The 54,028-nt window shown below is 64.0% G+C and carries 55 protein-coding genes (1 of these 55 running past the window's edge); 24 read left to right on the forward strand and 31 right to left on the reverse strand.

The annotated features are described in order from the left end of the window. From AC4FWB_RS05425 to AC4FWB_RS05445, 5 genes are all read left to right on the forward strand, one after another. Nucleotides 1-1,495: the 3' portion of an ABC transporter substrate-binding protein gene (locus AC4FWB_RS05425; RefSeq protein ID WP_491024778.1), read on the forward strand. Its footprint begins 584 nt before the window's first position; only the last 1,495 of its 2,079 coding nucleotides appear in the window; its start codon lies beyond the left edge, outside the window; it ends in the stop codon at nucleotides 1,493-1,495. A gap of 112 nt (nucleotides 1,496-1,607) precedes the next feature. Next, nucleotides 1,608-2,615: an ABC transporter permease gene (locus tag AC4FWB_RS05430; protein WP_127221424.1), complete on the forward strand. Its 1,008-nt coding sequence runs from the start codon at nucleotides 1,608-1,610 to the stop codon at nucleotides 2,613-2,615. Next, entirely contained in the window at nucleotides 2,616-3,755 is a 1,140-nt protein-coding gene (locus AC4FWB_RS05435) for an ABC transporter permease (RefSeq protein WP_491024779.1), read from the forward strand. 9 nt (nucleotides 3,756-3,764) lie between these two features. After that, complete coding sequence (locus tag AC4FWB_RS05440) at nucleotides 3,765-5,435, forward strand: ABC transporter ATP-binding protein (RefSeq protein WP_491024780.1); 1,671 nt, start codon at nucleotides 3,765-3,767, stop codon at nucleotides 5,433-5,435. Nucleotides 5,436-5,455: 20 nt separating this feature from the next. Then, complete coding sequence (locus tag AC4FWB_RS05445; protein ID WP_491024782.1) at nucleotides 5,456-6,826, forward strand: alpha-glucosidase/alpha-galactosidase; 1,371 nt, start codon at nucleotides 5,456-5,458, stop codon at nucleotides 6,824-6,826. Here AC4FWB_RS05445 and purD read toward each other — a convergent pair whose 3' ends face one another. Beyond that, nucleotides 6,827-8,107, reverse strand: a complete 1,281-nt coding sequence (gene purD / locus AC4FWB_RS05450) for a phosphoribosylamine--glycine ligase (RefSeq protein ID WP_491024783.1) — start codon at nucleotides 8,105-8,107, stop codon at nucleotides 6,827-6,829. 148 nt (nucleotides 8,108-8,255) lie between these two features. Then, on the reverse strand, nucleotides 8,256-9,050 hold the full coding sequence (locus tag AC4FWB_RS05455; protein WP_491024784.1) for a phytanoyl-CoA dioxygenase family protein: 795 nt from the start codon (nucleotides 9,048-9,050) through the stop codon (nucleotides 8,256-8,258). Nucleotides 9,051-9,139: 89 nt separating this feature from the next. Between AC4FWB_RS05455 and AC4FWB_RS05460 the strand changes: the two genes are divergently transcribed. Together AC4FWB_RS05460 and ubiA are read left to right on the forward strand one after the other, a co-directional pair. Further along, nucleotides 9,140-10,051 (forward strand): LysR family transcriptional regulator, encoded by a 912-nt coding sequence (locus AC4FWB_RS05460; RefSeq protein WP_491024785.1) that lies wholly within the window; start codon nucleotides 9,140-9,142, stop codon nucleotides 10,049-10,051. 51 nt (nucleotides 10,052-10,102) lie between these two features. Further along, on the forward strand, nucleotides 10,103-11,086 hold the full coding sequence (ubiA, locus tag AC4FWB_RS05465) for a 4-hydroxybenzoate octaprenyltransferase (protein ID WP_491024786.1): 984 nt from the start codon (nucleotides 10,103-10,105) through the stop codon (nucleotides 11,084-11,086). Between the two features lie 163 nt (nucleotides 11,087-11,249). Here ubiA and AC4FWB_RS05470 read toward each other — a convergent pair whose 3' ends face one another. The 3 genes from AC4FWB_RS05470 to AC4FWB_RS05480 all read right to left on the reverse strand — a co-directional run bounded on the left by AC4FWB_RS05470 (nucleotide 11,250) and on the right by AC4FWB_RS05480 (nucleotide 14,474). Next, nucleotides 11,250-11,816: a DUF6101 family protein gene (locus AC4FWB_RS05470; RefSeq protein ID WP_491024787.1), complete on the reverse strand. Its 567-nt coding sequence runs from the start codon at nucleotides 11,814-11,816 to the stop codon at nucleotides 11,250-11,252. Between the two features lie 185 nt (nucleotides 11,817-12,001). Beyond that, entirely contained in the window at nucleotides 12,002-13,432 is a 1,431-nt protein-coding gene (locus AC4FWB_RS05475) for an FAD-binding oxidoreductase (protein ID WP_491024788.1), read from the reverse strand. 79 nt (nucleotides 13,433-13,511) lie between these two features. After that, nucleotides 13,512-14,474, reverse strand: coding sequence for an L-threonylcarbamoyladenylate synthase (locus AC4FWB_RS05480; RefSeq protein WP_491024790.1), 963 nt, complete (start codon nucleotides 14,472-14,474; stop codon nucleotides 13,512-13,514). Nucleotides 14,475-14,777: 303 nt separating this feature from the next. On the opposite strand from AC4FWB_RS05480, the gene AC4FWB_RS05485 reads away from it, so the two are divergent. Further along, nucleotides 14,778-15,275, forward strand: coding sequence for a hypothetical protein (locus AC4FWB_RS05485; protein ID WP_491024791.1), 498 nt, complete (start codon nucleotides 14,778-14,780; stop codon nucleotides 15,273-15,275). 83 nt (nucleotides 15,276-15,358) lie between these two features. On the opposite strand, the gene AC4FWB_RS05490 is transcribed toward AC4FWB_RS05485, so the two are convergent. Together AC4FWB_RS05490 and glyS are read right to left on the reverse strand one after the other, a co-directional pair. Continuing rightward, nucleotides 15,359-15,676 (reverse strand): ATPase, encoded by a 318-nt coding sequence (locus tag AC4FWB_RS05490; protein WP_491024792.1) that lies wholly within the window; start codon nucleotides 15,674-15,676, stop codon nucleotides 15,359-15,361. A 221-nt stretch (nucleotides 15,677-15,897) separates the two neighbouring features. Beyond that, the gene (gene glyS, locus AC4FWB_RS05495; RefSeq protein WP_491024793.1) at nucleotides 15,898-18,366 is read right to left on the reverse strand and encodes a glycine--tRNA ligase subunit beta; all 2,469 of its coding nucleotides are present in this window, start codon (nucleotides 18,364-18,366) and stop codon (nucleotides 15,898-15,900) included. A gap of 374 nt (nucleotides 18,367-18,740) precedes the next feature. On the opposite strand from glyS, the gene AC4FWB_RS05500 reads away from it, so the two are divergent. Further along, a complete protein-coding gene (locus AC4FWB_RS05500) occupies nucleotides 18,741-18,923 on the forward strand; it encodes a hypothetical protein (protein WP_491024794.1) in 183 nt (60 codons plus the stop codon). Here the strand turns inward: AC4FWB_RS05500 and AC4FWB_RS05505 are convergent. Next, entirely contained in the window at nucleotides 18,920-20,008 is a 1,089-nt protein-coding gene (locus tag AC4FWB_RS05505) for a glycine--tRNA ligase subunit alpha (protein ID WP_491024795.1), read from the reverse strand. The genes AC4FWB_RS05500 and AC4FWB_RS05505 overlap by 4 nt on opposite strands. A 140-nt stretch (nucleotides 20,009-20,148) precedes the next feature. On the opposite strand from AC4FWB_RS05505, the gene AC4FWB_RS05510 reads away from it, so the two are divergent. Next, nucleotides 20,149-20,610 (forward strand): GNAT family N-acetyltransferase, encoded by a 462-nt coding sequence (locus AC4FWB_RS05510; RefSeq protein WP_491024796.1) that lies wholly within the window; start codon nucleotides 20,149-20,151, stop codon nucleotides 20,608-20,610. A gap of 57 nt (nucleotides 20,611-20,667) precedes the next feature. On the opposite strand, the gene AC4FWB_RS05515 is transcribed toward AC4FWB_RS05510, so the two are convergent. The 9 genes from AC4FWB_RS05515 to AC4FWB_RS05555 form a co-directional block, all read right to left on the reverse strand. Further along, nucleotides 20,668-22,446, reverse strand: coding sequence for a tetratricopeptide repeat protein (locus AC4FWB_RS05515; protein ID WP_491024797.1), 1,779 nt, complete (start codon nucleotides 22,444-22,446; stop codon nucleotides 20,668-20,670). Nucleotides 22,447-22,668: 222 nt separating this feature from the next. Then, nucleotides 22,669-23,085 carry a DUF1284 domain-containing protein gene (locus AC4FWB_RS05520; protein ID WP_491024798.1) on the reverse strand — a complete coding sequence of 139 codons (417 nt, stop codon included), beginning with the start codon at nucleotides 23,083-23,085 and terminating at the stop codon, nucleotides 22,669-22,671. 6 nt (nucleotides 23,086-23,091) lie between these two features. Further along, nucleotides 23,092-23,691 (reverse strand): biotin transporter BioY, encoded by a 600-nt coding sequence (locus tag AC4FWB_RS05525; RefSeq protein ID WP_491024799.1) that lies wholly within the window; start codon nucleotides 23,689-23,691, stop codon nucleotides 23,092-23,094. Between the two features lie 213 nt (nucleotides 23,692-23,904). Further along, the gene (locus AC4FWB_RS05530) at nucleotides 23,905-24,570 is read right to left on the reverse strand and encodes a GntR family transcriptional regulator (RefSeq protein ID WP_491024800.1); all 666 of its coding nucleotides are present in this window, start codon (nucleotides 24,568-24,570) and stop codon (nucleotides 23,905-23,907) included. Between the two features lie 212 nt (nucleotides 24,571-24,782). Beyond that, the gene (locus AC4FWB_RS05535; RefSeq protein ID WP_491024801.1) at nucleotides 24,783-25,115 is read right to left on the reverse strand and encodes a hypothetical protein; all 333 of its coding nucleotides are present in this window, start codon (nucleotides 25,113-25,115) and stop codon (nucleotides 24,783-24,785) included. Nucleotides 25,116-25,126: 11 nt separating this feature from the next. After that, nucleotides 25,127-25,684 (reverse strand): hypothetical protein, encoded by a 558-nt coding sequence (locus AC4FWB_RS05540; protein ID WP_491024802.1) that lies wholly within the window; start codon nucleotides 25,682-25,684, stop codon nucleotides 25,127-25,129. Between the two features lie 70 nt (nucleotides 25,685-25,754). Beyond that, the gene (locus AC4FWB_RS05545) at nucleotides 25,755-26,642 is read right to left on the reverse strand and encodes a peptidoglycan-binding domain-containing protein (RefSeq protein ID WP_491024804.1); all 888 of its coding nucleotides are present in this window, start codon (nucleotides 26,640-26,642) and stop codon (nucleotides 25,755-25,757) included. Nucleotides 26,643-26,678: 36 nt separating this feature from the next. Continuing rightward, nucleotides 26,679-27,335 (reverse strand): hypothetical protein, encoded by a 657-nt coding sequence (locus AC4FWB_RS05550; protein ID WP_491024805.1) that lies wholly within the window; start codon nucleotides 27,333-27,335, stop codon nucleotides 26,679-26,681. A gap of 550 nt (nucleotides 27,336-27,885) precedes the next feature. After that, the gene (locus tag AC4FWB_RS05555; protein ID WP_491024856.1) at nucleotides 27,886-28,899 is read right to left on the reverse strand and encodes a polyprenyl synthetase family protein; all 1,014 of its coding nucleotides are present in this window, start codon (nucleotides 28,897-28,899) and stop codon (nucleotides 27,886-27,888) included. Nucleotides 28,900-29,061: 162 nt separating this feature from the next. Between AC4FWB_RS05555 and AC4FWB_RS05560 the strand changes: the two genes are divergently transcribed. From AC4FWB_RS05560 to AC4FWB_RS05590, 7 genes are all read left to right on the forward strand, one after another. Continuing rightward, entirely contained in the window at nucleotides 29,062-29,286 is a 225-nt protein-coding gene (locus AC4FWB_RS05560) for a putative signal transducing protein (protein ID WP_059186744.1), read from the forward strand. Then, nucleotides 29,286-30,080: a tRNA1(Val) (adenine(37)-N6)-methyltransferase gene (locus tag AC4FWB_RS05565; protein ID WP_491024806.1), complete on the forward strand. Its 795-nt coding sequence runs from the start codon at nucleotides 29,286-29,288 to the stop codon at nucleotides 30,078-30,080. The genes AC4FWB_RS05560 and AC4FWB_RS05565 overlap by 1 nt, the downstream gene beginning before the upstream one ends. 108 nt (nucleotides 30,081-30,188) lie before the next feature. After that, complete coding sequence (locus AC4FWB_RS05570; protein ID WP_491024807.1) at nucleotides 30,189-31,046, forward strand: S49 family peptidase; 858 nt, start codon at nucleotides 30,189-30,191, stop codon at nucleotides 31,044-31,046. Between the two features lie 83 nt (nucleotides 31,047-31,129). Beyond that, nucleotides 31,130-31,315, forward strand: a complete 186-nt coding sequence (locus AC4FWB_RS05575; RefSeq protein WP_095805525.1) for a hypothetical protein — start codon at nucleotides 31,130-31,132, stop codon at nucleotides 31,313-31,315. A gap of 25 nt (nucleotides 31,316-31,340) precedes the next feature. Then, nucleotides 31,341-32,222, forward strand: a complete 882-nt coding sequence (locus AC4FWB_RS05580) for a 4-(cytidine 5'-diphospho)-2-C-methyl-D-erythritol kinase (RefSeq protein WP_491024857.1) — start codon at nucleotides 31,341-31,343, stop codon at nucleotides 32,220-32,222. After that, nucleotides 32,222-32,779 (forward strand): molybdenum cofactor biosynthesis protein B, encoded by a 558-nt coding sequence (gene moaB, locus AC4FWB_RS05585; protein ID WP_491024809.1) that lies wholly within the window; start codon nucleotides 32,222-32,224, stop codon nucleotides 32,777-32,779. The genes AC4FWB_RS05580 and moaB overlap by 1 nt, the downstream gene beginning before the upstream one ends. A gap of 123 nt (nucleotides 32,780-32,902) precedes the next feature. Continuing rightward, on the forward strand, nucleotides 32,903-33,328 hold the full coding sequence (locus AC4FWB_RS05590) for a GFA family protein (protein ID WP_491024810.1): 426 nt from the start codon (nucleotides 32,903-32,905) through the stop codon (nucleotides 33,326-33,328). 120 nt (nucleotides 33,329-33,448) lie between these two features. On the opposite strand, the gene AC4FWB_RS05595 is transcribed toward AC4FWB_RS05590, so the two are convergent. Both AC4FWB_RS05595 and AC4FWB_RS05600 read right to left on the reverse strand, forming a co-directional pair. Further along, on the reverse strand, nucleotides 33,449-34,423 hold the full coding sequence (locus AC4FWB_RS05595; RefSeq protein WP_491024811.1) for a hypothetical protein: 975 nt from the start codon (nucleotides 34,421-34,423) through the stop codon (nucleotides 33,449-33,451). Nucleotides 34,424-34,776: 353 nt separating this feature from the next. Next, nucleotides 34,777-35,280 carry a glycosyltransferase family 2 protein gene (locus AC4FWB_RS05600; protein ID WP_491024813.1) on the reverse strand — a complete coding sequence of 168 codons (504 nt, stop codon included), beginning with the start codon at nucleotides 35,278-35,280 and terminating at the stop codon, nucleotides 34,777-34,779. Nucleotides 35,281-35,429: 149 nt separating this feature from the next. Between AC4FWB_RS05600 and AC4FWB_RS05605 the strand changes: the two genes are divergently transcribed. Both AC4FWB_RS05605 and rnhB read left to right on the forward strand, forming a co-directional pair. After that, entirely contained in the window at nucleotides 35,430-36,584 is a 1,155-nt protein-coding gene (locus AC4FWB_RS05605; protein WP_491024814.1) for a PA0069 family radical SAM protein, read from the forward strand. Nucleotides 36,585-36,780: 196 nt separating this feature from the next. Further along, a complete protein-coding gene (rnhB, locus tag AC4FWB_RS05610; protein ID WP_491024815.1) occupies nucleotides 36,781-37,476 on the forward strand; it encodes a ribonuclease HII in 696 nt (231 codons plus the stop codon). Nucleotides 37,477-37,742: 266 nt separating this feature from the next. Here rnhB and AC4FWB_RS05615 read toward each other — a convergent pair whose 3' ends face one another. The 7 genes from AC4FWB_RS05615 to AC4FWB_RS05645 all read right to left on the reverse strand — a co-directional run bounded on the left by AC4FWB_RS05615 (nucleotide 37,743) and on the right by AC4FWB_RS05645 (nucleotide 43,301). Further along, nucleotides 37,743-38,234: a F0F1 ATP synthase subunit B gene (locus tag AC4FWB_RS05615; protein WP_491024816.1), complete on the reverse strand. Its 492-nt coding sequence runs from the start codon at nucleotides 38,232-38,234 to the stop codon at nucleotides 37,743-37,745. A 10-nt stretch (nucleotides 38,235-38,244) separates the two neighbouring features. Then, nucleotides 38,245-38,826, reverse strand: a complete 582-nt coding sequence (locus AC4FWB_RS05620; protein WP_126101527.1) for a F0F1 ATP synthase subunit B — start codon at nucleotides 38,824-38,826, stop codon at nucleotides 38,245-38,247. Nucleotides 38,827-38,888: 62 nt separating this feature from the next. Beyond that, entirely contained in the window at nucleotides 38,889-39,113 is a 225-nt protein-coding gene (locus AC4FWB_RS05625; RefSeq protein WP_010914827.1) for a F0F1 ATP synthase subunit C, read from the reverse strand. A gap of 76 nt (nucleotides 39,114-39,189) precedes the next feature. Continuing rightward, nucleotides 39,190-39,951 (reverse strand): F0F1 ATP synthase subunit A, encoded by a 762-nt coding sequence (locus tag AC4FWB_RS05630; protein ID WP_491024817.1) that lies wholly within the window; start codon nucleotides 39,949-39,951, stop codon nucleotides 39,190-39,192. Between the two features lie 66 nt (nucleotides 39,952-40,017). Then, a complete protein-coding gene (locus AC4FWB_RS05635) occupies nucleotides 40,018-40,410 on the reverse strand; it encodes an AtpZ/AtpI family protein (RefSeq protein ID WP_491024818.1) in 393 nt (130 codons plus the stop codon). Nucleotides 40,411-40,676: 266 nt separating this feature from the next. Beyond that, nucleotides 40,677-41,858, reverse strand: a complete 1,182-nt coding sequence (locus tag AC4FWB_RS05640) for a cell wall hydrolase (protein ID WP_491024819.1) — start codon at nucleotides 41,856-41,858, stop codon at nucleotides 40,677-40,679. Nucleotides 41,859-42,026: 168 nt separating this feature from the next. Further along, entirely contained in the window at nucleotides 42,027-43,301 is a 1,275-nt protein-coding gene (locus AC4FWB_RS05645; protein ID WP_491024820.1) for an MFS transporter, read from the reverse strand. A 116-nt stretch (nucleotides 43,302-43,417) separates the two neighbouring features. Between AC4FWB_RS05645 and AC4FWB_RS05650 the strand changes: the two genes are divergently transcribed. After that, the gene (locus AC4FWB_RS05650; RefSeq protein WP_491024822.1) at nucleotides 43,418-44,338 is read left to right on the forward strand and encodes a LysR substrate-binding domain-containing protein; all 921 of its coding nucleotides are present in this window, start codon (nucleotides 43,418-43,420) and stop codon (nucleotides 44,336-44,338) included. A gap of 380 nt (nucleotides 44,339-44,718) precedes the next feature. Here the strand turns inward: AC4FWB_RS05650 and der are convergent, their stop codons facing one another. Both der and AC4FWB_RS05660 read right to left on the reverse strand, forming a co-directional pair. Next, on the reverse strand, nucleotides 44,719-46,149 hold the full coding sequence (gene der / locus AC4FWB_RS05655) for a ribosome biogenesis GTPase Der (protein ID WP_491024823.1): 1,431 nt from the start codon (nucleotides 46,147-46,149) through the stop codon (nucleotides 44,719-44,721). A gap of 6 nt (nucleotides 46,150-46,155) precedes the next feature. Then, nucleotides 46,156-46,821, reverse strand: coding sequence for a tetratricopeptide repeat protein (locus AC4FWB_RS05660; RefSeq protein WP_491024824.1), 666 nt, complete (start codon nucleotides 46,819-46,821; stop codon nucleotides 46,156-46,158). 190 nt (nucleotides 46,822-47,011) lie between these two features. Here AC4FWB_RS05660 and AC4FWB_RS05665 point away from each other — a divergent pair, with 190 nt between their 5' ends. Continuing rightward, nucleotides 47,012-48,025, forward strand: coding sequence for a polysaccharide deacetylase family protein (locus AC4FWB_RS05665; RefSeq protein WP_491024825.1), 1,014 nt, complete (start codon nucleotides 47,012-47,014; stop codon nucleotides 48,023-48,025). Between the two features lie 24 nt (nucleotides 48,026-48,049). Here AC4FWB_RS05665 and sbmA read toward each other — a convergent pair whose 3' ends face one another. From sbmA to AC4FWB_RS05680, 3 genes are all read right to left on the reverse strand, one after another. Beyond that, on the reverse strand, nucleotides 48,050-49,312 hold the full coding sequence (sbmA, locus tag AC4FWB_RS05670) for a peptide antibiotic transporter SbmA (protein ID WP_491024826.1): 1,263 nt from the start codon (nucleotides 49,310-49,312) through the stop codon (nucleotides 48,050-48,052). 122 nt (nucleotides 49,313-49,434) lie between these two features. Beyond that, on the reverse strand, nucleotides 49,435-50,595 hold the full coding sequence (locus AC4FWB_RS05675; protein WP_491024828.1) for a YbfB/YjiJ family MFS transporter: 1,161 nt from the start codon (nucleotides 50,593-50,595) through the stop codon (nucleotides 49,435-49,437). Between the two features lie 208 nt (nucleotides 50,596-50,803). Beyond that, nucleotides 50,804-51,010 (reverse strand): hypothetical protein, encoded by a 207-nt coding sequence (locus AC4FWB_RS05680; protein WP_491024829.1) that lies wholly within the window; start codon nucleotides 51,008-51,010, stop codon nucleotides 50,804-50,806. A gap of 96 nt (nucleotides 51,011-51,106) precedes the next feature. Between AC4FWB_RS05680 and AC4FWB_RS05685 the strand changes: the two genes are divergently transcribed. From AC4FWB_RS05685 to AC4FWB_RS05695, 3 genes are all read left to right on the forward strand, one after another. After that, nucleotides 51,107-52,021, forward strand: a complete 915-nt coding sequence (locus tag AC4FWB_RS05685) for a LysR substrate-binding domain-containing protein (protein WP_491024830.1) — start codon at nucleotides 51,107-51,109, stop codon at nucleotides 52,019-52,021. Nucleotides 52,022-52,166: 145 nt separating this feature from the next. Next, nucleotides 52,167-53,423 (forward strand): aminopeptidase, encoded by a 1,257-nt coding sequence (locus AC4FWB_RS05690; protein ID WP_491024831.1) that lies wholly within the window; start codon nucleotides 52,167-52,169, stop codon nucleotides 53,421-53,423. A gap of 46 nt (nucleotides 53,424-53,469) precedes the next feature. Beyond that, nucleotides 53,470-53,826 carry a DUF488 domain-containing protein gene (locus AC4FWB_RS05695; protein ID WP_491024832.1) on the forward strand — a complete coding sequence of 119 codons (357 nt, stop codon included), beginning with the start codon at nucleotides 53,470-53,472 and terminating at the stop codon, nucleotides 53,824-53,826. Nucleotides 53,827-54,028: the final 202 nt, after the last annotated feature.

Consider the following 54,028-nt stretch of genomic DNA (forward strand, 5'->3'; position numbering starts at 1 on the left):
CTGGGACGATGAAGTCGTCGACCCCAACGTCTCGCCGCTGAACGGCGCGACGCCGGAAACCTTCGGCGTCGGCACGACGCTGAAGAAAATCGACGACTACACCGTCGAGTGGACGTTCAAGGAGGCCTTCCCGAGGCAATATCTCTATGCGATGGCCTATGGCACCTTCTGCCCCGGTCCGTCGCACATATTGAAGCCGCAGCATCCGAAATATTCGAAGAACACCTACGATCAGTTCAAGAATGCCTTCCCGCCCGAATACATGAACATGCCGGTGATGGGCGCCTGGGTGCCGGTCGAATACCGGCCGGACGACATCATCGTCATGCGCCGCAACCCCTATTATTGGAAGGTCGACGAGAAGGGCAACCAGCTGCCCTATCTCAACGAGCTGCAATACAAGCTCTCGACCTGGGCCGATCGAGACGTCCAGGCGGTGGCGGGCTCGGGCGATTTCTCCAATCTGGAGCAGCCGGAGAATTTCGTCGCTTCGCTGAAGCGCGCAGCGGACGCGAACGCGCCGGCAAGGCTCGCTTTTGGGCCGCGGCTGATCGGCTACAATCTGCGTATGAACTTTTCCGCCAATGGCTGGGGCAATCCCGACGAGCGCGGCCAGGCGCTCCGCGACCTGAACCGCAACGAGGATTTCCGCAAGGCCATCACCATGGCGCTCGACCGCAAGGCGCTGGGCGACTCGCTGGTCAAGGGTCCGTTCACCGCGATCTATCCCGGCGGCTTCTCGTCCGGCACCAGCTTCTATGACCGCAAGTCGACCGTCTACTATCCCTTCGATCTCGAAGGCGCCAAGGCCGAGCTCGCCAAGGCTGGTCTCAAGGACACGGACGGCGACGGTTTCGTGAACTTCCCGGCCGGCACCGCGGGCGGCAAGAATGTCGAGATCGTGATGCTGGTCAACAACGACTACACGACAGACAAGAGCCTTGCCGAAGGCGTGGTCGCGCAGATGGAGAAGCTGGGCTTGAGGGTCGTGCTCAACGGCCTCAACGGCACGCAGCGCGACGCTTCCCAGTATGCCGGCCGCTTCGACTGGCTTATCCGGCGCAACGACCAGGAGCTGACGTCGGTCGTGCAGAACACTGAGCAACTCGCGCCGGTCGGCCCGAAGACCAGCTGGAACCACCGCGCGCCGGAAAGCGGCGAGGTCGACCTGATGCCGTTCGAGAAGGACCTCGTCGACATCGTCAACAAGTTCGTCTCGACGCAGGACAACGACCAGCGCGCCGGGCTGATGCGGGATTTCCAGAAGATCTCGACCGAGCATGTCTACAATGTCGGCCTGACGGAATATCCGGGCGCGCTGATCATCAACAAGCGCTTCTCCAACATTCCGCAGGGCACGCCGATCTTCATGTTCAACTGGGCCGAGGATTCGATCGTCCGCGAACGCGTCTTCGTCGCGGTCGACAAGCAAGCCAAGTATGAGCTCTTCCCCGAGGAGCTTCCCGGCAAACCGGGTGACAAGGGTCCGATGTAAGGTTTACCTCCCTGACGAAGACAGTCCGGCCGCGTCGCGGCGCGGCCGGACAAACGAAACTTCCGAACGCACCCGAGGGAGCGACCGGCCAGACAAAGGAAGCGGACCGTCCATGCTGCGATTCCTGCTCATGCGCATAGCGTCGGCGCTTCCCGTCCTCGCAATCTTAAGCCTAGTCACCTTCGCCATCATCCAGGCGCCGCCCGGCGACTATGCCGACTACATCCGCTCGCAGTTGATCAACCAGGGCGGAGCCTCCTACGCCGAGGCCGAAGCGCAGGCCCAGGCTTACCGTGTCGAACACGGCCTCGATAAGCCATTGCCCGTCCAGTATCTCAACTGGATCGGCGGCATCGTCACCCGCGGCGATTTCGGCTACAGCCTCTACTACAACAAGCCGGTCGCCGATGTGGTCGGCGAGCGCCTGCCGCGCACGCTGCTTCTGGCGCTTGTCTGTCACCTGCTCGCCTCGGTGCTGGGCATAACCTTCGGCATATGGGCGGCGACCCGGCAATACTCCTGGATCGACTCCACACTTTCGGCCATCTCCTTCCTCGGCATGACGGTGCCGCGCTTCCTGATGGCGCTGATCATCGTCTATCTGCTGGTCTTCCAGTTCAACGTATCGGAGATCGGCTCGTTCTTCTCGCCGCAATATGGCGGCGCGCCGTGGTCGTGGGCGAAATTCGTCGATCTCGTCAAACATGTCTGGCCGGTGGTGGCGATCGCGACCTTCGGCGGGCTCGCCTACAACATGCGCGTCATGCGCGGCAATCTGCTCGACACGCTGAACGCGCAATATGTCGAGACGGCAAAGGCCAAGGGCCTGACCGGCGGCGCCGTGGTGATGCGCCATGCCGTGCCCAACGCGCTGCACCCGCTGGTCATGTATCAGGGCGTGGTGCTGCCCTACATGCTCACCGGCGAGATCGAGACGGCGATCATCTTCGCGCTGCCCACCGTCGGTCCGGCGATCGTCGGCTCGATGGCGGTGGGCGACGTCTATGTGACGGCAACGTTCATGATGGTGCTGTCGGCTACGCTGATCGTCGGCAACATCATCGCCGACATGCTGCTTGCGCTGCTCGATCCGCGCGTGCGCCAGTTCGGAGAGCACTAGATGCTGGCGCGCGATCCCTCACCCCCACCATTGCCGGCCGAAGGCGTCGCCGTTGCTGAGCCCGCGCACGGCAATGAGAGCTACATCGCGCTGGTGTGGCGCCGGCTGAAGCGCTCCTGGACTGGTATGGCCGGGCTTTGCCTGGTCGTGCTGCTGCTGGCGATGGCGGTCTTCGCGGAATTCCTGGCGCCTCTAGACCCGAAGGCGACCGATATCGCCTTCGCGCCGCCGGAAGTGCCAAGCTTCCATGACAAGGACGGCAATTTCACCGCGCGGCCGAGGATCTATGCGCTGGCCGAGTCGGCCGACCTCGACCCGGTCACTTTCCAGCCGATCGTCGGCCCGGACTACGATCATCCGCGGCTGCTCGGCTTCTTCGTCGAGGGCGCTCCCTACAAGCTCCTCGGGCTGATCCCGGCGAACCGGCACTTCTTCGGCTCTATGGACGGCCAACCGGTGCATTTCCTCGGCACCGACAAGTTCGGCCGCGACGTGCTTTCGCGCGCCATCCATGGTTCGCGCGTCTCGCTGATGATCGCGCTCACCGTCGTCTTCATCATCACCGTTATCGGCACCACCGTCGGCATGGTCTCCGGCTATTTCGGCGGCCGGTTCGATGTCTGGATGCAGCGCTTCGTCGAGCTTATGCTCGCCTTCCCGCAGTTGCCGCTTTATCTGGCGCTGACGACGCTGATCCCGGTCACCGCGCCGACCAACGTCTTCCTCGCCTTCGTCATCATCGTCATGTCGGCGCTGGGCTGGGCGCAGATGTCGCGCGAGGTGCGCGGTAAGACGCTGGCGCTGGCGCGCATCGACTATGTGCGCGCCGCCATGGCGGTCGGCGCCACCGACCGGCGCATCATCATGCAGCACATCTTTCCCAATGTGATGAGCCACGTCATCGTCGCCGTGACGCTGGCGATCCCAACGGTGGTGCTGCTCGAATCCTTCCTCGGCTTCCTTGGCTTCGCGGTGAAGCCGCCGCTGATCTCCTGGGGCCTGATGCTGCAGGACACCGCGACCTACTCGGTCATCGGCACCTATCCCTGGATTCTCTCGCCGGTCGGCTTCGTGCTGATCACCGTCTTTGCCTTCAACGCGCTGGGCGATGGCCTGCGCGATGCCGTCGATCCCTATTGAGGTGGCTGGATGACGACCGTCGCGCTCGCCGAATCCTTCGCTCCCGCCGTCAGGCACGACCACAATGGCCGCCATGACCAACCCGTCATCGACGCTCGCAACATTGAGGTCGCCTTCAAGGTCGAGCACGGCACCGTCGAGGCGGTCAAGGACGTCTCGTTCCAGCTCTATCGCGGCGAGACGATCGCGATCGTCGGCGAATCCGGCTCCGGCAAGTCGGTGACGGCGAGAACCGTCATGGGGCTGCTGTCGCGGCGCGCGACGGTGTCGCCGCGGTCGAGCGTCGACTATCACGGGCAGAATGTCCTGAAATTCTCCGAGAGCGCCCGGCGCAAGCTGCGCGGCAACCGCATCTCGATGATCTTCCAGGAGCCGATGAGCTCGCTCAACCCGATCTACACGGTCGGCAGCCAGATCGTCGAAGCGATCCGCGTGCATCGCAAGGTGAGCCGCAAGGAGGCCTGGGCGCGAGCGCTCGAGCTTTTGCGGCATGTGCAGATTCCCGAGCCGGAGGCGCGGCTCAAGCAATATCCGCATCAGCTTTCCGGCGGCCAGCGCCAGCGTGTGATGATCGCCATGGCCTTGGCCAACGATCCCGACGTGCTGATCGCCGACGAACCGACCACAGCGCTCGACGTCACGGTGCAGGCGCAGATCCTGAACCTGATCCGCAACCTGCAAAAGGAACTGCGGATGGCGGTGATACTGATCACCCACGACCTCACCGTGGTGCGCAAATTCTCCGACTACGTCTATGTCATGCAGCATGGCGAGATGCGCGAGCACAACGTCACAGAGCGGCTCTTCGCCGAGCCGCGGCATCCCTATACGCAGCGGCTGCTGGCTTCCGAGCCGCGCGGGCGACCGAAATCGTTGCCCGAAGGCAGCGGCACGATTCTCGAAGCGAGCGGCGTTCGCGTCTGCTTCACGCTGCGCCACGGTTCTTTCCTCAAGCCCGACTGGCGCGAGCTGGTCGCGGTCGACGACCTCGACCTGAAGCTCTGCCGCCACGAGACGCTGGGGCTGGTCGGCGAATCCGGCTCCGGCAAGACCACTTTCGGCCAGGCGCTGCTCAGGCTGCTGGACGCCAGGCGCGGCGAGATCCGCTTCGACGGACAGCCGATCGAGAGCCTGTCGCGGGCCGAGATGCGGCCGCTGCGCTCGCGCATGCAGATCGTCTTCCAGGACCCCTTCTCCTCGCTCAACCCGCGCATGACGATCGGCCAGATCATCGAGGAAGGACTGGTGGTCAACCGGCTAGGCGCGACGCGGCGCGAGCGGATCGAGCGGGTGCGCGAGGCGCTGGTCAGCGCCGGCATGCCCGGCGATATCCTGTCGCGGTTTCCGCACGAATTCTCCGGCGGGCAACGGCAGCGCATCGCGATCGCGCGGGCCATCGCGCTGGAGCCCGAATTCATCCTGCTCGACGAGCCGACATCGGCGCTCGACCTTTCGGTGCAGGCGCAGATCATCGACCTGTTGCGTAAGCTGCAGGACGAGCGCGGCCTGAGCTATCTGTTCATCTCGCACGACCTCAAGGTGGTGCGGGCGCTCTGCCACCGTGTCATCGTCATGCAGCACGGCAAGATCGTCGAACAGGGACCCGTCGACGAGGTCCTCACCAATCCCAAGACCGCCTACACCGAACGGCTCGTCAGGGCCGCCTTCGACGTGGCGTGACCATATGCCGGAGGTTCATAGTGACTAGAAATCCCAAGATCACGTTCATCGGCGCCGGCTCGACGGTGTTCATGAAGAACATCGTCGGCGACGTGCTGCAGCGGTCGGCGCTGTCGGGCGCGACGATCGCGCTGATGGACATCAACCCGCAGCGGCTGGAAGAAAGCGCCATCGTCGTCAACAAGCTGATCGCGACGCTCGGCGTGAAGGCCAAGGCCGAGACCTATTCCGACCAGCGCAAGGCGCTCTCCGGCGCCGACTTCGTCGTCGTCGCCTTCCAGATCGGCGGCTACGAGCCCTGCACCGTCACCGACTTCGAGGTGCCGAAGAAGTACGGCCTGCGCCAGACGATCGCCGACACGCTCGGCGTCGGCGGCATCATGCGGGGCTTAAGGACCGTGCCGCATCTGTGGAAGATCTGCGAGGACATGCTCGCCGTCTGCCCGGAGGCGATCATGCTGCAATACGTCAACCCGATGGCAATCAACACCTGGGCGATCGCGGAAAAATATCCCCAGATCAAGCAGGTCGGGCTCTGCCATTCGGTGCAGGGCACGGCGATGGAATTGGCGCACGATCTCGACCTTCCCTATGAGGAGATCCGCTACCGCTCGGCCGGCATCAACCACATGGCCTTTTATCTCAAGTTCGAGCATCGCCAGCCCGACGGCTCCTATCGCGACCTCTATCCGGATCTCGTCCGCGCCTATCGCGAAGGGCGGGCGCCGAAGCCGGGCTGGAATCCGCGTTGCCCGAACAAGGTGCGCTACGAGATGCTGACCCGGCTCGGCTATTTCGTCACCGAAAGCTCGGAGCATTTCGCCGAGTACACGCCCTATTTCATCAAGGACGGCCGCCCCGACCTGATCGAGAAATACGGCATTCCGCTCGACGAATATCCAAAGCGCTGCATCGAGCAGATCGAGCGCTGGAAGGGCCAGGCGGAGGCCTATCGCTCAGCCGACCGGATCGAGGTCGAGCAATCCAAGGAATATGCCTCATCGATCATGAATTCGGTGTGGACCGGCGAGCCGTCGGTGATCTACGGCAATGTCCGCAACAATGGCTGCATCACTTCGCTGCCCGCCGATTGCGCGGCGGAAGTGCCGTGCCTGGTCGATGCCTCCGGCATCCAGCCGACCTATATCGGCGAATTGCCGCCGCAGCTCACGGCGCTGATCCGCACCAACATCAACGTGCAGGAGTTGACGGTGCGGGCACTGATGACGGAAAACCGCGACCACATCTACCACGCGGCGATGATGGACCCGCACACCGCGGCCGAGCTCGATCTCGACCAAATCTGGTCGCTTGTCGACGATCTCATCGCCGCTCACGGCGACTGGCTGCCGACGTGGGCACGCGGCGGGCGCAAGAGCCAAGCTGCCTGATCAGGCGCCGGCCTGCTCGCGCTCGACGGCGCGCCAGCCGATGTCATGGCGGAAGAAGCCCTGCGGCCAATCGATACGGCCGATGGCCGCATAAGCCTTCTTCTGCGCCTCGCCGACCGTGGCGCCGGTTGCCGTAACGTTGAGCACGCGGCCGCCATTGGCGACCAGCGCACCGCCATTGATGGCGGTGCCGGCATGGAAGATCTCGGCGCCTTCGCCTGCGGCCTCATCGAGACCACGGATGACCGAACCCTTTTCCGGCGTGCCGGGATAGCCCCTCGCCGCCATCACCACGGTCAGCGCCGCCTCGTCGCTCCAGCGCGCCGACATATGCGCGAGCTGGCCATCGACGGCGGCGTTGAGCAGGACGAGCAGATCGTCCTTCAGCCGCATCATCAGCACCTGGCATTCGGGATCGCCGAAGCGGGTGTTGTATTCGATCAGCTTCGGCCCGCTGTCGGTGATCATCAGTCCGGCAAACAGGATGCCGGCGAAGGGCGCGCCGAGATTGGCCATGCCGCGCATGGTCGGCTCGATGATCTCGCGCATGGTGCGCTCGGTCATTTCCGCCGTCATGACCGGCGCCGGCGAATAGGCGCCCATGCCTCCGGTGTTCGGGCCGGTATCGCCGTCGCCGACGCGCTTGTGGTCCTGCGCGGTGCCGAAGGGCAGCGCGGTGGCGCCGTCGCAGAGGCAGAAGAAGCTCGCCTCCTCGCCGGTCAGATATTCCTCGACGACCACCTCGGCGCCGGCGGCGCCAAAAGCGCCATCGAAACAGGCCTCGAGCGCGGCCAGCGCCTCCTCCAACGTCATGGCGATGGTGACGCCCTTGCCGGCGGCGAGCCCGTCGGCCTTGATGACGATCGGCGCGCCGGTCTTCTCGACATAGGCTTTGGCCGAGGCGAGGTCGCCGAAGCGGCCATAGGCGGCGGTCGGGATGTTGAATTTCGCGCAAAGGTCCTTGGTGAAACCCTTCGAGCCTTCGAGCCGCGCCGCCGCCTTCGACGGACCGAACACGCGGATGCCCCAGGCGCGCAGGTCGTCGGCAATGCCGGCGACCAGCGGGCCCTCCGGACCGACCACGACGAGATCGATCTTCTTCTCCTGGCAGAAGGCGGCGACAGCGGAATGGTCGGCGACGTCCAGCTTCACAAGTTCGGCGACGCTGCCGATGCCGGGATTGCCGGGCGAGGCATAGAACCTGGTCAGTAGCGGCGAGGCGGCGATCTTCCAGGCAAGCGCATGCTCGCGGCCGCCCGAACCGAGAAGAAGAACGTTCATGGCCACCTCTTGCTGATCGTCTCCCTGCACCCGCTATTGGTCCGCGGGCGACGGGTCAAGGCGTCTTGGCGTTTTGGTGGCGATTGCATACGGGAACATGGCCCGCATCAAGACGTGATGGGGCCCGTGCCTGACGGGCTCCGGACAATCAGCTTCGGAAAACGACGGGGAACCAGTCCTCGCGCAGTTTCTGGCCGGGCTTCATGTCGTGGCCCGGATAGGGCGGCGAGGTGCGGCCTGGACGCTCGACATAACGCGCGTCGTCGCCGACCCAGCGCAGCGACAGCGCACGACGCCTGGCCGAGGTCATGTTGCCGCGCGCGCCGTGGGCGGTGCGAAAGTCGAACAGGATGGCGTCGCCCGGCTCCATCTCCCATTCGAGCACTTTCATCGACGGATCGTTGTCGGGATCGGGCACCGGCAGGTAGTCGCCTTCGCCGGCATAGAAGTTGCTGTCGTTCAACCAGCGCACCGGCAGGACCATTTTTTCCCATTTGTGCGAGCCGGCAATCAACCTGAGCGTCGCCTCCTTCACCGGATCGATCGGGATCCAGAAGCTCACCGTCTGGCTGCCGTCGACGAAATAATAGGGAATGTCCTGGTGCCAGGGCGTCGGCTTCTGCGTGCCAGGCTCCTTGACCAGCACATGGTCGTGGAAGAATTGCGCGCTGCGCGACTGCATGACGGCGGCCGCCAGCTCGGCGGCAGGCGATTCGCGCACGATCCTGACGAATTCCGGAATGCGCTCCCAGTTGCAGTAGTCGTCGAAGAAGCTGCCTTTGCCGCCGGCAATGTCGGAGGCGGTGGCGCTGCGGTTTTGCATGTTGCGCTCGATGCCGTCGGCGATGATTTCGACCCAATCCTTGAACGCGCCGCGGATGCAGACCGCGCCATCGCGCTGGTAATCGGCAATCGTTCCGGCATCGATTTTTGGGCTGGTCATCGCGCTCTCCTTGGGCTGATGCCTGACTATCGCAGGCGCCAAATATCGAGTAAAATAATAACTTCTCATTGCGCTTATAGTTTTACTCTATGGCTTTGACTCTCACCCAGCTGCGCTATCTCGTCGCCGTCGCGCGCTATGGCAGCGTCACCATGGCCGCCAGGGCGCTGAATGTGTCGCAGCCTTCGATCTCGGTGGCGATCGACAACGTCGAGGATGCGCTCGGCCAAAAATTGTTCGTGCGTCAGCGCGGCAGCGGCATCGCGCTGACGTCGTTCGGCCGATGCGCCGTGGCCAAGGCGAGGCAGGTGCTGGCCGAGGCGGATGAATTGGCCGCGCTCGGATCGCGCGAGGCCGATGTCGGCGGCGAGCTGGTGCTCGGCTGCTTCGAGGATTTGGCGCCCTATTTCGCGCCGGCGCTGATCCGTTCGTTTTCCGAACGCTGCCCCTCGGTGACCGTCATTGTCCGCGACGAGACCTTCGAGACGCTTGGACGACGACTGGCCGACTGCGCGGTAGATCTCGGCCTGACCTACGATCTCGGCCTGCCGGCGCATTTTGCGCGCATCCTTTTGCATGAGCTGCGGCCGCATGCGCTGCTGCCGGCCGGTCACGTGCTGGCGGACCAGCGGACCGTCAGCCTGGCGGATCTCGCTGCTCACCCGCTGATCACGACCGAGCAGCCGCACAGCTGGCAGCATATGCTCGACCTTTTCTTAAGCCGCGGCCTCTCGCCCGTCGCCCAGACGGCGACAAGCTCGTTCGAGCTGCAGCGCTCCATGGTGGCCAACGGCTTCGGTGTCGCGGTGAGCTACACCAGACCGCATGGCGACATGAGCTATGACGGCCTGCCGCTGGTCTGCAAGCCGCTCTCCGATCCGCTGCCGATGCAGCGCATCATCCTGACCCATGACACCCGCCAGCGCCTGCCGAAGGCGGCGCTCGCCTTCATAGACGTCGCAAAAGTCTGGTTCGCCAGTCACGATGTTTTCACCGGCTGAGCGACAACGCGGCCGCTTGACGCCGCTCATCGCTGCTGCCACTCCAGCACAATGGAACCCATCCAGTCGAAAGCAACGCAGGGCCGCGTCGCCGACGCCCCGAGCGGCCATTGGGTCTACCGGGTGCTGCCGCGCTGGCTGTGGCCCTACGCGCAGCTTGCGCGCTGGGACCGGCCGATCGGCTGGCAATTGCTCTTATGGCCTTGCTGGTGGTCGGCCGCCCTTGCGGCAAGCGCCTATCCACGACCGACGGACCCGCTGCTGACGCTGTTGCCGGCGCCCTGGTACCTGTTGCTGTTTTTCAGCGGCGCCGTCGCCATGCGGGGCGCAGGCTGCACCTATAACGACATTGTCGACGAGGACATCGACAACCAGGTCGAGCGCACCCGCTCGCGGCCGCTACCGGCCGGCAAGGTGACGCGCCGCCAGGCGTGGGCGTTCCTGATCATCCAGGCGCTGGTCGGGCTTGGCGTTCTTTTGCAGTTCAACAGCTTCGCCATTCCGCTCGGCATCGTCTCGCTCGTTATCGTCGCCGTCTATCCGTTCATGAAGCGCATCACCAACTGGCCGCAATTCGTGCTTGGGCTGGCCTTCTCCTGGGGCGCGCTGATGGGATGGGCGGTCGAGTTCGGCGATCTCGATGGCCCCGCCATCACGCTCTATATCGGCTCGATCCTATGGGTGATCGGCTACGACACGATCTATGCGCATCAGGACAAGGAAGACGACGCCATCGTCGGCGTGCGCTCGACGGCGCGGCTCTTCGGCGACAACACCAAGACCTGGCTGGTCGGGCTCTATGGCGGCACGCTCGTCTGCTTCGCCATCGCCTTCGCTTCGGCCCAGGTGCCGATGCCGGCGCTGGCCGGGCTGATCGCCGCCGGCGCGCATATGGCGCGCCAGATCATCCGGCTCGACATCAACGATCCGGATCAGTGCCTGAGGCTGTTCAAGTCGAACAACCAGGTCGGCTGGCTGATATTTCTGGGGCTGATCGGCGGCGCGCTGTGGGTGGCGCTGAAGCCGCTGGTGTAGCGGGGCGCTCCCTTCTCCCCTTGTGGGAGAAGGTGTCGCCGAAGGCGACGGATGAGGGGTGCTCCAGGGAACACCAACCTCTCACTCCGCTGGAACACCCCTCATCCGTCTCGGCGCTGCGCGCCGATCCACCTTCTCCCACAAGGGGAGAAGGGGGGTTGTGCTACTCCCGCGCAATAATCTCCTGGCCGTCGATGACCAGTCTCAGGCCAAGATCACCGGTCCTGCGGCGCGCCAGGAAGCGCGGGCGGCGCATGTTGGAGACACGGCCCTTGCGGCGTTCCTGCGGCGGCAGCGCCTTGATGGCGGCGCCGAGCGATTCCTCCAGCGTGCGGGCAATGCCGTCGGCCTCGATCAAAAGCATCGGCAGGCGATAGGCGTCGGCCCAGGCGCGCCAGTCGGCGGCGACGTCGTCGAGATCGTCGGCGACAAGCAGCGGCACCGACAGCATCGGATCATTGTGCAGAAGTTCCAGCGTCACCGTGACGTTGCCGTCCGGATCTTCCATGGCGCGGGCGGCGACGCCGCGGAACGCGTTGGCGGGCAGCGCGATGATCGCCGGCACGCCGCTCATCTCCAGCATGCGGCGGATGACCGCGCCACGCTGATCGATGGTGAAGGTTACATCGCCATAGTCATCGCGCGTGGCATAGCTTACCATCTGCGGCAGGCGAAACGGGTCGAGACGCATGTTGCGCCCCGCCCAGACTGGCTTCAGTCCAGTGTTCATCGAATGCCTTCCCTGTTTCTCCTGAGGGCCGTTTTCCGGTTCTCTCAGGGCCGGTTTTTCCGGCCTCGTTATGGGAGAAACATTAGCGCTCGCTTCTTACCGCCGCGCTTAAGAAAGTCGGTTAAATTTTGCTGATCGGAGCCGATGGTTATCGGAATGCGACCAACTACCAGATGTTGGAAGGATCAGATAACCTTACCGGGATTCATGATGCCGGCCGGATCGAACGCCGCTTTGACGCGGCGCATCAGGTCGATTGCCATCGGCGGCGCCGTGGCGATCAGTTCGTCGCGCTTCAACTGGCCGATGCCGTGCTCGGCCGAGATCGAGCCGTGGAAGGAGCGCACGACCTCGTGCACGGCATTGTTCATCGGGCGGTAGAGACCGAGGAACGCTTCGTCGTCGCCGCCTTCGGGGCGCGAAATGTTATAGTGCAAATTGCCGTCGCCCATATGGCCGAAGCAGACCACGCGCGCGCCGGGGCTGACCGACGCGACAGCAGTTGCCGCCGTCTCGATGAAATCCGGGATCGCGGCGATCGGCACCGAGATGTCGTGCTTGATCGAGGCGCCCTCCGGCTTCTGGCACTCGGGGAGCGTCTCGCGGAAATTCCAGAAGGCATCGCCCTGGGCAAGGCTCGCCGCGACCACCGCGTCGCCGACGATGCCTTGCTCGAGGCCGGCCGAAAGAATCTCCTCGATCAGTGTCCTGCCGTCTTCTTCAGAGCGGCCGGAGGAAACCTGCATCAACACATACCATGGCCAGTCGTCGGCCAGCGGCCGCGTGATGCCTTGGCCGTGCCGAAGCGTGAAGTCGTAAGGCCTCTTGGCGATCAGCTCGAACGCGGTGAGCGCCGCGCCAGCGCGGTCCATCGCCAGGGTGAACAGCGAAAGCGCCGCTTGAGCCGAAGACAGGCCGGCAAAGGCAACCTCCCTGCCCTTCGGCTTGGGAAACAGTTTCAGCACCGCGGCGGTGATGACGCCGAGCGTGCCCTCGGCGCCGACGAAGAGGTTCTTCAAATCGTAGCCGGTATTGTCCTTCTTCAGCTTGCGCAGATCGTCGAACACCTCGCCGGTCGGCAGCACCACCTCGACGCCGAGGCAGAGCTCGCGCGCATTGCCATAGGCAAGCACGCCGGTGCCGCCGGCATTGGAGGACAGATTGCCGCCGATCTGGCAAGAGCCTTGCGCCGCGAGCGACAGCGGAAACAGCCGTCCGGCGGCGTCGGCGGCTTCCTGCAGCGTTTGCAGGATGACGCCCGCCTCCGCAGTGACCGTGTTCGACAGCACATCGATCTCGCGGATGCGGTTCAGCCGCGACAGCGACAGCACGATGTCATGGCCGGATTTGTCCGGCACCTGTGCGCCGACCAGGCCGGTATTGCCGCTCTGCGGCACGACCGGCGTTCCGGTCTCGGTCGCCAGCCGCATGATACGGCTCACCTCCTCGACGCTGCCTGGCCTCAGCACCAGCGATGTCCGGCCATGCCATAGGCCGCGCCGCTCGGTGATGTAGGGCGCGATGTCGCCATGGCTGCGCAGCGCGTACTTGTCGCCGACAATGGCCGCGAAGCGGTCGATGAGGGCAGGATCGAGATCAAAAGGCTGGTCGTTCATGAGCCAGAACCTAGAGCAATTCCAGGAAAAGTGTGAAGCGGTTTTCCGTCCGGAATTGCGTCAAAACAAAGAGATAGGCTCAGGCGATCTTGTCACGCGGGGCGGCGGCGCGGACGAGCCGGTCGTTGATCGCCTCGCCCAGCCCCTCGAACGGGATCGGCTCGACGGCGATGGTGGCGGCGCCGCTGCGATCCAGCGCCTGCATATAGGCGAAGAGATTGGTGGCCGCCTCGCGCAGATCGCCCGTCTCGGAAAGATTGCGCACCGCGACCGCATCCCGCCAACCTTCGGCGCGATCGCGGCCGAAGGCGAGCAGCGCCTCGCCGCCGGCGATCTTGCCGACGTTGAGTCGCATCGCTGCGCCCGGCGCGTAATGCGAGGCGAGCATGCCCGGCGCCTCGATGCCGGCGGCGCCGCGCTGCAGTTTTACACCGGCAACCGCTTCGATCTCATCAGCGGCAATGCCGCCAGGCCGCAGCAGCCTCAGCTTGCCGTCCTCGATCTTGACGATGGCCGATTCCAGGCCGACGGGCGTCGCGCCGCCATCGACCACCAGCCTGATCCTGTCGCCGAGATCGGCGGCAACAGCTCCTGCCGTCGTGGCGCTGATTTTGCCGGAGGAATTGGCGCTGGGGGCGGCGAGCGGCCGGCCGAGCCGCGCGATCAGCTCGCCGCCGAAGCCCCTGGGCATGCGCAGCGCGATGGTGTCCAGCCCTGCGGTGACCAGCGGATGGATGCCGTTTTGCGCGCGCTGCCGCAGCACCAGCGTCAGCGGACCCGGCCAGAAGACCTCGGCGAGCCTGGCCGACAGCGGATCAAAGTCAGCGATGCGGCTTGCCATGGCGAGATCGGCGACATGGGCGATCAGCGGATTGAAGCGCGGGCGGCCCTTGGCCTCGAAGATACGCGCCACCGCGGCGCCATTGGTGGCATCGCCCGCAAGCCCGTAGACGGTCTCGGTCGGGATGGCGACGACATCGCCGCCTTCGAGCAGCGCCAGCGCCCGCTCCATCGCCTCGCCGACGGCAAGTATCTCAGCCAAATCCGTCACCAGTCATTGAATACGCCGGTCCCCTAATACGGTGGGCAATGCGGGGCAAGGGTGGGTATTGGCGATTTATCAATCCCTAAAATGTTAAGTTTCAACGCAAGCCGGCATCAATTCGCCGCCACTAGGCTGCGGATTTCCGGTTGTTGGGCTCGGGGAGTTATCGTGATGCGTATGCTTTGCCTTGACGCAATTCCGCAAGGAAGGCTACGGCGAAGTCGCCGAGCCCAACCGCTACACACATTTCCTGGAATTGCTCTAGCGGCGGTCGGTATCGGGTTTTTGGCGACGGCCGGTTTGGCGCAGGCTTCGTCCATCGTGGTGCCTGGCGTTCCGACCTCGACGCCATCCGTGGTCAGGCTGGCCGCGATCGAGCCCGGCAAGGTCTCTGCGGCTTCCACGCCATCCGTGGTTGCGCTCAGCGAGCCAATGCCAGCCGTCACCAACGAGAAAGTCGCGGCGATCCCGGAGAAGTCCGGGCAGAGACACGCGCAGACGCCGATGATCATTCGCGGCGGCATCGTCGGCGGCGCCCCCGCGACGGCCGTAGCGACCGCCTCAGCCAAGTCCACCACGCCTGCGGCCGCGACACCGGCAAACGGCACCACGCCCGCCGCCGCCACGCCTCCGAACGGCACCGCAGCAGCAGCCCCGAACGGAGACACCAAGACGGCTGACAATAAGCCGGCCGACAACAAGGCCGCCGCGACAGCAAGCGCGGCAGACGACCAGCCGCAGCCTGAAGCCCAACCGCAAGAGGCCCCGATACCGCCGCGCTTCAGCAAGGCAATGTAGACGCGGCAACCCTTGAGGACTGACAGAAAAGGGGCGACGCCTGCCGCGTCGCCCCTCTTTCTTTTCAAGCGACGAGAAACGGCTCAGGCCGCTTCTTCCTTGTCGTCGTCCTCGGACTCGTCGTCCTCGCCGTCTTCATCCTCGTCGTCGGCCGAGGCTTTGGCTTCGTCGCCGTCCTCGCCATCCTCGTCTTCGTCCGAGGCAGTGGCTTCCTCATCGGCGTCTTCGTCCTCATCGTCGCCGTCGGCTTCTTCGCCTTCTTCGTCATCGTCGTCAGACGGTTCGGCGGCTTCGATCGCCGCGGCGGCGGCATGGTCGAGGATGTTGTCGGAAGCGGATTCGATGCCCTCGGCGGCGGCCGGGGTCTCTTCGGTCAATTCGATATCGTCAACGGAATTCATGGCATGCCTCCGTGGTTTGGGAACGTCTTTTGTCTGATGCATGTCGTTGTCCCAGAACCGCTGCACACTTCTGGGCGACATGCATTAGTTCTCCCACGTGGAGGTCATCGTCATATGACTGTAAGCCGGCTCCGGCGCATTAAATTTCGGACGTCGAATTGTTGAAGCGTGCCTGCATTCTAGCGAAAGCAGGCTGCTTCGAACGTGCGATTTTTGAGCTGTCAGCCGACGATTTTTGAAAAATCGGCGACCTGGTCGGTGGCGGCGCGGATGCGGGCGAGCAGGGCGAGGCGGTTGGCGCGCACGGCCTGATCCTCATCATTCACGAGAACGCCTTCAAAGAATGAATCAACCGGCTCACGCAACACGCTAAGCGTCAGCATAGCGGCGGAAAAATCTTCATTTTGAATCGCTTGCCCGGCTTCCTTCTCGGCCTGATTCACCGCAACAAACAGCCTCTTTTCCGCGTCCTCGCGAAACAGCGCCGGCTCAACAGTGTCGGCGACCAGTGTCTTCTTCTTCTCCTCTGCGGTCAGGATGTTGGCGGCACGCTTGGTGCCGGCGAGCAGGTTCTTGCCGTCCTCGGTGTCGAGCAAGGAGCCCAGCGCCTCGACGCGGCGCACGATCTGCAGCAGGTCGTCATTCGGCGATTGGCCAATCTCCCCCCTTGTGGGGGAGATGCCCGGCAGGGCAGAGGGGGGCGCGACAGAACGAGAGGCCGGCGGGACAGCGCCCCCCTCTGTCGGCTTCGCCGACATCTCCCCCACAAGGGGGGAGATTGGGCGCGAGCCCGCCGACAGCACAGCATCAATCAAGTCATACCGAGCGCCGTTTTCGCGAAGATAGACCTTCAGGCGGTCGTGGAAGAAGGCCAGGAGATCGCGAGCCTTTGCGTCATCTCCCACAATCTCTGCGCCTAGATGAAGGCCAAGTCCGCTGCGGAAGCACTCACCTAGATGGAGCCGCAACTGATTTTCCAAAATGAGCCGGATGGAGCCCAGTGCCGCTCGACGGAGAGCAAATGGATCGCCTGAGCTCGTTGGCTTCTCATTCACAAACCAGAATCCGGTGAGCGTGTCGAGCTTGTCGGCAAGCGCCACGGCAACCGATACCGGGTCGGTGGGCACGCGATCGGACGGGCCTTGCGGCTTGTAGTGCTCCTCGGCGGCCGCGGCGACGGACGGATGCTCGCCCTGCAGCAACGCATATTTGCGGCCCATGGCGCCCTGCAGTTCCGGGAACTCGCCGACCACCTCGGTCTGCAGATCGGCCTTGGCCAGCACCGCGGCGCGGGCGACGAGCGCGGCAATCTCCCCCCTTGAGGGGGAGATGTCGCCGAAGGCGACAGAGGGGGTCGTCTCGCCTGGAGCGCCGACGCTGTCCCTCGTCGCGGAAGACGTTGGCGCCTCACGCGCGGCGACCCCCTCTGGCCTGCCGGCCATCTCCCCCTCAAGGGGGGAGATCGACTTCGCCACTACCGGCGCCAATTCTTCAGCGAGCTTCTTGATCCGCGCGACCCGCGCGCCCTGCGTACCGAGCTTGGCGTGGAAGGTCACGTTGAGATGATCGAGGCGCGCCATGCGCTGGTCGAGCGGCTTCTTCAAATTCAGATCGAACTTTGCAGCGGACTCTTGCAGTTGGTCGAGGTCCGGCAGGTCGCCCTGGTCGGTCTTCCAGAAATAGAGCGCGTCGGAGAGGCGCGCCCTGACCACCTTGCCATTGCCGTATGCGATCTCCTTGCCGCCGTCGGACGCCTCGATGTTGGCGACCAGGACGAAGCGGTTGGAGAGATCCTCGGCCACGCCATGCGGCCGGGTGACGAAACACTTCTGGTTGGCGCGAATGGTCAGCCGGATGACCTCGGCCGGAATGGTGAGGAAATCCTGCTCGAACTCGCCCATCAGCACGACCGGCCATTCGACCAAGCCGGAGACTTCCTCGAGCAGACCTTCGTCCTCGACGAGGTCGAGGCCATTGGCGAAGGCGATGTTACGGGCGTCGGCGAGGATGATCTCCTTGCGCCGGTCGGCGTCGAGCACGACCTTGGCCGCCCCGAGCTTGGCCGCGTAGTCATCAAAGCGGCGAACGGTGATCGGGCCCGGCGCGTGGAAGCGGTGGCCAAAGGTGATGTTGCTGGAGCGGATGCCGTCGATCTCGAAATCGACCACCACCGGCTCCTCGGTCTCCGGGCCGAAGGTGCAGACGATCGATTGCAGCGGCCGCACCCAGCGCAGCGAGCCGGGCTTGGCCGAGGCTGGCCCCCAGCGCATCGACTTCGGCCAGGGGAAGGCTTTGATGATGCCGGGCACCAATTCGGCGATGATTGCTTCCGCCGCCCTGCCCGGCTTCGAGATGTGGGCGATGTAGAAATCACCCTTCTTAGGGTCCGAATGGACGTGCGCCTCGGCGATCGATGAAAGGCCGGCCTTGCGCAGGAAGCCCTGCACAGCCTGCTCGGGCGCCGTGGTCGAGGGACCCTTGATCTCCTCGCGAATGTCCTTGGAGCGCGCGGTCAGCCCGCGGATGTCGAGCGCCAGGCGCCGCGGCGTCCAATATTCGCGCGCCGCCTCATAGGTGAGACCCGCCTCGACCAGACCGTCGGTCAGCATCTTGCGAAGATCGCCCGCCGCCTTGCGCTGCATGCGGGCAGGGATTTCCTCGGAGCGAAGTTCGAGCAACAAATCCGGCATCAGAGTTTCTCCACCCGCATGCCTCTTTCCTGTTTGCGCGTCCTCACGCCTTCGGCGTTGCGGTCGCGCGGGCAGGCGGGGATTTCCTCGGAGCGGAGTTCGAGAAGCAAGTCGGGCATAGGTTGGCTCCCTACCCTCCCCATGATGGGGAGGGTCGGCGCGGCAGCGCCGGTGTCACGAATGCGCGGGAAATAGCAACTCGGCTCGCCGCTGTCACCCTGCCTGCCGATCGCCAGTTCGACCTATTTCAGGAAATTTTCAGGTCTTTGTCGGGACGACGCGGGTTCGCCCGTCCTAAGACCAGCAAATCCCATGAACCAAACGCGGCACTGAAGCGACCAACGCTCAGGCGGAGAACTATTGGCTGAACGACGATGAAGACGGCATCGAGAACCCTGCAGATCCTGGCACTGAGCGCATGCTTGGCCGCGCAGATGCATGGCACGTTCACGATGCCGGGGGTGAGGCAAGCGCTGCGCACGATCGATGGCGCAACGGCCCAAATCGCATTGCCGATCGCTGCCGCTACCGAAATCGCAAAGCCCGTGCTGGGTTAAGCCGCCAGCCCGCCCGCCTGCGTCTTCAGGAACGCCTCCCCGCAAGCTTTCGCCAGGTTGCGCACGCGCAGGATGTAGCTCTGGCGCTCGGTGACGGAAATCACGCCGCGCGCATCAAGCAGGTTGAAGACATGGCTTGCCTTGATGCACTGGTCGTAGGCCGGAAAGACGAGGCGGTGATACCCCTCCCCCTTGAGGGGAGGGTGGCCCGAAGGGCCGGGAGGGGTCGCCCGCGACGGACTCGGCGCCTTATTTGTGGTGCCTTCTGATAGGACCCCCTCTGCCCTGCCGGGCATCTCCCCCTCAAGGGGGGAGATTGGCGCGCCGGCGTTGAGCAGCGCCTTGCACTCGGTCTCGGCATCCTCGAAATGCCGAAGCAGCATCGCCGTGTTGGCGAATTCGAAATTGTGGCGCGAATATTCCTGCTCGGCCTGCAGGAAGACGTCGCCATAGGTGACCTTCTCGGCGCCCTCACGGCCGTTGAAGTTCAGGTCGTAGACATTGTCGACGCCCTGCACATACATGGCGAGGCGCTCGAGCCCATAGGTGAGCTCACCCGCCACCGGCGCGCATTCGATGCCGCAGACCTGCTGGAAATAGGTGAACTGCGACACTTCCATGCCGTCGCACCAGCACTCCCAGCCGAGACCCCAGGCGCCGAGCGTCGGGCTTTCCCAGTCGTCCTCGACGAAGCGGATGTCATGCAGCAGCGGATCGACGCCGATCGCCTCGAGCGAGCCGAGATAGAGCTCCTGCAGGTTCGGCGGGTTCGGCTTCAGGATCACCTGGTACTGATAGTAATGCTGCAGCCGGTTCGGGTTTTCGCCGTAGCGACCGTCTTTCGGGCGGCGTGACGGCTGCACGTAAGCCGCGTTCCAGCGCAGGGGCCCGAGCGCGCGCAAGGTGGTCGCCGGATGGAAGGTGCCGGCACCGACTTCCATGTCGTAGGGCTGCAGGATGACGCAGCCATAAGCCGCCCAGTAATTGTGCAAAGTCAGGATCAGCCCCTGGAAGGAGCGGCTGGGATGCATGTGGGCAGGAATCTCGATGGTCACGGCGGCCTCGCAAAGCGCAGGATTGCGCATTCCCTAGTTGCCGGGCCGGCGAGCGTCAAGGCAGGGCGCCGTATCACGGAGAGGTTGAACGCTTTGCCGGCGGCTGGCCCATTGCCGGGCGGTCATGCTGGCCGTTTGCTCGCCCGAGCCACAACGACAAAGGTCCCGCCATGCCCGGTCAACTCACCGTCCGTCCCGTCACCCGGCAGGACTACGAGCAATGGCTGCCGCTCTGGGACGGCTACAACGCCTTCTACGGCCGTTCGGGAGAGACGGCGCTTGCCGGCGAGATCACCCGGATGACCTGGTCGCGCTTCTTCGATGCCTATGAGCCGGTGCATGCGCTGGTGGCAGAGCGCGACGGCAGGCTTCTCGGCCTCGTCCACTATCTCTATCACCGCTCGACCATCGCGATCGCGCCGAACTGCTATTTGCAGGATCTTTTCACCTCTGAGGCCGCGCGAGGCCAGGGCGTCGGCCGGGCGCTGATCGAAGGCGTCTACGAACGCGCAAAAGCCGCCGGCTCAGGCCGCGTCTACTGGCTGACGCACGAGACCAACCACACCGCCATGCAGCTCTACAACAAAATCGGCGAGCGTTCGGGGTTCGTCGTCTACCGCAAGATGTTTTGACGGAGCGGCTGAAAGAATTACGGGGCGCGAGCGCCCCGTAAAATGCTGATCTGAAGCTCAGCCCTTCGGCGGCGCTGTCGGTGGGACCGGCTTGACCTTCGGGGTCTCCTGCGCCGTGTTGGATTCGATCGGCGGCAGGCCCTTGAGCAGCTTCTGCTGCAGGGCGGCGAGCACGTCCGGGTCCGGCTTCAGGTCGCGTGCCTGCGTCCACTGGAAGGTCGCTTCCAGCTTGCGGCCGACGCGCCAGTAGGCGTCGCCCAGGTGATCGTTGAGGACCGGATCCTCCGGCTTCAGCGACACGGCACGCTCCATTTCGCGGACGGCGTCGTCGTAGCGGCCGAGGCGGTAATAGGCCCAGCCCAGCGAATCGACGATGTAGCCGTCGCTTGGCCTGAGATCCACGGCCTTCTGGATCATCGCCAGGCCTTCCTTGAGGTTCATGTTCATGTCGACCCAGGAATAGCCGAGATAGTTCAGAACCTGAGGCTGGTCGGGCTGCAGCTCCAGCGCCTTGCGGAAATTGGGCTCGGCCTTCGGCCATTCCTTCAGCCGCTCGTAGGCGATGCCGCGCTGGTAGAAGATATTCCAGTTGGCGGCGGTCGGCGTCTTCAGCTGATCGACCGCCTTGTCGTAGAGATTGGCGGCCGAACGGAAATCCTCCTTGGAGGAGTAGACGCCGCCGAGCGCGAGATAGCCGCGCATGTCGGTCGGATGCGCATCGACATAGCCCTTGAGGTGCGCGATGGCTTCGTCGTGGCGGTCGATGTCGGCAAGGTTCAGGCCAAGCTGCAGCTCCGAGAGCTCCTTCAGCGGCGAGGTGGCCGGAATGCGGCGATAGAGGGCGATCGCGCCCTCGCCGTCCTTCAACTGCTCGGCGACGGCAGCAAGCTGCACGAGAGCCGCGTCGCTGTCCGGCTTCAGCGCCAGCGCATATTGCAGATAGAGCCGCACGAAAGGCTCGCCGCCGCCACGATTGAGCGCGGTGGCGAGGTCGAGCAGGATCTCCGAGGCGCCGTCGGCCGGGGTGGCGACCAAGGGCTCGATCTTGTCGCCCTTGTTGATCCTGTCGCGCAGCGTGGTGATTTCCAGCTTGCCCGGCGCGAAGGCTTCGGCCTGGTTGAGCACGGCAAGCGCCTTCGACTTGTCGCCCTTGCGGGCGAGGAAGGAGGCATAGGCCTGGGCGTTGCGCATCCATGTCTCGGGCGCGGAGCCGCCTGCGGCGGTGTCGGCCAGAGTGGCGGCGTAGATTTCATCGGCCTTGTCGGAAAGGCCGGCGGCGTCGGCGATCAGCGCGCGGTGGAAGGACTTGAACAGGCCGAACCAGTCCGGCCCCTTGAGCTTGTCGATCGAAGCCATCGCCTCGGAGGCATCGCCAGCGCCTTCCTTGGCCCAGCCGTCCATGACGCCGGAGAGCAGCCGGTCGAGATCGGATTCGAGCGAGAGCTTCAGCCAGTACTGGGCCTTGGTGTAGTCCTTCTTGTGGAAGGAATCGACGGCAAGCGCCAGGCGCGAGAAGCGCTCGACATCGGGCACTTCCTTGAGCTTGTCGGCATAGACCAGCGATTCCTCGAAGCGGCCTTGCGCGACCAGCGCCAGCATCAGGCTCTGCTGCAGTTCGGTGTCGTTGGGGGCAAAGGCCAGCGCCTGCTTGTAGTAGGCGATGGCATTGTCGAGATCGTTGTCGCTTTCGGCGATGTGGGCGGCAAGATAGGCGCCCGAGAAGGACGTGATCTGGATCGGTTGGGCGTTTTCCTTGGCATGGGCAGGCAGCACCGAAAGCGCCACACCCGCTAAAAATGCCAGCCTTGTCAGCCAGCGCGCACGTCCTTGCCGCATTGTATCCCTTTCAGCCAGACGCGATCCCGCCCTTGGCGGACCGCCCACAGACTCGACCTTTTCCGAACAAAGCATGGCCTTTTTGGGGTCAGGCTTCAATCCGGCGCGAATCACAATTGTGCCGCTCAACAGAGCATGGCCACCGGAAATAATATCTGCATCCAGCCTTGACGTCGATCGCCCGTCTGGCTGATGCGCCGATCCCCATGGCAGTCGATCGTACTACAAACGGGTAGAGTGGAACCCCTCGGCGGCAACGGCATCGCAGAGGTTGGCCCATTCGCAGCCCAGACATGCCGCGCGCGTGCGCCTTGCCGAAAAGGCTTCCCGCATCGTGGTCAGGCGCGCCGCACCGAGGCTGAAACGGGCGCCTACCTCAACCGGCCGGCCCAGCAGTTCCCTCATATCCCGCGCGGCGAGCCCGTCCCGCTCCTTGGCGCTTTCACGCAGACAATGCGGCTCGGGCTCGCTGAGCAGCGGGGCGCAGATGTCGTCCGGCCCGGAAACGATCAGGACCGCCTCGCCCTCGCCCAGCCGCCTCACCACCTTGTCGTAGTTGGCGGTGAAGGCGGGCGAGTAGCCCTTGCCGACATAGGTCAGCAGGCAGGGCAGATGATGGGCGCGCAGCCTGACGGTCATCGCGCATTACGCGCGTGGGTCGCGCGGTTCCGCCCGATAGGTGGAAAAGAGCTTCAGCGTCGCGGCGCCCAGCGCCGACTTCAGCAGGCCGCCGACGATGAAGGGCAGGAAGCCGAAGGTGATGGCCTTCCCGGCGCCGATCATGGCGGCAAGCCAGGCCGTGCCGAGAACCAGGCACAGAAGATTGCCGATGAGCATGGCGGCGAAGGCAAGCGTCACGCGATTGCCGTTCCAGCCGCGTTCGGCCAGCCAGCCGACGACAGCGCCGACGACCGGGAAGGAGAAGAGGTAGCCGCCGGTCGGGCCGACGAAATGCTGCACGCCGGCGGCGCTGCCCGCCAGAACCGGGAAGCCTGCCGCGCCCTCGACGAGCCAGGCCGCAATGGTGAGCGCGCCGAACCGCCAGCCGTAAAGCGCGCCGACCAGCGTCACGGCGAAGGTCTGCATGGTCACCGGAACCGGCACCATCGGCACTTCGATGTAGGACGACAGCGCCAGGAACAGCGAACCGAGAACGACGGCGCCGACTTTCCAAGTGACGGAGCGGCTATCCAGCCTGAGCGGGCTGAAGGAGGGCTTGCGGGTCGAAACGGCGATGTTTGTCACGGTGATGTCCCTGGCCGGATTGAAATTATAGATAATTTTTGCATTCGATCTATTATCGAATCCATATTTTTGCAGAGATGGCAAGCGCTGCATCGCGGAAACGTGGATCGACGAGCGATGAGGCTGAGCCATTCAGGGGGGGGGTATTAGGGTGCCCAAAACCGACATTTGGCGGCGACAGCGCGCTGAAAGGTAGCTGCGTCTGCGTTCTCGCTAGCCAACGATGGCGAAGGCGTCGCGGGTTCTGCCGGAAGCGGTCTTGATTGGTTTCTGGCCGATCCATTGCACGTGCCGGCCAAGCGTGGCGGCGGCCGATTCGATATTGCCCTGCCGGAGCGCGCTCAGAATTGCGCGGTGATCCTGGTCGGTGCGGGTTTCCCATTCGGAACGCCAGGCGGCGAACAGGAAGCGGGCGCTCGCGGCGTGCAGATCGTCGATGGTGGAAAGCAGCCTCGGCATGTTGCAGGGCGCCAAGATCAAGCGGTGGAAGGTGCGATTGGCCTCTTCCCAGGAACGGACGTCGCGGGATTTGTCGCCCGCCTTGGTCGCTTCCTCGGCCTGGTCGAGGATCGCCGGCGTCAGATGCGGCGCGGCGTGGCGCAGCGCCAGCACTTCGAGCGCGGCGCGCATCTCGGCCACTTCCCTGACCTCGCCGAGGTCGAAAGCGGCAACGCGCACGCCACGGCGCGGCTCGCTGATCGCCAGGCCTTGCGCCTCGAGGCGGCGGAAGGCCTCGCGCACCGGCACGTGGCTGGTGCCGAATTCCTCCGCGACATGGTCCTGGCGTAGCCGCGATCCAGGCTCGATCGCGCCCGAAATGATGCGGTCCGCCAGTTCCTTGCTGATGCGGACGGCGATCGTGTCCTCTGTATTGGCCATACTTTATAGATAATTTGCGCGGTGACCGTTTGTCGAGACGGGCAAAGCGGGAATTCAAGACTTTCGCAATCACGCGTCTTAGACGCCCCAACAAGACAAATGTTCGCGCCGACCGCAGGCGACGGCGATCCGGCACTGGCTCGGGCTCGGGCGCCATCCGCGCCGCAGCCCTACGGAAGGGACGGCAGATTGCAACGCAACCGACGCGATCTTTAAATCAACAGGGCGAATCCCGCAGCCTTGTTGACGCTGTCCTTCACGATCGCAAGCGCGCCGTTCACGATCTTCTCGATCACGGCATCCGTCATCACCGTCATCATGGCGATCGTGGCGATGACATGGAACCTGGCGGTTCGCAAATGCTGCTTGGCACGGGCTTGGCTGAGTTCCCCGTTCGCATATGCCTGCACGATCAACACGATGCGCTGTGCCAGTCCCCGCAGTTCCACGGTTGCCGCGGTGGCTATTGCCTTCCAGCCGTCCCCTGCCACTTTCGTAGCCTGGGCGACGATTTGGGAGCCGATAACGCCGACGTCGAGAGCCATTGTAGTTCCTCCTAGTAGTTTTTCGCGCGCAACGCAGTCAGAGCAACGCGCACCGCCGCGTCGACCTCCTGACTGTCGAGCAATGCCACCGTTGGGGTCAGTTTGCTCGCTTCCCGGTGATCGGCCTCAAGGTCGGCCTCGGCCATTCGCACTCCGCGCACCACAATCGCGATGCAGTTGCCCGAGACATCGAGAGCTTCGGAATCGGCGGCGCCGCCGACCCGCTTTTCGGCATTCGCTATCGCTGCCTGGCTTGTATCGACGCCGGCCGATGCAAGCAGTTGAAGAGCTTTCGATGTGGGGCAGGTCCGGCTGCTGAGAACATCCGCGCGAAGCTGCAGATTGGAAAGGCTTGCCGCCGCCGACGCGTAGTATTTTCTGGCTTCATCGGACTGATAGGATCCCTTTGCCGTGCCGGCATTCATCTGCATGCTCTTGATGAACTCAGCCGACGATTTCTGAAACGCATTCAGCTCGTCATCGATGGCTTTGTCGTATGGCTCGCCAATCACAAACGACGTGCAACCGGACAGAAGGAGGCCAAGCACGACAGGCAGGATTCTGTTCATAGGACGACACATTGACGAAAACCCAGGTTGGTCGGTTAAAATCGGCAGTTGCGTTTCAATCAGCGGCCTCTCAATGGCCGATGACCTCGCTTCCGGGCACAACGGCCGTCATGAACCGGTAGGATGAATTGGCCTGATGCCTGGGGTCGGACTTGACCTTCGCCATGAACTGGACATGGCCAGCCTTGGTGCGGCCAACCAGGCACCCTGCGCTGGTGCGACCCAAATCGTCCTTCGGCGCGTCGTAACCCCAGTGCTGATTGACCGCGAAAAGCCCGAGGTCGACGGCGTCGCCCTGGCGCTTGAAGTCTTTGTTCAGGTCGCGATAGACCAGAATTGGCTCTACCTGAACCAGCGCTTCATGCGCCGCGGCCGTGCCGGGGTGATGGGTTCCGACAACCCATGACTTGTACTGTCCGAACGCGATGCGCGCGGCGCCCTTGGGACTCATCGGATGCATCGTCCAATAAAGGCCCGGCTCGGTCGTTCCGTCCCATAACTGCGTAACCGGCAAGCCCGTGGAATCGATGGAAAATACGATCCGCACGTCATTGAACCGGTTGGGCTTGTTGTCGTTCAGAGTGCCGTCGACATTGGTCCCCTCAAGATAGACGATGTTCAGCGCGAGCGGGTGTCGACAAATCCAGTGCTCCTTGGCGGCCATGTAGGCGATGACATTGTCGAACCAGTCGCCACGCTTGCGAATGGCCGGGAGCGACGGGCTGCCGATGTCCAGAAGAGCCCGGGCCAGCGCCTTGGTAAGACCCTGGCCCGTCGAAAGGCCCTTGCGGTAGGCGAATTCCGACAACGCCCAATTTGAGACGCCGCCGAACTTTCCGTCCGCCGGCGGATCGAGGTAACCATGCGTCGTCAGCAGTTGCTGGATCTGTTTCACGAGGTCGATATCGCCGCCGAGGACCGATATCGGCATGGAGTTGGTTACGTCTTCGAGCCTCATAGAGGTCCTCCGCCTGCCTCAAGCCACCTTTGCGCTTCATGCATCGGGAGGAAGCAGCAGCGCTCCCGCCTGCACGGATTGATCGAGATGGGCAGCATTGCCTGGATTGGAAGTGTAATAGTCGGTCGCCATCAAATAGCCCCGCATGTCACTTCCACCGACAAGCTGCGGAGGCTTCGGCACCGGATGTTGCAGATGTGGATCGTCGCCTTTCAGCCATGTCAGGAGCTTTGACGGATGGCCGGACATGTTGATCCACAAGGCAGCATACAACAGAGCTTTGGCGCTGATCTTGCGATGAGCTTTTGCGGCCGCCTCGATACACTTGTCCAGATCGGAATAGACGTCGGCAGCAATTGCCTGGTCCATCGCATCGACCTTTGCACTGCCCGTCTTGAGCGCGTTGTTGACGAATTTCGTATCAGCGCTTGAAAGCGGATTTCCAATCAGGTGCACCGACAGCTTGTCGAGATAGCGCTGAATATCGGCCTTGCTGGCGCCGGCGTCCGCCAGTATCTGCCTGAACGTCTTTGTGACAATATCCTGACCCGCGGCGAGATCGCCTTGCATGAACCCGAACGAAGCGCCACTTTTTCCTTTGGCAGCGAAGTAGAGCTGGTAAGGGCTTTTCGTGCCGATCTCGTGCATACGCAACGCGGCACTGATGGCTGCTATGAGCCTGGCTTCCGGCATTCGCCGCCCCCATCGCACGCCAAGCAACCGCTTGGCTATGCCGCACACCCCAGGTCGATCAGGAATCCTCTGCGCCGAACGGGCGCGGCCCATGAATAGCCATCAACCCCGTTCAACCCAGACCAAAGAGAAATGCTTTCTGGAGGAATTCGGCGGACTATTCTCTCGCCAATCCCTAGAAACCCAACGCCATAGTTATTAAAACGACATCAGTGCTTTAAAGTCAATACTTAAAAACAAACCTCTACTTCGACCTCTGCCAAATTGGCTTAGGCTAAAGCGCGTCACGATCTTTCAGATTCGCTCCGTGCGCTTTAGGTTTTTGATTTCACGCATGTCTTTGTCCCGAAACCGGTCCCACTTTCGGGAGACATGCTTTAGTTAATGGCGACATGCCAGCAAACGGCAAGCATCACAACGCCACAGGAGAATATGGCGGCGAGCAGGCTTGTGATGCACGACTATTCCCCACGAATGCAGGAATGGTCCAGTCAACCAGCCTAAGCCAGACAGGCGAAAACCGCACCCACTGCCTGTGGCCGGACGGGTCTCAGTTGACGCGGCTGATGCAGAAATCGATGACGTCGATCAGCGCCGACTTCTGCGGCGTCGCTTCCAGCGGCGCCAGCGCGTCGCGCGCGATCTCGCCGAAGTGACGGGCGCGGCCGATCGTGTCGGCGATGGCGCCGTGGCGGGTCATCAGGCCGATCGCCTTTTCGAGCCCGGCGTCGTCGGCGACATTGTCCTCGATGGCGCGCTTCCAGAAGGTGCGCTCGGCCTTGGTGCCGCGCCGGTAGGCGAGGATCACCGGCAGCGTCACCTTGCCCTCGCGAAAATCGTCGCCGACATTCTTGCCGAGGTCCTGGCTCGAGCCGCCATAGTCCAGCGCATCGTCGATGAGTTGGAAGGCAAGGCCGAGATTCATGCCGTAGGAGCGCAGCGCCGCGCGGTCGTTGCGGGAGGCGAGCGCAATCACCGGGCCGACCTCGGCGGCGGCCGAGAACAGGGCGGCCGTCTTTGCCTTGATGACGGCGAAATGCTCGTCCTCGGTGGTCTCCAGGTTCTTGGCGGCGGCAAGCTGCATCACCTCGCCCTCGGCGATGATGGAGGCGGCGCTCGACAGGATGTCCAAAGCCTCCAGCGAGCCGACCTCGACCATCATGCGAAAAGCCTGGCCGAGCAGGAAATCGCCGACCAGCACGCTCGCCTGGTTGCCCCAGATCATGCGCGCCGTCTTCTTGCCGCGGCGAAGCGCGCTCTCGTCGACGACGTCGTCATGGAGAAGCGTCGCGGTGTGCATGAACTCGACCGAGGTGGCGAGCTTGACATGGCCCTCGCCGGCATAGCCGAACATCTGGGCGGCGGCGAGCGTCAGCATCGGCCGCAGCCGCTTGCCGCCGGACGAGATCAGGTGGTTGGCGACCTCCGGGATCATCTCGACGTCGGAGCCGGCCTTCGACAGGATCAGCTCGTTGACGCGTCCCATGTCGGCTGCCGTCAGGTCGATGAGATCCTTGATGGAAGCAGGTTCCCGCTTGCCTTCGATATTCAGAACGACACCCACCACGATCACTCCCGTCTAATTGACGCGCACGACAACACCCTGATCCCGGTGTGACTCTAGGTCGGTACAACCGGGCACGGCAAGAGGCGAATTGGCGCGGCTTGGCTGGCATGAGCCTGCCTCAACGTTTACATGAAGGCCGCAACCTGCGATTTTCATTCCATGATTGAGCTTGTCCGCACCAACGACGCCGTCCTCATCTCCTTCGTCGAATCGCTGATGCGCGACGCCGGCATCGCCTGTTTCGTCGCCGACCAGAACATGAGCGTGCTCGACGGATCGATCGGCATCCTGCCGAGGCGCATCATGGTCGACGCCGACAAGGCGGACGCGGCGCGGCGCATCCTGAAGGATGCGGGCATCGAGAACGAAATCCGCCGGAAATAATGGCAACTTCAACCGCCCTTGCCCCGGACACGCCGGCCCACACGGTCGACGCCTTCCATCGCGGGCGCTTCTGGCTGGTGCAGCCGAGGCAAGGCCACCGCGCCGGCATGGACGCGATGATGCTGGCCGCCGCCGTCCCGTCCGTCTTTTCCGGCCGGCTCGCCGATTTCGGCGCCGGCGCCGGCGCCCCGGCGCTCGCCGGGTTGTCGCACTGCCCTGAGGCGCGCGCGGTGCTGGTCGAGCGCTCCGCCGAGATGGCGGCATTTGCCGCCGCAACGCTTGCGCATCCGGGCAATGCGCATCTCGGCGACCGCGCTACGGTGCTTAAGGCCGACGTCACGCTCGCCGGGCGCGCTCGGACCGAGGCCGGGCTTGCCGACAACGAATTCGACTTCGTCATCATGAACCCGCCCTTCAATGCCCTCGAGGATCGCTCGACGCCGGACGCGTTGCGCAGGGAGGCGCATGTCGCGGAGGACGGGCTGTTCGAGCGCTGGATCAGGAGCGCTGCCGCCGTCGTCAGGCCGCGCGGCGGGCTTGCGGTGATTGCCCGGCCCGAGCAGCTTGTCGCCATCCTCGATGCGATCGAAGGCCGCTTCGGCGATGCCGAGATGCTTTGCGTCCACCCTCGCCCGGACGCCGCGGCGATCCGCATCGTCGTCAGGGCGGTGCTCGGCGCGCGCGGAAAACTGTCGATCCGGCCGCCGCTCACCTTGCATGGGCCCTCCGGCAACGGTCCGACGGAGCGGACCGAGATGATCAACAATGGGCTGGCGTCGCTGTTCGGCGATTGATCCCAGTCCAGCAATGCGGCATTGCCGTTGGCTGGCGAATTCCTACATGCCGGGAGCAAGGATGAGGTCTCACCTTGCTCTTCGCACCTCTTCCGGAGACAAGCTTTCGTGAAACGCTTCTTCAACCGCCTGCTGCCGAAATCCTGGCGCTCGACAGTCGTCACCATTCCCGTCATCCGGCTGCATGGCACCATCCTGCCCGGCGGCGGCCAGTTCCGGCCGAGCCTGTCGCTCGCCTCGACGGCCGGCGTCATCGAAAAGGCGTTCGGCTTCGACGCGCCGGCGGTTGCGATTTCGATCAATTCGCCAGGCGGCTCGCCGGTGCAGTCGCGCCTGATCTTCAAGCGCATCCGCGATCTGGCGGCAGAGAAGAACAAGAAGGTGCTGGTCTTCGTCGAGGACGTGGCGGCCTCCGGCGGCTACATGATCGCGATTGCCGGCGACGAGATCTTCGCCGACCCGTCCTCGATCGTCGGCTCGATCGGCGTCGTCTCGGCATCGTTCGGTTTCCCGGAACTGTTGAAGAAGATCGGCATCGAGCGGCGCGTCCACACCGCCGGCCAGAACAAAGCCGTGCTCGACCCGTTCAAGCCGGAGAAGAAGGAAGACGTCGAGCGGCTGAAGGCGCTGCAGCTCGAAGTGCACGAGACCTTCATCGACCTGGTCAAGGAGCGGCGCGGCACCAAGCTCAAGGACGATCCGGACCTGTTCACCGGCCTGTTCTGGACCGCAAAGAAGGGCCTGGAGCTCGGCCTCGTCGATGCGCTGGGCGACATGCGCAGCGTGCTCAAGACCCGTTTCGGCGAAAAGACCCAGCTCAAGCTGATCACCGCGCCGCGCGGGCTTTTCGGCCGTTTCGGCCTGTTCGGCTCGCGCTTTTCGGCGCCCGACATCGCCGCGGCCGCGGCCAGCGGCGTCATCGATGCGGCGGAAGAGCGCGCGCTGTGGGCGCGCTTCGGGCTTTGAAAAAGTGCTGAAAGCGTCTAGCATAATAGCTTGACCGACCCGTACGGCCGGCCTTGCCGCGCAAACGCGGGAGGAGTTTCGAGATGCCGCAGATCATTTTCTTCGCTGTCGTCGGCGCCGCCGCCTATTTCGGCTATCGCGCGTTCATCCGCGAGGCCGAGCGCGTGACGGCGAAAATCCGGCGCACCGAGAAACAGGCGGCCAACGGCACGATGGGCACGCTGGTCAAGGATCCGAAGACCGGCGAATACCGTCTGGCCAAGGACTGAAGCCATCTCGCCAGCAGCCGACATTCTGGAGCCCGAGGCCAGGTCCCGGACATGGTTTGCGCCTGCCAAGATCAACCTGGCGCTGCATGTCACCAGCAGGCGTGCCGACGGCTATCATCTGCTCGACAGCCTTGCCGTGTTCACGCGCTTCGGCGACCGCCTGCAGATCGAGCCTGCGGAGCGCGATGAATTCTCGGTCTCAGGCCCCTTCGCGGTCGGCGTGCCGCTCGATGGCGACAATCTGGTGGTCAAGGCTCGCGAGGCCTTGCGGCGGGAAGCCGGCGCGCAACAGACCCCGCCCGTCGCCATCCGGCTGGAAAAGAACCTGCCGATAGCCTCGGGCGTCGGCGGCGGCTCGAGCGACGCGGCGGCCGCGCTCAACGGCCTTTCGCGCCTCTGGGCACTTGATATCGACGAAGCCGGCCTGGCGTGGATCGGGCTGACGCTCGGCGCCGATCTGCCGATGTGCCTCAAGGCAAAGCCGCTGATTGCGCGCGGCATTGGCGATGAATTGTCGCCGCTGGCAGGCTTTCCGGCGCTGGCGCTGGTTCTGGTCAATCCGGGCGTGGCGGTTTCGACGCCAGACGTGTTCAAGGCGCTTTCCAGGCGCGACAATGAGGCATTGCCGCCCCTGCCCGGCCGTCTGGATTTTCACACCATCCGCACTTGGCTGGAGAGCACTCGCAACGATCTAGAGCCAGCCGCGCGCGTCATCCAGCCCGCCGTCGGCGACGCGCTCAAGGCGCTCGAAAAGGCAGGCGCCGCCTTCGCCCGCATGTCCGGCTCCGGCGCCACCTGCTTTGGCCTGTTCGAGACCGGCAATGTCGCCAAGCGCGCGGCGATCGACATCCGCGGCCGCCATCCCGGCTGGTTCGTCGCCGCGACGCGCAGCATGGAGGCTGATTGATGGCGAGGATCGACGAAAGCCGCCCCTTCATCCCCGTGCGCATCGCGGTGCTGACGGTGTCCGACACGCGCAGCCTCGCCGACGACAAATCGGGCCAGACGCTGGCCGACCGGATCGCGGAAGCGGGCCATATATTGGCCGCTCGCGACATCGTCACCGACGACCGGGAAAAGATCCGGGACAAGGTGCTTACCTGGTCGAAGGACGAAGCGGTGGATGTCGTCATCACCACCGGCGGCACCGGCTTCACCGGCCGCGACGTGACGCCGGAGGCGCTGGAGCCGATCTTCGAGAAGCGCATGGACGGTTTCTCGGAAGTCTTCCACCGCATCTCCTACGACAAGATCGGCACCTCGACGATCCAGAGCCGGGCGACAGGCGGCGTCGTCAACGCCACTTTCGTCTTCGTGCTGCCGGGCTCGCCCGGCGCCTGCATGGACGCCTGGGACGGCATCATCAAGCCGCAGCTCGACTACCGGCACATGCCCTGCAACTTCGTCGAGATCATGCCGCGTCTCGACGAGCATCTCAGGCGCGGCGGCAAGCCTGCCTCGTAAAGCATAGGCAAAGCGCCCGATCGGCATCCGGTTTGCAGGCGGAATGGCGCCCCGACCTTCGAGGCGCCATTCCGAAGCCGACCGTGGCAAAGTACCTTGTGTAGGCGAACAAGGGACGATGCCATGACCGTTCACAGCGGCGGATGCCATTGCGGCAATATCCGCTTGAGCTTCTCCAGCGATGCCGATCCCGCCGGACTGGAAATCCGCGCCTGCCAGTGCTCGTTCTGCACCAGGCACGGCTCGCGCGCGACCGCCGATCCGAACGGCCGCCTCACCATTTCAGCCGAGGACAGAGCAAAGCTGCAGACCTATCGTTTCGGCTTGCGCACCGCCGACTATCTCCTCTGCCGCGAATGCGGCGTCTATGTCGCCGCGATCGCCGGCGACGGCGCCGAGACCAGGGCAATCGTCATCGTGAACGCGCTCGACGATCGCGAGCAATTCTCCCGCGAACCGATCCCGGTGCGCTACGACGCCGAAAGCCGAGAGCAACGCCTGGCCAGGCGCCGCAGCGCCTGGATGCCGGTCGAGATTCAGGGGATTTGACCGCCTAAAGCGCGTCGCGATCTTTCAGATTCGCTCCATGCGCTTTAGGTTTTTGATTTTACGCATGTCTTTGTCCCGAAACCGGTTCCCACTTTCGGGAGACATGCTTTTAGGTCCGGCTCAGCGGACGACCGGCTCGCCGTGGAAGCGGCGGCGTGACGGCTTGGAGACGCCGAAGCCGATTTCCATCATCAGGCGCGGCGTCTGCGCCGGCACAGTTCCCATATGGAAGCCGAACGGGTCCTCGACAAAGCCGAGGCCGGCCTCGCCCGTCAGCGTGACCGGGCTTTGCGGACCATAGACGTCCAGCACATCTTCCGCTGGATGGCCGACCAGAAGCGTCAGCTGATGCTTGAGCGCGCGGCGCTTGTGGCTGCCGCGGACATAGACATGTGGACCGGTGCCGGCATCGCAGGGTTTCAGATAGAAGAAGAATTTCAGCATGCGCCAGTCGTCGAGATCGAAATGGTATTTGCCGAGCGAGGCGAGGTTCTTGTCGGCGTCGGAAGCCTTTCCGGTCGGGAAGCTCCACCAGACGCGCGTCGTGATCAGTTTCGCCTGGCCGCCGAGATAATGCCGGGCGACGTCGAGAAGCAGCGGGTCGTTCTGGACGGCAAGAGCTGCCTTGCAGTCGAGGATGCGCTCGAAAAAGTGCCCGCTGAGCAGCGAGCGGCCGAAACGCTTTTCCGCCTCGGCATGCTCGCCCGGCATGAATTCGAGGCGGCGGTCGAAATTGCCGAAGCAAGGTGTGCGCTGCGCGAACGCTGCGATCTCCTCATGGATCGCCGGTGGCAGCATGAAACCCGAAAACAGCCCATCCGAGCGTAACGCCTCGACCACCGCCTCGCGATCGACGCCGGCGAATATCGTCTCTCCCGCATCTCCGAGCGGACGGGCTCGTTTGGCGCCCAGCCAGTGCATGCGGCGCCCCGGCATGGTGCGCGCCAGCACGAACATCGGCAGCCAAGCCGGATTCTCACGCAGGTCCTTCAGATAGGTCGGGATGCGCACGGCGATGCGCCTGAAGATGCTGCCGTTGCGGGCAATCGCCTCCAGGCTGGCCGCGCCGGATTGGTCTGGTGGAGCAAGATTCATCGGGTCCTCATATGCATGGCGTCCGCCGAAACGTCGGCCGGTCACAGTTTGGGCGTTCCCCAATCCCGATTGTCCCGCATAAGAAGATGCTAACCTTGTGGCTTTTATTGTGCAATGCACAATAGGGCGATGCCGCGAAATTTACCGCACCGCCCTCCCCTTCTCCCTTGTGGGAGAAGGTGTCGCCGAAGGCGACGGATGGGGGGTGTTGGACAGAGTGCGACGAGAAAATATAAAGCGATTTTAGGCGTTTAGGCTTGAGAGGCAGCGATCCGTCCAGCACCCCTCATCCGTCTCGGCGCTACGCGCCGATCCACCTTCTCCCACAAGGGGAGAAGGGGAAGTGTTGCAACTCACTTCGGCGGTGCAACCCAGATCTCGGCATTCAACCTTCTGGTTGCCAGGCCGCGCGCCAAAGCTTCGGCGCCGCGCGCGCTTTTCGCCAAGACAGCGGCCTGGCGCTTGCTGATGACAAGGCCTTCGGCCAGCGCCCGACTGCCTGAAAAGATCCGTGCCAGGAACGGCGCGCGATTGGCGCGCGCGCGGGAAAAACGCGCCGGCATGGTCTGCCTCGCCGTGTGGGCGGCGACCTCCTCGATCCAGCCTTCGGTCAGCCGCGCGCCGGGTTCCAGCAGCAGCAGCCAGTCGCCCTTGGCCTGGCCGATGCCGTCGGCAATGCCACCTGACACGTAGTGGCAGCCGGCATGCTCGGCGACGTAGTGAGTCTGGTCGGTCGAACCGGTGTCGCAGACGATGACATCGCGCACCACGCCCTCGACCGCGCCGCCGATCAGAGAGGCGAGCGTGCGGGCAAGGCCTTCTTCGTCGTTCCGGGTTTCGATGAGAACGCTGAGCATCCCTAGCCGAATAGCGGAAAGCCGGGCGCTGCGCCAGTTGCGCGTCCCAACCGAAAAAGTTCTTGCTTTGTTCTCATCGGCAAAATAGGAATAGTTTCATGAACAGAGCGATTCGACAGCCTGCCGACAGTCCCTGGGAGAGGGCGAAAATGGAACAGATCGTGCGCGCCGATATTGCCGCCTTCGGAGCAGGCAGGGCCGAGATGGCGAATGCCATGATCGAACAGAGCGGCATGCGCGTGCGGCCGGAGCGCAATCGCGGACGCTCGGCCGGCATCAATCCGTCCGGCCGCTTCGAGCCGGTCAGCCGGCATGTGTTCGACGACGGCTGGAACTCGCTGGAAGAGCTGCCGCCTTTCAAGACCGAGGTGCAGGTCGAGAAGCCGCGCACCATCATCACCCGCAACGAGTCGCCGGACATTTCCTTCGACCGGTCGATCAATCCCTATCGCGGCTGCGAGCATGGCTGCGTCTACTGCTTCGCCAGGCCGACGCATGCCTTCATGGGGCTGTCGCCGGGGCTCGATTTCGAGTCCAAGCTGTTCGCCAAGCCGGACGCGGCACGCATGCTGGACAGGGAATTGTCGAAGCCAGGCTACCAGCCGCGCACCATCGCCATCGGCACCAACACCGATCCCTACCAGCCGATCGAGAAGCAATACCGGATCATGCGCGAGATCCTGGAGGTGCTGGAGGCCCGCGGCCATCCGGTCGGCATCGTCACCAAGTCTGCGCTGGTGACCCGCGACATCGACATCCTGTCGCGCATGGCCGAACGCGGCCTCGCCAAGGTGGCGCTGTCGGTGACGACGCTCGACCGCATGCTGGCGAGAACGATGGAACCCCGCGCGTCGACGCCGACCAAGCGGCTGGAAGCGATCAGGCAGCTTTCGGATGCCGGCATCCCGGCCTCGGTAATGGTGGCGCCGATCATTCCGGGCCTCAACGATCCGGAAATGGAGCGCATCCTCGATTCGGCGCGCGCCGCCGGCGCCAGGGAAGCAGGCTATGTCATTCTGCGGTTGCCGCTGGAAGTAGCGCCTATCTTCAAGGACTGGCTGTTGCGGCACTATCCGGACCGCTACCGGCATGTGATGTCGCTGATCCGCTCGATGCGCGACGGCAAGGATTACGATTCGGAATGGGGCAAGCGCATGAAGGGCGCCGGCCCCTATGCCTGGCAGATCGGCCGCCGCTTCGAGATCGCCGCCAAGCGGCTCGGACTCAATGTCGAGCGGCGGCAGCTCAGGACCGACCAATTCGTCGCAGGCTCAGGCGCCGGCGAGCAGCTGATGCTGCTTTGATAACTGTGCCGGCCGTAGGAGGCCGATGCTAAGCAATTCCAGACAAAGCGATTTTCTCTCTGGAATTGCGATCCATTTCAAGAATCCCGTCCGGCCAAGTCCCCCGGCCGTGAGACGGTGCCCTCCCTGGTCCTACGCCCCATCCGACCCGGAGGGACTTGCGGAGAATCGGAGCCGATGCGAACCTCGCCGCACCATGGCTCGCGCGCGTTCCGATTCTCCGCTTCTGTTCGAAATGGTCGAGAAGCCCGACTTCTCCATTGAGACGAAGGCGATGGCCGACGGGCTGTGGCCGGTCGCCGGCATGGATGAGGCTGGCCGCGGGCCGCTCGCCGGTCCGGTGGTGGCAGCCGCGGTAGTGCTTGACCCCGCCAACATTCCGGAAGGCCTCGACGATTCCAAGCGCCTCACCCACCTGCAGCGAGAGGCGCTGTTCCTGAAAATCCTGGGATCCGCGCTCAGCGTCTCGATGGCTTCGATCAGCGCCGAAGGCATCGACAACAGCAATATTCTGAAAGCCAGCCTGGAAGCCATGCGCCGCGCCGCTGCCGGCCTGTCGCTGCAGCCGAAGCTGGCTTTGGCCGACGGCCGCGACGTGCCGCCAGGGCTGCCCTGTGAAGGCCGCGCGCTGATCAAAGGCGACCAGCGCTCGCAGTCGATCGCCGCCGCCTCGATCGTTGCCAAGGTGATGCGCGACCGCATGATGTGCGGCTGCGGCGGCCATCACGAACACTACGGCTTCGAGGTGCATATGGGCTATGCGACGGTCCGGCACCGCACCGCCATCGAGGCGCATGGCCCGGTGGCAAGACTGCACCGCGCTTCGTTCGCGCCGTTCCGGCTGGGTGGGGTCGAGGTGGTCGAGGAAGAGAGTTTCGAGGGACTGGAATAATCTCCCCCCTTGAGGGGGAGATGGCCGGTCCACCCTCCGCAGCTGCAGCGCAGCTGCTGCGGAGGAAGGGCAGGCAGAGGGGGTCGTCTCACGTAGATCGCCGACGCCTTCTCTTGTCCCGGAGACCGCTGGCGCTCCACGCGAGGCGACCCCCTCTGTCGCCTTCGGCGACATCTCCCCCTCGTGGGGGGAGATTATCTCCGCCACAAACAAAAAAGCCGCCGGGTTGCCCAGGCGGCTTTTCGATTTCGTGACCGCGAAACTCGTCAGTTCAGCTTGCCCTTCACGTCCTGCAGCGCGGACTTGAAAAGGTCTGCGCCGGCCTTGGCGTCGACCTTGGCAGCGAGCAGCGCGCGGGCGGCCTCGACGGCGATGTCGACGGCACTGGCGCGCACCTCGCCGATGGCTTCGCGCTCGGCCTGGCTGATCTTCTGTTCGGCCAACGCGGTGCGCCGGGCAACATAGTCTTCGGTCTTCTTGTGCGCCTCGGAGGCAAGGAGCTCGGCTTCGCGCTTGGCGGCGGCGACGATGTCGGCGGCCTCCTTCTCGGCTTCCTTGCGCTTCTGCTGGTATTGGCCGAGCAGCTGCTGGGCCTCCTCGCGCAGGCGGCGCGCTTCCTCGAGCTCGCTGCTGATCTTGGCCGCACGGGTGTCGAGCGACTTGGCGAGCATGCCCGGCACCTTCAGATAGATGACGGCGCCGAGAAAGATGATCAGGGCAATGGTTGCCCAGAGCGTCGCAAGTGATGTGGCGTCCATGATGCCCTCCTCACCGGGTCGCGGATTTGACCGCGGCCGAAATCTCGGCCTTGTCGGTCTTGCCGCCGACCAGCGCCTCGACGATGGCCGACGTGGTGTCCTCGGCGATCGTGCCGACTTCCTTCATGGCCTTGGCCTTGATCGAGGCGATGCTCGCCTCGGCCTCGCCGAGCTTCTTCTCGAGTTCCGCCTCGAGCTTCTTGCGCGTGCTTTCGGCTTCGCTCTTGGCGGCGTCGTTCGCCTGCTGGCCGATCTTGTTGGCGTTGGCCTTGGCTTCCGCCAGCTCCTGCTCATAGGCGGCAACGGCCGCATCGGCCTCGCCCTTCAGCCTGGCGGCGTGGTCGAGATCCTGGGTGATGCGGTCGTTGCGGACATCGATGATGCCGCCGACGCGCGGCATCACAACCCGCTTCAGGAACAGATAGAAGAGCCCAAAGGTGATGACCAGCCACAGGATCTGCGACGGGAAGGTCTCGGCATTGAACGGCGGGAACGTTTCATGCGCCTCGGCAGGCACGGCAGTGCCCGCATGCGTATCGCCTTCGGCCGCAGCCGGCGCGGACTCTTGCGCAAAGGCAGATGTCACAAACATCTCATTCCCCTGTCCATACGGCGGGGCCGCACCATGCGGCCCCTTTCGTCAACGCGTGCTTCTTACTTGAAGACCAGGAGCAGCGCGATGAGGAGCGAGAAGATGCCCAGAGCTTCGGTCACGGCGAAGCCGAAGATCAGGCGGCCGAACTGGCCGTCAGCAGCCGACGGGTTGCGGAGCGCGCCCGAGAGGTAGCTGCCGAAGATGTTGCCGAGGCCGATGCCCGCGCCACCCATGCCGAGGCAAGCGATACCGGCGCCGATCGCAGCTGCTGCATTTACTTCCATATCAAACTCCTGAGGTTTCGTAGTCGTTGCGGTTGGTACGTTGGGTATGCTGGCGCCGGGGCGCCGGTGAAATCGATCAGTGGCTCGGGTGCAGAGCGTCGTTAAGGTACATGCAGGTCAGCACCGCGAAGACATAGGCCTGCAGGAAGGCGACCAGCAGCTCAAGCGCCGTCAGCGCGACGGCCATGGCTAAAGGCAGAACCGAGCCGGCGATGCCGACGGCGCCTAGCGCGCTGAGGCTGACGACGAAGCCCGAGAACACCTTCAGCGTGATGTGGCCGGCCAGCATGTTGGCGAAAAGACGAACCGAGAGGCTGACGGGACGCGAAACGAAGGAAATGATTTCGATCGCCACCACAAGCGGCAGAAGATAGACGGGCACGCCGTGCGGCACGAACAGCTTGAGAAAGCCGAGGCCGTGCTTGGCGAAGCCGTAGACGATGACGGTGCCGATGACCAGCGCGGCCAGCGTGAAAGTGACGATGATGTGGCTGGTGACGGTGAAGAAATAAGGGAACAGGCCGATGAGGTTGGCGACCAGCACGAACATGAACAGCGAGAACACCAGCGGGAAGAACTGCATCCCCTGCTTGCCCGCCGCGTCGCGCAGCATGTTGCCGACGAACTCGTAGGCCATTTCAGAGATCGACTGCAGGCGGCCCGGAATGAGGCTGCGGCTGGCGGTGCTCATGTAGAGGAAGGCGGAAGCGACGACGATCGTCACGACCATGAACAGAGAGGAGTTGGTGAAAGAGACGTCGTAGCCGCCGATGTGAATCGGGATGAGCGGATGGATCTGGAACTGGTGGATCGGATCGACCTTGTCAGCAGCAGCCACTTTTAATCCCCGTCAAAGCCACAACCGGCTTCTTAAGTTCGCTTTCGCGCCTTGCGGCGCCTCATCTCATTTCTTCGGCTCGGGCGGTTCGCCGCCCTGACCGAATTGCGGCGCCAGTCCCGCCGAACGCAGGACATTGAGTATACCGGCGCCAAAGCCCAGCAGCAGGCCGACGATCAGACCCCATGGCGCTGTTCCCGCCAGGCGGTCGATGATCCAGCCCAAGCCGACACCAACCACCACTCCGGCGATGAACTCGCTGGACAGCTTCAGTGCCTGACCGTAACCGGTCGCAGCTTTCGCTTCGTCTTTCCCCTCGCGCCGGTCCGTGCGTCTTGTCGCAAGCGATGCTTCAAGCTCGCGCCGGCGGCGCTCAAGTTCGTCGTCGCGGTTGGCGGCCTCATGCTGTTTGCCGCGGCCGGTTTCTCCGGTTCCGTCTGGCCCGTTTTTGTTGGCCATCGCAACCCCCCTGCCCGGGCAGACTATCACCGTCCGTCCGCTTCTAAAGTCGCCGGCAACATAGTTAGAGGGTCCGCGCCCGTCAAGCCACGGGCCGAACTTCGAAGTGCTGTATTTTTGCTTTTTAAATCAATGGCTTATTCAGGTGCGACATCGTGCCCGTTATGCCCGCGCGAGGACTCGGCGCGAATCCGCGCGGCAAGCCGCGCCGATTGGCGCGCGCGGCGAGCGATAAACGGTGTTGACGGAGGCACCGATTAGGCGGCTCAGCTCCAGCCGCCGCCATAGGTGCGGTAGAAGATATGCAGGCCGATCCTGGTCATGCGCTGCATGGCGCGCGCCCAGCCGGGATGGACGTAGTTGGCGTAGTAATGGGTGGAGGACCCCACCTCGGGAATGAAGATCTTGCCGGCGGTCACCGCCATGGCGACATCCTGCGCGGTCCTGTAGGAGGCCGGGTCGGTGATGCGCTTCTTCCTGCCGTCGCAGGCGAAGGAGAACTGGCAGCGGTTGAACCAGTTGTCGTTCTGATAGACGACACCGCAGATCGTCTTCGGATAGGCCGGGTTGCGGACGCGATTCAGGATCACCTGCGCCACCGCGGCCTGGCCGCGCACCGGTTCGCTGCGTGCCTCGAAATAGATGCCCTTGGCGAGGCATTCCTGTTCCGGTTTGGAGAAGACGGCCGCCGGCAGCGGGTTCTGCATCCACGCGTGGTCGCCCTTGCCCATCGGCGGGATGAAGCGGCCGTCGTTCGGATCGTCCTGCAGCAGCGCCTCGAAGGGCGAGGCCTTGGCGTAGTCCGGCGCCGACTGGGCATAGGCAGTGGCGAGGATATCCGGCTTGTCGTTGTTGACGAGAGCGACGAGAGCCGCCGGCAGGCCGGGATCGGGCTTCTTGTCCTCGCGGATGTGGAAGGCCTGGGCGATCTGGACTTCCTTGCCCTTGATGCCAGGCTTGGCGAAGGTGAGCTTCAGGCCACTGTCCATCGCGGGACGGAGCAGCGAGGAGGTGCGCTCGAAGATCGAGCCGGCGCTGAAATTCTTGGGCGGCGCGACCGGCGACACCTGGACAAGGCGGCCCTTCTTGTCGGCGCGTACGACACGGTCCTCGTCAGGCGTCGCGCCGGCGACATTGCCCTTGCCGCGAAACGCCACCGTGCCGACGCCCGGCAATGCCACGCCGGAACCGGAGATCGAGCCCGTAGCAGCCGAATCGACGAACGGCATCTCGGCGGCATGCACCGAGCCAGCGACGGATTTTTCGACATAGGCGTTCCAGCGGGCGTGAGGCGACTCCAGCCCGGAAACGAGGCTCGCCATGTCCTGATAGGCGACGACCGACGGAAAGCCGACCCAGAAGCCGAGCCCCAGAACCAAAGGAGGAAGGACGGAACGGTTTTTCGCAACGGCGGCGGCGACAAGCCGCTTTAAAACGCGTCGATGCACGGAAACTCTCCAGAAACGCTACTGACCCCGGAGAGCCAAAATGATGCATTAACCTTGATGGTCGGTTAACGGCATCGATCGTGTTTTTTTCATGTTGAAGGCAAGCCGGCTTCCCGCGCCTGCGGAAAGCCGGCCAAGAATCAGGCTGGGGGAATCAGGCTGAGTGAATCAGATTGGGCGCAGGAAGATCGGCCAAGCGATCGCCGCGCAGATTGCGGCCGCCAGCCACACGCCCGGCCATGCGAAGAGAAGCAAGAGCCAGGGAATGGCGATCGGCACCAGGCAGAAGCCGACGAAGACAAGGGTGTTGGCGAGGCTGAGCGCGGTGCCGACATGGCCGGCGCCGGCGAGCGTGGCAAGCTCGGTATAGGCAACGCCATGCCAGGCCGAAACGGAGATGCCGGCCACAACCACCATGACGGGCATCAGCAACATCAGCGCCGGCTGCCCGGCCGCCGCGACCGCCAGCAGCCACAGGACCAGGAAGGCCAGCGCGCTGAGCGCGGCGCAGAGCCTCAGGAACGGCCGGCGGTTGCCGTGGCGATCGGTGAAGCGGCCGCTCCAGACGCGCATTGTCATGGCGCCCATCTGCACGATAGCGAGGCTGGCGCTGGTCACCCAGGTGCCCATGCCGGCGAAGTCGTGCAGGAAGACGGACGCGAAGGTGAGCACCGCCACCTGCGGGAAGCAGAGCAGGCCGATGGCCGTCGAGATGCGCCAGACTTCGATGTTGCGCAGCGGCGCCGGACCGCTCACTGCGGCGCTGGCGTGAGCGCCGCCTTGCGCCGGCGGCTCGTGCAGCCAGCGCCAGGCAAAGAAGGCCGAGAGCGTGGATAGGACCGCAAGGAGACCGAACACCGCGGCAAAGCCCAAGGTGAGCGCCAGCGACGGCAGGACGAGTGCGCCAAGCCCGCCGCCGAGCGGAACCGCCGTCTGCCTGATGCTCATGGCAAAGCCGCGCTCGCCTTCGCCGAACCAGCCCATGATGGCACGGCCGCTGGAGCCGTTGACGCTGCCGCCGAGCAGGCCGGCGACGAGCAGGCTCGCCGAAAGCAGCGCGACGCCCGGAACGGCAAGTTTCGTCGGCACAGCGAGCATCGCCATGATGAACAGCCATGCCGCCGTGGCGCTGAGCCCGGTCAAGAGCACGCGGCGGTCGCCCCAGCGGTCGGTGAGCAGGCCCCAGGGCAGTTCGCTCAGCGCCACGCCGAGGCCGAGCAGACCGAGCGCCAGGCCGAGTTCAGCATTGCCGAGATGGTAGCCCTGGCGCATCACCACCGCGGTTGCCGGAATGCCGGAAAAAGTCGCGGAGAAGCCGGCATTGGCGGCGACGCCGATGCTCAGCACTTTCCAGCGATGATTGGGCCCGAAGGTTCGGCCGGTCGAAGCTCCGGTGTCCCGCGCAGGCGATTGGCAGTCGTTGCGGGTGACGATGGCTGACATGATTTCATTCCCGTTACGCCGGTGGACCGGCCTTGACGGGATGGATGTAGCGCCATAGCTTCATCCATAAAACCAGGAAGTTTTTGATCGATAATCCTGAAAATAAGGACTATCTCATGCGACGTGTCACATTCGATCTCGACGTCCTCAGGACTTTCGTCACCGGCATGGAGCTGGGCAGCTTCGCCAAGGCGGCCGAGCGGCTCGGACGCTCGACTTCAGCCGTCAGCGCGCAGCTGAAGAAGCTGGGGGAACAGGCGGCGACACCGATCTTTCGCAAGGCGGGGCGTGGCCTGGCGCTCACCGAAGCCGGCGAGACGATGCTCGGCTATGCGCGACGCCTGATCGAGCTCAACGACGAGGCGGCTTCCGCCATCCGGGACGTCGAGCTGGAAGGCTGGGTGCGGCTCGGCCTGCAGGAGGATTTCGGCGAGTCCGTTTTGCCGGAAGTGCTCGGCCGGTTCGCCCGTGCCCATCCCAAGGTGCGGATCGAAGCGCGGATCGGACGCAGCCACGAGCTTGCCGAGCGTGTCCTTTCAGGCAGCCTCGACATCGCGCTCGCCTGGCACGACGGCACGACGCTGCCCTATAGCCGGCATGTCGCCGACGTGCAGGCGCGCTGGGTCGGTCCGGCTAAACCGGTCGCAGCAGGCGCCCGCGACGGCGAGGCGCTGCCGCTGGTGGTGTTCGAGGCACCTTGCCTGCTCAGAACCGTGGCGACCGAGACGCTCGACCGCGCCGGCCTTGCCTGGCGCATGGCCTTCTCCAGCCCCAGCCTCGGCGGCATCTGGGCGGCGGTGGCGGCCGGCCTTGGGTTGACGATCCGCACCGATATCGGCCTGCCCGCCAATGTCAGGGCGCTCCCGCCCGGCGCGCTTGGGTTGCCGGCACTGCCGACGATGGCGCTTCACCTTCATCAGAAGGATGCCGAGCTCGATCCGGTGGCGGCGCGGCTGGCGGACATTCTGCTGCAGTCGGCGCGAGAGGCGCTGCCTGAAGGGGCGAAGACGAACATGATCGTAAAAGATGCCGCCTAACATCCGAGCAAGGTGGTCTGACGGATCCGAGTTGGTTCCACCGAGCGAAGCGATGTCGCGGAAGCCTAAGATGAAGGGATAGGCCGCGATCCTTCGCGCCCCCCTCTGTCCTGCCGGACATCTCCCCCACTTGGGGGGAGATTGGCAGCTTCGCCGAAGGCGTCATTCCTGCAAAGTTGGCGATTGGCGAAAGCCGGCGCGACATCCGATCTCCCCCCTTGTGGGGGAGATGCCCGGCAGGGCAGAGGGGGGCGCTGTCCCGCCGGCATTCCGAATTGCCTGCACTCAAGCGACGCTTCGAAGATGGGGGGCCGCGTCGCTTCGCTCCTTGCTTCGCCCGAGGATGACGAGGGATCAGCGTTGGCGCTTCTCCCCAAAAGTCACCGCTTCTTCGCCCTGCCGGCGAAAGGATTGTCCGAGGTGCGCAGCGCCATGCGGATCGGCACGCCGGGCATGTCGAAGGCCTCGCGCAGGCCGTTCGACAAATAGCGGACATAGGATTGCGGCATCACGTCCGGGCGCGAGCACGACACCACGAAGCCCGGCGGGCGGGTTTTTGCCTGCGTGACATATTTGATCTTCAGCCGGCGGCCGGCGACGGCGGGCGGCGGATGGTGCGCAAGGATGCCTTCCAGCCAGCGGTTGAGCTTGCCGGTCGAGACGCGGCTGTTCCAGACCTTGTGCGTCTTGATGACGGCGTCCATCAGCCGGTCGAGGCCGCGTCCGGTCTCGGCCGAGACCGTCACCGCCTGGATGCCGCGCACCTGCGGCAGAAGCCGCTCAGTCTTCTCACGCAGCTCGGCCAGAAGCGCCTGCGGATTGTCGATCAGGTCCCATTTGTTGAAGGCGATCACCGGCGCACGACCCTCGCGGATGATCAGGTCGGCGATCTGCAGGTCCTGCTTCTCGAATGGGATGGTGGCGTCGAGCACGATGATGACGATCTCGGCGAAGCGGATGGCGCGCAGGCCGTCCTGCACCGAAAGCTTTTCCAGCTTTTCCTGGACCTTCGACTTGCGCCGCATGCCGGCCGTGTCGAAAAGTTTTATCCGGCGGCCGCGCCAGTCCCAGTCGACCGAAATGGAATCGCGGGTAATGCCGGCTTCCGGGCCGGTCAGCAGCCGCTCCTCGCCGATCAGCGCATTGATCAGCGTCGACTTGCCGGCATTGGGGCGGCCGACGACGGCAATGCGCAGCGGCTTGGTGTCGTCATAGGCGGGCTCGGCATCTGGATCGGCGATGTCCTCGCCGATCAGCACCTCGCTGACGGCAATTTCATCGCTCGCTTCTTCATCGTCCTCGCCGAAGGCGCGTTCTTCACCGAGTGCGGCAATCACCGCGTCGCGCAGGTCGGGCATGCCCTGGCCATGCTCGGCCGAGACCGGGATCGGCTCGCCGAGGCCGAGCTCCCAGGCTTCCAGCATGCCGCCTTGGGCGCCGCGCGCTTCCGCCTTGTTGGCGACCACCACGACCGGCTTGCCGGACTTGCGCACCACCTCGGCAAAAGTCCGGTCGTCGGGCATCAGGCCCGACTTGGCGTCGACGGTGAAGAAGATCAGGTCGGCCTCGCGGATCGCGATCTCGGTCTGCTGGCGCATGCGGCCGGGCAGCGTCGAGGCGGCCGCATCCTCGAAGCCGGCGGTGTCGATGACGTCGAAGTGCAGGTCGTAGAGCTTGGCGGCGTGGACGCGACGGTCGCGCGTTACCCCCGGCGTGTCGTCGACAAGCGCCAGCTTCTTTCCCACCAGCCGATTGAAAAGAGTCGATTTGCCGACGTTAGGCCGGCCGATGATGGCGACTTTGAAGCTCATCCGGGGTCACGACGCGTTGCCCGACCCGCGGATCAGTTCGGACATCAGTGTCGCCCGCTGGCGCACATTGCGCGGAGCGCCATCATCCGAAGAGATCTGGTCGAACAGTTTCAGCGCATCCGCCGACTTGCCTTCCTTCCAGGCGGCAAGGCCGAGCGCCTCGCGCGCCGAGCTGCGCAGCGGGTTGGTGTCGGCGGTCAGCGCCTCGACACGGCTGGAGACATCGGCGAAGGAACCGTGATCGACCAGCAGCAGCGCCGCCCTCAGCCGCGCCATGTCGCGGATGCCGGCGGGAATGGCGCTGTCGGCGGCGACCGCGTCGAAATCCTTGACGGCGGCGTCGACGTCGCCCTTGTCGGCCTTGACGGTCGCGCCCCGCATGCGGGCGAGCAGCGGATAGGCGCCGTAGCCATCCTTTTCTAGCTGATCGAGCGCGGCGATCGCCTCGTCGTTCTTGCCGTCATTGGCGAGTTTGAGCGCAGCCGAGAACGCATCGCCCGAGCGGTTGGCGCGGATCTCGTCCCAATAACGATAGCCGACGACGGCGGCGGTGCCGACCACCACAAGGATCGCCAGGCCAAGCAGCGCCGGACCAAAACGGTCCCACAGCGCCTGCGCCTGCTCGCGACGAATCTCTTCGTTCACTTCGCGGATAAAACTGTCGTCCGACATCAATCAAAAACCATTGCGGCCCCGGATGAGGCGCTTCTTGAGCCCCGCGTTTTAGCGAAATTTTGTCGGCATGGAAGGGGGATGGCCGGAAAATCGGCGGGACAGTCCGGCGCGACGTCAAGACTGCGCGGAACGCATCGATGCCACATTTGGGCGATAGCCGGCTTTCCAACAGCCCGAAAGATTGCAGATGTCACGTTCGTTCCGCGTCCTTGCGTTCAGCCTAGCCTCGCTTGCCTCCGCTGGCGCAGCCTTCGCCGATCCGCCCAAACCGGCTGCGCGCCTGCCGGCGAGGCCGAAGCAGGTCGTCCTCATCTCCTTTGACAGCGCGCGCGAGATTTCGCAGTGGGAACGCAGCCGTGCATTGGCGAAGCGCACCGGCGCACACTTCACCTACTTCCTCTCCTGCGTCTTCCTGCTCTCGCCGGAAACACGCGCTGAATATACGGCGCCCGGCAAGGGCGCCGGCAAATCGAACATCGGCTTTGCCGCCTCGAAGCAGGAGGTGGCGGACAGGCTCGAACAGATCCGGATCGCGGCCGCCGAAGGCCACGACATCGGCAGCCATGCCTGCGGCCATTTCGACGGCAAGGACTGGAGCAAGGCCGACTGGCTGGCCGAGTTCGGCGCGTTCCGGCGCATTCTCGAAAATGCCTATGAGATCAACGGCATTTCGCCTGAGCCACCCGGCTGGCGCGATTTCGCGCGCCATGCCGTGACCGGTTTTCGCGCGCCGTACCTCTCGACCGGCAAGGCGCTTTACGATGCGCTGCCGGAAGCCGGCTTCCAGTATGACGCAAGCGGTGTCTCGAACGGCCCCGCCATGCCGCCGACGAAGAACGGCACCACCCGCTTTGCGCTGCCGCTGATCCCGGAGGGGCCGAAGTCGAGGCCGGTGGTCGCCATGGACTATAATCTCTATGTCCGCCATTCAGGCGGTTTCGAGATGCCATCCAAGGCGGACGAGTTCGCCGACCGCGCCTATCATGCATTCCGCGCCGCTTTCGATGCGCAGTACAACGGCAAGCGGCTTCCGTTGGAACTCGGCTTCCACTTCACCCAGATGAACGGCGGCACCTACTGGAATGCGCTGGAGCGCTTCGCCGATGAAGTCTGCGTCATGCAGCAAGTCGAATGCATCAGCTTCCGCGACTATGTCGAACGGCAACGCCCAGACGAAACACAGGCCGCCGTGGGCGGCTGAGCCGCCCACCTTTTCTGATAAATATCAGGCCGGATCTGGCTCCTCCGCCCGGTGCTCGATGAAGCGACGGTCGATGCCCGGCAGCGGTTCGCCCTTGATCGTGGCCTCAAACGCGCGCAGGCGCTTGTAGATCGACAACAATTCGACGATCGTCGTCCACGAATTAACCAGATACTGAAATGATGTTCGCACCTGCTCGAAAGCATTTAGAATCTGATTCAGGGCACCCAGCGTAATTTTTCCAGCAATAATGGTTGGCGTTAGAACAATGTAAGGAAAAATGTTGTCTGTCTGCAGGTATAATATCCTAGCAACATTGAAATACATGTAGTTGAAATAAAGCCTGAAATAGTTCCTCCGTACATTCTCGAAAAGCTCCGCAACTGTCGGTGGCTGTGCCCGTTCGATATCGTCCTCGCCGTAGACCAACTCTTTTCGGTAAGCGGCCTCAACGCGCTGATTTCGAAATTGCAGCCCTGGCAACCGGATGCCTACTATAGCCAGGAAAGTCGTCCCAAACAGCGACCAGACTATAGCTACCACCACAAGCGCGTTTGGCACATGGCCGATCAGGGGAAGGTCGGTAACGTTGGCCGAGAGCCGCATCAGCACCGGCAGGAAGGCGATCAGGGTCATGACCGACTCGACGAGACTGACGCCCAGGCCCTCCATCGTCGTTGAAAACCGCATCGTGTCTTCTTGTACGCGCTGAGAGGCCCCTTCGATGTTACGCAGGCGATCCCAGTTGGCCATGTAGTACTCGTTCATCGCCGTACGCCAACGAAAAATGTAGTGGCTGACGAAGAAGCGGGTCAACACGCCAACGACAACGGCGACAAACGCAATGCCGGCGAAGTCTGCAAGGTCATGATAGAATTCGGCGTTCGTAACTGGGCGCGACTTGGAAAGAGCCGCCTGGATCAGATCGTAGAAGGGACCATACCAATTATTGATCGCTACGCTGACCTGCACCTGAAAGTACGTAGTGAAGAGAATCAGCGACGAGCCAAGGAGCGACCAGCCGCGCCACGGATGCGGAGAATACCATCTCCAGAACGTATAAAAGATTCCAACTGCCGCCGCAAAATATGCGTAGAACCAAAGGAAGGGCGATGACCAAAAAACCGCGACGCCAATGATCGGCGGAGCGTCGGCTGCTGCCGGCGGCAGCCCGAGCATGGCGCCAACTTCCGCACCGCCGAAGAACCAGACAAGGACTAGAAAAAGGCTCCAGACGGCGGCCGAGGTGAAGAAAAGCTTCGGCTGCGGGAAGAAGGATACGAACACTGTGGCGGGTTTCCTCGGTCTGACCGCAAATCAGCGGCGTTGCTGTTTGGCGGGCATAAGGTCACACATTAGTGGGAAAGAAAATGCCCTGCCCTGCGCCCAGCACCGAGCAAGACCACAAATCATGGCGATTTTGGCGCAGCCGACCATGTGATGACGCCGGACACCAGCAGAGCGGCAGCCGCCATCATCGAGGCAAGCACGTAATTGCCCGCGGCTTGCGCGAGCAGGCCGGCGGCGATTGGGCCGACGATCTGGCCGAGGCCGAAGGCGGCGGTCATCACCGCAAAAATACGGCGCGGAGCCTGCGGAGCGAGCTGCCTGGCCGTCTGCAGGCCGAGCGCGGTGATGGCGATGAAGGTGCCGCCGAGCAGGATGCCGGCGAGCAGCGGCCCGGTGAAACCTTTCACGACGACGCTGGCGGTGACGCCGACCACCTCGACCAGGCAGCTCACGGCATAGGTGGCGTAAAGCCCGATCCTGCCGGCGAGCTTCTGCCAGAACCACGTCGACGGAAAACCGGCAAGGCCGGCGACCATCCAGACGGCGGCCTCGAAGACGCGCCCGCCGCCACCCTGGCGAACGATGGCGACCAGGAAGGTGGCCGTCACCACATAGCCGAAGCCGAACAGCCCGTAGGCCAGGATCATCTTCGTCAGCGATCCGTCCTTCGGCAGTGCCGGCTCGGGACCATCGACGCCGTTGGCCGGCGTAGCCGACCCTGCGAGCAGTGCGACGATGAGCAGGCCTACGACCGAAAGCGCTCCCGACCAAAGCCAGCCGGCGGCCCAGCCGGCATGTCCGGTGACGAGAATGGCGAGCAGCGCCGAAGAGACCGCAATGCCCAGGCCGACGCCGCCGAAATGCAGCGCCTGCAGGTCGCCGCGGCCGGCCGCGGCAAGATGGCTGAAGACGATCGACGACATGAACACCATGACGAAGGCGCTGGCCAGCCCGGCGAGAAAGCGGATGACGAGAAAAGCGGCCATCGTCTCGTTCAGCCCCATGAGGCCCGCGAGCACGGCGCTGGCGGCGAGGCTGACAAACATCAGCGAGCGCTCGTGGCCATGTGCCCAGCCGCCTGCCGCGGCAAGCGCGCCGATGAGATAGCCAAGATAGTTGGCCGAGGCGATCCAGCCGGCATCGGCCGGCGTCAGGTGCAGTTCCTCCATCATGCCGGGCAGGATCGGCGTGTAGACGAAGCGGCCGATGCCCATGGCGACGGCAAGGGCCGTCATGCCGGCAAAGGCAAGACGCAAGGGGGATGGCGAGGCGGCGTTCATTGCAGCGCAACATAGATGTGTGCGCAGGCGAAACAATGCGCTTATGTTGGGCCAGAATGGCGACGACGCTACTGGATCGCGAAGCCTCCGCTTCGCTCGGCTGACCTCTCCCCGGTGGGGAGAGGAGACTATCGGCGCCTGCGCCAGCCTCTTCTCCCCGCCGGGGAGAAGGTGGCCGCGAAGCTGCCGGATGAGGGGGCTCGCTGGCTTAGCGGCAGCGAGCTCCGGCTGTCTCGTATGCCGTTCTACCGGCCGTCAGCCGGAACGGCATGTCGCCGAGCTCGCGCTCCGACATGGTGTCGAGCACCGGGTGCGACAGCGGGTCGACGATCCAGCGGGCGATCTCGTCCTCGCCGTATCGGCCCCGTTTGGGCTCGGTGTTGGAAAGCGCCCTCAGCAAAGATAAAATCTTCATTGGATTGCCTCCAAGCTCTGACCCGCCTCGCTAAAATCCGCCTTTTCTTGCCAAGTTTCAATTGAGATTTCGACCCCACCGGTTTAGAAAAACTGAATGGCTATGCTGAACCGCGTCCATTTGAATGGTCTTCGCGCCGTGGAGACCGTCGCCCGGCTGGGCTCGCTCGCCGCCGCGGCCGCCGAGCTCAATGTCTCGGTCAGCGCCGTCAGCCAGCAGGTCAAGCGCACGGAAAAGCAACTGGGACAGGCGCTGTTCGAGCGAACGCCCGGCGGGCTGGTTCCAACAGAATTCGGCACCGCCTTCACGGCCCGGCTGAGCGCAGGTTTTCGCGAACTCGCGCAAGCGGTGGCGTTGGCGGACGAGGCAAGCGAGTGCACGCTGGTGGTGTCGGTGGCGCCGGCCTTCGCCTCGAAATGGCTGCTGCCAAGGCTGTCGCGGCATTTCGCCCGGCACCCGAACGTTCTGCTGCGCATCGACGCATCAGGTCGGATCGCCGATCTCGACCATTCCGACATCGACATCGGCATCCGGATGGGCGACGGCAAATGGCCGGACGTGCACGCGGAACTGCTGTTGGCGCAGGAAATGTTTCCGGTCTGCGCACCGTCGATCGCGGCCAAGCTGAAGTCGATCGAGGACCTGGCGCAGACCTGCGCCATCACCGACGAACGGTCGATGATCAGCTGGGACAGCTGGTTCGAGGCGGCGGGAGTGAAGCCTGTCACCTTCCTCAAAGGCGCGCGCTTCACCGATCCGATGCTTTGCCTGGAGTCTGCGATCGCCGGCCATGGCGTGATGCTTGCCTGGCAATTGCTGACGGCCGACGCGCTGGCGGACGGAAGGCTGGTGGCGCCCTTCGGCGTGCGGGCTGAGAGCGGGCTTGGCTACTGGATGGTCACCTCGGCCACCAAGAGCGAGAGCCGCAAGGTTCGCGACTTCAAGACCTGGATCCGCGAGGAGATCGCGGCGACCATGGCTCAGTTCCGCGCGCTCGACAGCGCCGCCTAAGCTCGTTTGGGCATGATCTTTGCCGAAAAACCGCTGCGCACTTTTCGGGATCATGCTCTGAACAGGCCCAGTCGATCGCGGTGGAAAGGTCGGGCTCACCGGTCTATGTAAGAACCCAGACCCCAACATAATGGCAGGCAGGATCATGACCACACATTCGCGCGGCGTCTCGGCAACAATCGACCCGGTGAAGCTCGACAGGCTGGCCGAGGTCGCCGTCAAGGTCGGGCTGCAGCTGCAGCCCGGACAGGACCTGGTGCTGACCTCGTCGATCGCGGCACTGCCGCTGACCCGGCGCATCGTCGAGCATGCCTACAAGGCCGGCGCCGGGCTGGTGACGCCGATCTTCAACGACGACGAGATCACGCTGGCGCGCTTCCGTTACGGCGCCGACGCCGGCTTCGACCGTGCCGCCGGATGGCTTTATGAAGGCATGGCGAAGGCCTTCTCCAACAATGCCGCGCGGCTTGCCGTGCGCGGCGAGGATCCGTCGCTGCTCTCCGCGCAGGACCCGGCCAAGGTGGCGCGCGCCAACAAGGCGAACTCGATGGCCTACCAGCCGGCGCTGGAGAAGATCACCGGCTTCGACATCAACTGGAACATCGTCGCCTATCCCGATCTTGCCTGGGCAAAACAGGTGTTTCCGGGCGAGCCCGACGACGTCGCGGTGGCGAAGCTTGCAGACGCCATCTTCTCGGCTTCGCGGGTGGATGTCGAGGATCCGATCGGCAACTGGAAGGCGCACAACGCGGCGTTGGCCGAACGCACGAAATGGCTGAACGATCATAATTTCCATTCCCTCCATTTCACCGGCCCCGGCACCGACCTGATTGTCGGACTGGCTGAAGGGCATGAGTGGATGGGCGGGGCGTCGACGGCCAAGAACGGCGTCACCTGCAACCCGAACATCCCGACCGAGGAAGTCTTCACCACGCCGCATGCCTGGCGGGTCGAAGGCCACGTCTCCTCGACCAAGCCGCTCTCCTACCAGGGCACGCTGATCGATGAGATCTCGGTGCGCTTCGAGGGCGGGCGGATTGTCGAGGCCAAGGCCTCGAAGGGCGAGGACGTGTTGAAGAAGGTGCTCGACACCGACGAGGGCGCGCGACGCCTCGGCGAAGTGGCGCTGGTGCCGCATTCCTCGCCGATCTCGAAGAGCGGCCTGTTGTTCTTCAACACCCTGTTCGACGAGAATGCGGCCTGCCACATCGCGCTGGGGCAGTGCTATTCGAAATGCTTCGTCAACGGCGCCTCGCTCAGCCAGGACGAGATTGCGCAGCGCGGCGGCAACAAGAGCTTTATCCACATCGACTGGATGATTGGCTCGGACAAGATCGACATCGACGGCGTGGCCAAAGACGGCAGCCGCGTGCCGGTCATGCGCAAGGGCGAGTGGGCCTGAGGAACTCTTTGGTTTTTTCTTGGAATTGCTTGGCGACGGAGGTGCGATGGCCTTCGACATAGCGGTGAAGCGCATATATGAGGCGCCCGAGAAGGCCGACGGCCAGCGCGTGCTGGTCGACCGCATCTGGCCGCGCGGCGTCGCCAAGAAGGACGCCGCGCTGGCGCTCTGGCTGAAAGAAATCGCGCCGAGCGACGCGCTGCGCAAATGGTTCGGGCATGAGCCGGAGCGCTGGGCGGAGTTCCAGAAGCGGTATCGGGCTGAGCTCGACCGGAACGAGGAGGCTGTGGCGCAGCTGCGCGGGCTGCTTCGCGAGGGCAAGGTGACGCTGCTCTACGGCGCGCATGACGAGGCGCATAACAATGCAGTGGCGCTGATAGGGTATTTGCAGGCTAGTTCGTAGCGACTGTGCGTACGCTTTGATATCCTGGCGGGACAGCGCCCCCCTCTGTCCTGCCGGACATCTCCCCCACGAGGGTAGGGCTATCGCATATGAGTGAAGAGGCGGAGTAGGTCTTGATCGGCCCATCGTGCTTTGAGTCGTTTGTGGCTGAGCGGGATGTTTTCGGGGTCGGCTCTGAGAACATTGAGCGTGAGGCGCCGAA

The organism is Mesorhizobium sp. LEGMi-168a (assembly GCF_058312955.1).

Bases quoted from the DNA above. Each gene is read 5' to 3' on its own strand.
- AC4FWB_RS05430 (WP_127221424.1), top strand. From the start codon at position 1,608: ATGCTGCGATTCCTGCTCATGCGCATAGCGTCGGCGCTTCCCGTCCTC.
- AC4FWB_RS05435 (WP_491024779.1), top strand. From the start codon at position 2,616: ATGCTGGCGCGCGATCCCTCACCCCCACCATTGCCGGCCGAAGGCGTC.
- AC4FWB_RS05440 (WP_491024780.1), top strand. From the start codon at position 3,765: ATGACGACCGTCGCGCTCGCCGAATCCTTCGCTCCCGCCGTCAGGCAC.
- purD (WP_491024783.1), bottom strand. From the start codon at position 8,107: ATGAACGTTCTTCTTCTCGGTTCGGGCGGCCGCGAGCATGCGCTTGCC.
- AC4FWB_RS05455 (WP_491024784.1), bottom strand. From the start codon at position 9,050: ATGACCAGCCCAAAAATCGATGCCGGAACGATTGCCGATTACCAGCGC.
- AC4FWB_RS05460 (WP_491024785.1), top strand. From the start codon at position 9,140: ATGGCTTTGACTCTCACCCAGCTGCGCTATCTCGTCGCCGTCGCGCGC.
- ubiA (WP_491024786.1), top strand. From the start codon at position 10,103: ATGGAACCCATCCAGTCGAAAGCAACGCAGGGCCGCGTCGCCGACGCC.
- AC4FWB_RS05470 (WP_491024787.1), bottom strand. From the start codon at position 11,816: ATGAACACTGGACTGAAGCCAGTCTGGGCGGGGCGCAACATGCGTCTC.
- AC4FWB_RS05475 (WP_491024788.1), bottom strand. From the start codon at position 13,432: ATGAACGACCAGCCTTTTGATCTCGATCCTGCCCTCATCGACCGCTTC.
- AC4FWB_RS05490 (WP_491024792.1), bottom strand. From the start codon at position 15,676: ATGAATTCCGTTGACGATATCGAATTGACCGAAGAGACCCCGGCCGCC.
- glyS (WP_491024793.1), bottom strand. From the start codon at position 18,366: ATGCCGGATTTGTTGCTCGAACTTCGCTCCGAGGAAATCCCTGCCCGC.
- AC4FWB_RS05500 (WP_491024794.1), top strand. From the start codon at position 18,741: ATGAAGACGGCATCGAGAACCCTGCAGATCCTGGCACTGAGCGCATGC.
- AC4FWB_RS05505 (WP_491024795.1), bottom strand. From the start codon at position 20,008: ATGCGCAATCCTGCGCTTTGCGAGGCCGCCGTGACCATCGAGATTCCT.
- AC4FWB_RS05510 (WP_491024796.1), top strand. From the start codon at position 20,149: ATGCCCGGTCAACTCACCGTCCGTCCCGTCACCCGGCAGGACTACGAG.
- AC4FWB_RS05515 (WP_491024797.1), bottom strand. From the start codon at position 22,446: ATGCGGCAAGGACGTGCGCGCTGGCTGACAAGGCTGGCATTTTTAGCG.
- AC4FWB_RS05520 (WP_491024798.1), bottom strand. From the start codon at position 23,085: ATGACCGTCAGGCTGCGCGCCCATCATCTGCCCTGCCTGCTGACCTAT.
- AC4FWB_RS05530 (WP_491024800.1), bottom strand. From the start codon at position 24,570: ATGGCCAATACAGAGGACACGATCGCCGTCCGCATCAGCAAGGAACTG.
- AC4FWB_RS05535 (WP_491024801.1), bottom strand. From the start codon at position 25,115: ATGGCTCTCGACGTCGGCGTTATCGGCTCCCAAATCGTCGCCCAGGCT.
- AC4FWB_RS05540 (WP_491024802.1), bottom strand. From the start codon at position 25,684: ATGAACAGAATCCTGCCTGTCGTGCTTGGCCTCCTTCTGTCCGGTTGC.
- AC4FWB_RS05545 (WP_491024804.1), bottom strand. From the start codon at position 26,642: ATGAGGCTCGAAGACGTAACCAACTCCATGCCGATATCGGTCCTCGGC.
- AC4FWB_RS05550 (WP_491024805.1), bottom strand. From the start codon at position 27,335: ATGCCGGAAGCCAGGCTCATAGCAGCCATCAGTGCCGCGTTGCGTATG.
- AC4FWB_RS05560 (WP_059186744.1), top strand. From the start codon at position 29,062: ATGATTGAGCTTGTCCGCACCAACGACGCCGTCCTCATCTCCTTCGTC.
- AC4FWB_RS05565 (WP_491024806.1), top strand. From the start codon at position 29,286: ATGGCAACTTCAACCGCCCTTGCCCCGGACACGCCGGCCCACACGGTC.
- AC4FWB_RS05575 (WP_095805525.1), top strand. From the start codon at position 31,130: ATGCCGCAGATCATTTTCTTCGCTGTCGTCGGCGCCGCCGCCTATTTC.
- moaB (WP_491024809.1), top strand. From the start codon at position 32,222: ATGGCGAGGATCGACGAAAGCCGCCCCTTCATCCCCGTGCGCATCGCG.
- AC4FWB_RS05590 (WP_491024810.1), top strand. From the start codon at position 32,903: ATGACCGTTCACAGCGGCGGATGCCATTGCGGCAATATCCGCTTGAGC.
- AC4FWB_RS05595 (WP_491024811.1), bottom strand. From the start codon at position 34,423: ATGAATCTTGCTCCACCAGACCAATCCGGCGCGGCCAGCCTGGAGGCG.
- AC4FWB_RS05600 (WP_491024813.1), bottom strand. From the start codon at position 35,280: ATGCTCAGCGTTCTCATCGAAACCCGGAACGACGAAGAAGGCCTTGCC.
- AC4FWB_RS05605 (WP_491024814.1), top strand. From the start codon at position 35,430: ATGGAACAGATCGTGCGCGCCGATATTGCCGCCTTCGGAGCAGGCAGG.
- rnhB (WP_491024815.1), top strand. From the start codon at position 36,781: ATGGCTCGCGCGCGTTCCGATTCTCCGCTTCTGTTCGAAATGGTCGAG.
- AC4FWB_RS05615 (WP_491024816.1), bottom strand. From the start codon at position 38,234: ATGGACGCCACATCACTTGCGACGCTCTGGGCAACCATTGCCCTGATC.
- AC4FWB_RS05620 (WP_126101527.1), bottom strand. From the start codon at position 38,826: ATGTTTGTGACATCTGCCTTTGCGCAAGAGTCCGCGCCGGCTGCGGCC.
- AC4FWB_RS05625 (WP_010914827.1), bottom strand. From the start codon at position 39,113: ATGGAAGTAAATGCAGCAGCTGCGATCGGCGCCGGTATCGCTTGCCTC.
- AC4FWB_RS05635 (WP_491024818.1), bottom strand. From the start codon at position 40,410: ATGGCCAACAAAAACGGGCCAGACGGAACCGGAGAAACCGGCCGCGGC.
- AC4FWB_RS05645 (WP_491024820.1), bottom strand. From the start codon at position 43,301: ATGTCAGCCATCGTCACCCGCAACGACTGCCAATCGCCTGCGCGGGAC.
- AC4FWB_RS05650 (WP_491024822.1), top strand. From the start codon at position 43,418: ATGCGACGTGTCACATTCGATCTCGACGTCCTCAGGACTTTCGTCACC.
- der (WP_491024823.1), bottom strand. From the start codon at position 46,149: ATGAGCTTCAAAGTCGCCATCATCGGCCGGCCTAACGTCGGCAAATCG.
- AC4FWB_RS05660 (WP_491024824.1), bottom strand. From the start codon at position 46,821: ATGTCGGACGACAGTTTTATCCGCGAAGTGAACGAAGAGATTCGTCGC.
- AC4FWB_RS05665 (WP_491024825.1), top strand. From the start codon at position 47,012: ATGTCACGTTCGTTCCGCGTCCTTGCGTTCAGCCTAGCCTCGCTTGCC.
- AC4FWB_RS05675 (WP_491024828.1), bottom strand. From the start codon at position 50,595: ATGAACGCCGCCTCGCCATCCCCCTTGCGTCTTGCCTTTGCCGGCATG.
- AC4FWB_RS05680 (WP_491024829.1), bottom strand. From the start codon at position 51,010: ATGAAGATTTTATCTTTGCTGAGGGCGCTTTCCAACACCGAGCCCAAA.
- AC4FWB_RS05685 (WP_491024830.1), top strand. From the start codon at position 51,107: ATGGCTATGCTGAACCGCGTCCATTTGAATGGTCTTCGCGCCGTGGAG.
- AC4FWB_RS05690 (WP_491024831.1), top strand. From the start codon at position 52,167: ATGACCACACATTCGCGCGGCGTCTCGGCAACAATCGACCCGGTGAAG.
- AC4FWB_RS05695 (WP_491024832.1), top strand. From the start codon at position 53,470: ATGGCCTTCGACATAGCGGTGAAGCGCATATATGAGGCGCCCGAGAAG.